This is a genomic window from Pedococcus sp. P2_D9 (genome assembly GCF_056404275.1).
In genome coordinates, this window is record NZ_JBFUEI010000002.1 from 112,803 (window position 1) to 168,648 (window position 55,846).

Below are 55,846 nucleotides of genomic sequence, written 5' to 3' on the forward strand. Positions count from 1 at the left end.
GCGAGCATGGTGAAGACCTCGTCGAGGCTCAGCGGCACCGGCTGGTGGGCGTTGCCGACGAAGCCGGTGACGCCGGGCGTGTGGCGCACGGCGCCCCACGACTCGTCGGTGAGGTCCATGCGGACGAGCACGTATCCGGGCATCCGGACGCGGCGCACGAGCTTCTTCTGGCCGTTCTTGATCTCGGTGACCTCTTCCATGGGCACCTCGGCCTCGAAGATGAAGTCCTCCATGTTGAGGGAGGTCGTGCGGTTCTCGAGGTTGGCCTTCACGCGGTTCTCGTAGCCGGCGTAGGAGTGCACGACGTACCAGTCGCCGAACTTGGCGGCGAGAGCGTCCTTGAACTCCTGCACGGGGTCGGCCGGCGGGGCGTCGAGGTCCTCGGTCAGGGCGTCGGAGTCGTCAGCCGAGTCGCCCTCGGTGGCGTCGTCGGCGGCTGCGTCGTCGGAGGCTGCGTCGTCGGAGGCTGCGTCTCCGGAGAACGTCAGGCTCGACACCTGCGGCTGGTGGGCCTCGCTGTCGGCGGCGTCGGTCTCGTCGCGCTCGACCTCCAGGTCGGACTGGGGGTCGGCGTCCTCTGCGGCAGCACCGTCAGCCGCGACCTCATCGGTCTCGGGCTCGGCGTTCTCGGTGGTCCACTGGTCGGACACGCTGATGACCTACTTCCTTCTGGTATTCGCCGGGTGACCCCGGGGTGTCTGTGGCAGGACGGCGGTCAGCCGCCGAAGACCCACAGCACGAGCTTGGTGAAGCCGAAGTCCACGGACGCGACCAACGCCATCACGAACGTCACGAACACGATCACGACGATCGTGTAGTTGACCAGTTCGGACCGCGTCGGCCGGACGACCTTGCGGAGCTCGTCGAGGATCTGGCTGACGAAGAGGGACATCGAGCGGAAGAACCGCGAAATCGGGTTGCCGCCCTTGTCACTCTTGCGGCCGGTGCGACCAGAGCCGCGGGTGTCCGCGCTCACGTCCGTCACGATGCCTCTGCTTTCACTCATGTATGCCGTGACCGGGTCCGGTCACAGGTCCTGCTACGCAGGGCAGGAGGGACTCGAACCCCCAACCGCCGGTTTTGGAGACCGGAGCTCTACCAATTGAGCCACTGCCCTACGGAACTCTCCGCGGGGGCGGTGGGTTCCGGGAGGCTGACCTGACCCGTTCGCGGGCATGCCAGAAGCATGGCCAATGTCAACCGAGGAGAAAGCATACGTGAGGCCCGCTGCCGAACGCGAACTCGCCGGTGAGGCCCGCGAGCGCGACTCCTGTCACCCGCCCGCGGCGCGCCGCCGACGCCGTGCCGGCACCTCTAGACCAGGCCCAGCTCCGAGGCTCGCCGCACGACGTCGCGCCGGGTCCCCAGCCCCAGCTTCGTGAGCACGGCGGAGACGTGGTGGTCGGCAGTGCGCGGGGAGATGTACAGCTTGTCCGCGAGCTCGGCGTTCGTGAGCCCCAGCGCCACCAGTCGGGCGACGTCGAGCTGGCGGGAGGTCAGCCCGGACGGGTTGGCGACGGTGGTCGCGCGGCGACGGGCGGGCACCCTGGACAGGCCGCGCTCGCGCAGCACGCCACGGGCCCGGTCGGCGGCTGCCCACGCACCCATCGTCTCGAGGTCGGTGAGGGCACCGACCGCCACCTGCTCGTCGGTCGACCCGATCCGCGCCAGCGCGGACTCGTAGGGCGCTCCCAGGGCCCGCCACTGCTCCGCCGCCTCCTCGTACCTCCCGTCCAGCTCCAACGCACTCGGCTCCGCGACCACGGCTCCGGCCAGTGCGTCGCCGACGGCGTCGGGGTCCAGCCGGTGCAGCCACACGGCGAGGCGCCCGGTGGACCACTGCACCCCGGGCAGCCTGCCCACCTCACGCAGCAGGGCGCCGGCCTCGTGCACCACGGCGTCGGCGTCGACCGGCGCCGGTCCGTGCGTGTCCAGCAGCCAGGCCCGCTCGGCCTCGGCCGCCATGACAGCCAGCAGCGCCAGGGGCTCGTGCATCTGCTCGGCGAGGATGCGCGCCTGCCCCAGGTGGTCCTCGCCCTCCCGCGCGGCCTCGCCGCGACGCAGGGCCACCAGGCCCGCCACCAGGTGCGGCCACAGGCTGGCGATCGGCGCCCCGCCGTCGAGCACAGTCCGCGCGTCCTCGAGGCCGGCCTCCCACCGACCGCGCTCGAACTGCAGTCGCGACCGCACGCCGGTCTGCCACTGCTCGCAGATCGGGATGTCACGGTCGACGGTGAAGGGGATGGACTGCTCCAGCAGCCTCTCGGCGTCGCGGAACCGTCGCTGCTCCACGTCGATGGCGACCAGCTGGGACCACCCGGTCGAGGCCGTCTCGTCGAAGAGCCGCGCGGCCGCGTCATGGACCAGCGTGAGCAGCCGGTCGCGCGCGGCGAGGTCGTCGCCCATCAGGAGGTCGCCGGCGGTGCCGAGGATCTCCGATCGCACCAAGAGCTCGTCGTCCGACCGCTCCTGCGCCAGCGAGCGGGTGACCGCCCTGCCCTCCGCGGTGGCGTCGGCGTCGTTGCGACGGAACGCCAGCAGCATCTCCAGGGACAGCGCTGCCCCGTATGCCGGGGCGTCGCGGTGTCCCAGGGCCAGCTCGACGTGGTGCTCGGCCGCGGACCTCCGGGCCGAGTAGTACTCGATGAGGGCGCGCCTGCTGTGCGCTGCCGCGACTCCGTCGTCGTCGCGGGCCTCCGCCCACAGGCGGGCGGCCTCGGTGATCGAGGAGACGGCTTCGGACAGCCGGCTCACCATGTACTGCTGGAAGCTGAGCCGCTCCAGCAGCGCGGCCCGCTGGGCCTGGTCGCCTCCGGGGGCTGCACGAGCCAGCTCCAGGAACGAGACGGCCTCGCGGTGCGACCCAGCCTGCGCAGCCTCAGCGGCTGCCCGGTCGGCGTAGGCGCGCGTCCGCTCGGAGTCACCTGCCGCATGGGCGTGGTGGGCCAGCACGGCCGCATCGGCGCCCACGGCCTCCAGTGCATCGAGCACCCGCGCGTGCAGCCGGGCGGCCACCCCGGGCGCGATGGAGTCCTCGACGGCCCTGCGTGCCAGCTCGTGGCGGTATCCGACGCCGCGACGTGACCGTTCCAGGAGACCCGTGGCCTCGAGCCTGCGCAGCTGGGGCATGTCGATGGCCAGCCTGGGCAGCACGCGGTCGTCGAGGGAGTCGGGGGCCGTGGCGATCACCTGGAGCACCTCCAGGTCGGCGCCGCCGACCGCGCTCGTGCTGGCGAGCACGGCGTCGCGGACCGACGTGGGCAGCTCCTCCCCCGGGTGCCGGGCGATCTCGGTGACGAAGAAGGGGTTGCCGCCGGTCAGCGCGAGCACCGACGGCGGGTCGATCCCCGTGCCCTCGAGGACTGCGCGGATGGCGCCGATCGACAGACCCTTCAACGTGATGGTGCTGCCGGCGTCGAGCCGGGCGATGTCACCGAGCAGCGGACGGAGGGCATGGTCGGGTCCGACCTCGGCGTCACGGTAGGTGAGGAGGACGACGAGGGGCAGGGTTTCCACGCGTCGGGCCACGAAGCGCAGCACCTCGACCGACGCCTCGTCCACCCACTGGGCGTCCTCGATGACGAGGGTGGTCGGCTCACCCGCCACCGCGCCGAGCAGCCGTTCGGCCAGCGGCACCGGTGATCCCGGGTCCGCCCCCACCTCGACCCCGAGGTCGGCCAGCACGTCACGCAGCGGCCCGAGCGGTCGCGGGGTCTCCAGGGGATCGCAGAGCCCCCGCGCGACCCGGGTTCACCGTTGTCCTGTTGTCGCCACCCTGACGAGGGCGGACTTGCCGGCGCCAGCCTCCCCGGCCACGGCGACCACGCACCCTTGGGTGCGGCTGCGCTCCAGGGCCGCACGCAGATGCTCCAGCTGCGGCTCCCGCTCCACGAGCTCCACCCCGACAGGGTACGAGCCGCCGGTTGCGTCCCGAAAGCCCTCCGAGCCGGCCGGGCGACTCGGGGTGGTGGGCCTGTGGGCGCCGGGAGACGCCGACCGGGGACGGGCGGGCTGGGTGGCCGTTCCGTCCCCGGTGGCGGTGCCGCGACGGTCAGGGCGACCGACGACGGCGAGGTGGGTCACCGGGATTCGGCCCGGCGCCGGCGACGGACGTCGAGGACGATCCGGCGGGCGCTGCGCGGGCCGACCGGCCGCATTGCCCCCCTCCGGCCTCCGTCGGCCACGTCGTTGAGGAAGACATGCATCTGGGCGTCGATCATGCCGTCGCCCCCGCTCGTTCGCGTTCGAGCTCGGCCGCGGTGTGCGACCCGAACTCGGCCACGACCTCGGCGACCACCTCGCACGGAAACCCGCCCCGGCGGGCGTGCTCGCGGATGGTCTCGGCGTCCTCGGCCTCGTGGACGCAGTAGATCTTGTCGCCCGCGACGTAGCTGGTCACCCAGGTGTAGGGCACTCCCAACGACTCCACGGCCGCGTTGGACGTCCGGGAGATCTCGGCGAGCTGCTCGTGCGTGAGCTCACTTGCACCCTGGACCTGGCGCTCGATCAGAAAACGCTTCATTGGACTGTTCCTTCTTCTCGTGAGGTGCAACGGCCTCGTGCCGCCGCCCTCCAAGAGTCCGGTCGGGAGTGCCTCCCGGGCATCGGTACCCACTGCCCATCTGTCCTCCGCTCACCTGCCCACGTTCCCGACCCGCCTGGCGCCCCGACCCCCAGCGCCCCGACCCGGGTGCGGCACCCCGCCGCGCCCGCGGTGACCGGGCTGCGGACGGTGCCTTCGCGGCATACCGGGGCTCTGGGAGCATGGGAGGCGTGACCGAGCAGACCGCCACCGCCACCACCCCCCTCGCCGAGCGTTCACCGCAGGAGCTCGAGGCCTTCGCCGCCGAACAGCAGGAGGCGTATGCCGCGCTGAAGGCGCGCGGCCTGTCACTGGACCTCACGCGTGGCAAGCCCGCCGCGGCCCAGCTCGACCTGGCCGACGACCTGCTCAGCCTGCCCAAGGGCGTCAAGGACGCGAGCGGCGTCGACACCCGCAACTATGGCGGGCTCGAGGGGATCAAGGAGCTGCGCGAGATGTTCGCCGAGCTGCTGTGGGTGGAGCCCGAGCAGGTCGTGGCCGGCGGCAACTCCAGCCTGGTGATGATGCGCGACGTGCTGGTCGACCTGTGGCTGCACGGTGCCGTCGACAGCAAGCGCCCCTGGAGCCAGGAGGAGAAAGTCACCTTCATCTGCCCCGTGCCCGGGTACGACCGCCACTTCACCCTGCTCGAGTGGTTCGGCATCGACATGGTGACCGTGCCCATGCACGAGGACGGGCCCGACGTCGAAGCCGTGGCGACGTTGGCGGCGAGCGACCCGAGCATCAAGGGCATGTGGCTGGTGCCGACCTACGCCAACCCGACCGGGTCGGTCGTCACCCAGGAGATCGCCGCCCGACTGGCCGCGATGGAGACGGCCGCACCCGACTTCAAGATCTTCTGGGACAACGCCTACGCGTTCCACCACCTCACCGAGGACGAGGCCAAGAGCGCCGACATCCTCACCCTGGCTGCCGCCGCCGGACACCCGCACCGGCCGATCATGTTCGCCTCGACCTCCAAGATCACCCTGGCCGGCGCCGGTGTCGCGTTCCTGGCCGGGTCGGTCGAGACCGTGAAGTGGTACACCGGCCACCTGGGCAAGGGCGCGATCGGACCCGACAAGGTCAACCAGCTGCGGCACGCGCAGTTCTTCGGCTCACCGCAGGGCGTCCGCGACCATATGGCCAAACACCGCGAGGTCATCGCCCCGAAGTTCGCCGAGGTCGAGCGGATCCTGACCGAGCGGCTTGGCGGCCTGGGCGTCGCGACCTGGACCAGGCCGACAGGTGGCTACTTCGTCAGCCTCGACGTGCTCGACGGCACCGCCTCCCGAGTGGTGCAGCTGGCCAAGGAGGCCGGGATCGCCCTCACGCCCGCCGGTGCCTCGTTCCCCCACGGGACCGACCCCCGCGACCGCAACATCCGCCTCGCCCCGACCTTTCCCCCGCTGGAGCAGGTCAGCGAAGCCATGGAGGCCGTGGCCACCTGTGTCCTGCTCGCCTCCGTGGAGAAGGTGCGCGGCGAGGGGTGATGGCTGGGCGCCGCCTGTGAATCACGCAAAAGCTCCGGCGGTGCCCGCACGGCATACCTAGAATTGGCGGAACTGGCCGGGCCGACTCCGGCGCCGAGGGGGCGCGCGTGTATCTCAGCGACCGGCCGCGGGACGCGGCCGGCACCGAACGCCCCGCTGCCGCGCCCGAGAGCGGGCTCACGAGCGGGCCCACGAGCCCGTCCACGCGCACGTCCACGACAGGGCGCCGAGTGGGGTCGACCGTCATCCTGCTCGGCTTCGTCAGCCTGCTCACCGACATCTCGTCGGAGTCGCTGTCGGCGGTGCTGCCGCTCTACCTGACCGCCGTCCTCGGCCTCTCGCCACTGGCGTACGGCTTCGTCGACGGGCTCTACCAAGGGGTCAGCGCGCTGGTCCGGATCCTCGGTGGATGGCTGTCGGACCGGGCGGACCGGCCCAAGTGGATCGCCTTCCTGGGCTACGGGCTCTCGGCCGTCACCAAGGCCCTGCTCATCCCGGCGCAGGGGCTGGCCGCCGTCACCGCCGTGATCACGGTGGACCGGCTCGGCAAGGGTCTTCGCACCGCACCGCGAGACGCGATCATCGCCGCGTCGACCCCTGAGCCGTCGTTGGGCCGCGCGTTCGGCGTGCACCGGGCGCTGGACACGACCGGGGCGGCGATCGGACCGCTCATGGCGTTCTCGATCCTCTGGCTCGTGCCCGGCGACTACCGCGCGGTCTTCATCGCCTCGCTGGCCGCGGCGTTGTTCGGGCTGGCGCTCCTGGGCCTGATGGTTCCCGACGTGCGACCCCGACGGGCCGCGCGACGGGCGGCCGCACCGCCCGTCGCACCGTCCTGGCGCAGCCTGGCCGACCCTCGGTTCGGTCGCGTCGTGGCGGCGTCCGCGGTGCTGGGGGTGCTCACGATCAGCGACGGCTTCCTCTACCTCTCGTTGCAGCAGCGGGACGACTTCGCCGGCACGTGGTTCCCCCTCCTGTTCGTGGGCACGAACCTCGCCTACCTGTCGCTGGCCGTTCCCTTCGGCCGCCTGTCCGACCGGCTCGGTCGGGCCAAGGTGCTCGTCGGCGGCCACCTCCTGCTCGTCGGCGCCTACCTGTGCGCAGCCCTGCCGACCGGGGGGCTGGGGCTGACCGTCGCCTGTCTGCTCCTGCTCGGCGGGTTCTACGCGTGCACGGACGGTGTGCTGGCCGCGCTGACCTCCACGCTCGTGCCCGCGCCGATGCGAGCCAGCGGCATCGCGACGGCCCAGACCGTCGTGGCACTGGCCCGGTTCGCGTCCTCCCTGGTCTTCGGTGCCCTCTGGACGGGGCTGGGTCGTTCGACCGCCGTGTATGCCGTGGCGGCAGCCTTGGTCGTGGCGGTGGCCGTCGCGTGGTGGTTGCTCCGCGACGTCGACCGGACCGCGCAGGAGCTGGTGGCGGCATGAGCCTGCGACAGCGCGTCGTCGCCCTGGTCGCCGTCGGTGTGCTCCTGGTCGGCGGGACGACCGCCTACCTCGTGCTGTCGCGGGCCACGCAGCAGGAGGCTGTTCGCAGCGCCACCCCACAGAGCACGGTGTCGTTGGCCCAGGTGGCCAGCAGCCCACGCATCGTGTTCCGCAACACCGCGATCGGGCCGGTCTACGGTCGCGTGGCGATGGTTCCGCTCACCGATCCCTCAGGTCCACGTGCCGTCACGGCGACCTCTTGCGACCGGGTCTTCGTCGCCCGCACCCGCACCCTCTGCCTGGCCTCCGACGCAGGCATCGTCACGACCTACACGGCCAAGACCTTCGTCGACGCCGAGGGGCCGGTGCAGGATCTGCCGCTCACCGGCATACCCAGTCGGGCTCGGTTGTCCGACGACGCGTCGCTGGCCGCGACGACGAGCTTCGTGTCGGGCGACTCCTACGCCTCTGCCAGCTTCTCCACCCGCACGGTCGTCTCCCAGATCGGCACCGACCGCAGCTACGACCTCGAGAACTTCCGGCTGGTCCACCAGGGCAAGGCCATCGCCCCGTCCGACCGCAACTACTGGGGCGTGACGTTCGCGAGCGACGACGACGCCTTCTACGTCACGGTGAAGTTCGGGAAGACGACCTGGCTCGCCTCGGGTCGGCTCTCGACCAGGACCGTCCAGACCCTCCGCTCGGACGCAGAGTGCCCCTCCCTGTCCCCGGACGGGACCAAGGTGGCCTACAAGAAGCTCGGCACCCGCGGTCCCGGTGACTGGCGCCTGGCGGTGATGGACATCGCGACGGGCACGGAGGTCGCGCTGACCGAGCAGCACAGCGTCGACGACCAGGTCGAGTGGCTGGACGACCACCAGATCCTCTACGGGTTGCCGGGTGAGGGCACCCACGCCGCCGAGACCAACGTCTGGGTGGTGCCCGCAGACGGCACCGGGGCGCCGCGGCTGCTGATCGCGAAGGCCTGGTCACCGGCCGTCGTCCGCTGAGGCCCCCACCCACCGCCTTGCGGTGCCGGCCGCGCTGTCGCAGGGTGGGGACATGAGCGATCAGCCGGGAACGGAAAGCTTCGAGGACGACCTGGGCAGTGTCAGCCTGGACGACGGCGTGGACGCCGGCAGCGGTCAGGACCAGCTGCTCGACTCCAGCGAGGGCGACAACGAACCGTCCTCACCGCCCGACCTCCAGCCGCGCGCGACCGAGTGGGGCACGACGGCCTCCGAGCAGGGCCAGGAGGAGACCATCGAGCAGCGCATCCGGCAGGAGGTGCCGGACCCGGACTCCGCCTACGGCGCCCCGGACGACGAGGGCGGCCTCGACGCCGAAGCCCGCGTGGGTGGCGCGGACCCCGACTCCATCGCGGCGGAGGACGACTACCTCGGCGACGACGCCGTGGGGGACGCGAGCGTCGGACAGCTGACCGATCCCGACGAGGGGGACCGTCCGGACGAGGAGAGTGAGCTCGTCGGCGACGAGTCGAGCCCCAGTGGCGATCTGCAGAGCCCGGAAGAGGCAGCCATGCACATCGTGGAGGACTAGCCCTGCCAGACTGCTCCGCATGCGCCCGGTGACCGCCCTCCCGAAGGCGCACCTGCACCTGCACTTCACCGGTTCGATGCGCGTGGAGACGGTGCGCGACCTCGCGCAGAAGCACGCCCTCCACCTGCCCGAAGCCCTGACGACCGGGTACCCGCCGCAGCTGAGCGGACGGGACGAGCGCGGCTGGTTCCGGTTCCAGCGCCTGTACGACGCTGCTCGCGCGTGTGTGCGCGACGAGTCCGACCTGCGCCGGATCGTGCGTGAGGCAGCGCAGGACGATGCTGCCGAGGGCTCGCGCTGGCTCGAGATCCAGGTCGACCCGACGTCGTACGCGCCCTTCGTCGGTGGCATCACCCCAGCCCTCGAGATCGTCCTCGACGAGGCGGCGGCCGCCTCCCGCGAGGAGTCCACTCAGGTGGCGGTCGTGGTGGCAGCGAGTCGGATCCGCCACCCGCTCGACGCCAGGACGCTGGCCCGCCTCGCGGCGCACCACGCCGGCGAGGGGGCGGGCACCGTCGTGGGTTTCGGACTCAGCAACGACGAGCGGCGCGGTCAGACGTCCGACTTCGCGCCGGCCTTCGAGATCGCCCGGCGCGCCGGACTGGCCCTGGTGCCGCACGCAGGGGAGCTCCTCGGCCCGGCGGCGGTCGAGGCGACACTCGAGGCCATCCACCCCGACCGGATCGGCCACGGCGTCCGCAGCGTGGAGGACCCGAGGGTGCTCGACCTCGTCGCGGAGTCCGGGGTCGCCCTGGAGGTCTGCCCGCGCAGCAACATCGCGTTGGGGGTCTACGACAGCCCCGCGCAGGTGCCGCTCCGCATGATCGTGGAGCACGGCATACCAGTGGCGTTGGGCGCCGACGACCCGCTGCTGTTCGACTCCCGACTGGCCGACCAGTACGAGCTGGCGCGCACCGCCCTCGGCTTCACCGATGACGAGCTGGCCGAGCTGGCCCGGGGCTCGGTGACCGCGTCGAGCGCGCCGACGGCGGTGCAGAAGGCGGCGCTGGACGACATCGACGCCTGGCTCGCGGCCCCGACTGCCTGACTGCCTGACTGCCTGACTGCTGTGAGTTTGCAGGATCCGCCGGGTCAGGACGCGGCGGATCCTGCAAACTCGCTACAGCTCGTGGCCCACGAACACCGGCTCGTTGACCAGGGTGACCCCGAACGCGTCGTGGACGCCTTGCTGGAGGTGCCGCGCCAGGGCCGCGACGTCGTATGCCGTGGCCTCACCACGGTTGGTGATGGCCAGGGTGTGCTTGGTCGACAGGGCGGCCCCGCTGCCGGGCAGTGCGAAGCCCTTGCTGAAGCCGGCCTTGTCGATCAGCCAGGCCGCCGAGGTCTTGACCCCGCCGTCCGAGTCCGAGAAGCGAGGGGGCGCCGACGCCTCTGGTCCGAGCCGGGACGCTGCCCGGGTCGCCAGGGCTGCGAACCGCTGGGCCGACAAGACCGGGTTGGTGAAGAAGGACCCGCAGGACCAGGTGTCGTGGTCGTCGGCGTCCAGGACCATGCCCCGCAGCCGCCGCTGCGCCAGGACTGCCTCGCGCGCGTCCGTCAGTGGCACCCGCTCCCCCGGTGACACACCGAGCTGACGGGCCAGGTCGGCATACCCGATCGGCTGGCTGAGCTCGCTGGGGATGAGCTGGAAGAGGACGTCGAGCACCACGTAGCGCGTGGTGGCCTTGAAGGCGGAGTGTCGGTAGGTGAAGGCGCAGTCCGCGGCCGCCAGGGTGCGCACCTGCTGCTGGGCGCGGTCGTAGACCCTGACCGACGCGATGGTCTGGGCGACCTCCTGGCCGTAGGCGCCGACGTTCTGGACCGGGGTGGCGCCGCTCGACCCGGGGATCCCGGACAGCGCCTCCACGCCCGACCAGCCCTCGGCAACGGCTCGCTCGACGAAGTCGTCCCACACCACACCGGCAGCCACGCGCACCATCACCCCGCCGCACAGGTCGGCGGACTCGACGGTGACGCCGTCGGTGGCCAGTCGCACCACGCTGCCGGCGAAGCCGGCGTCGGCGACGACGAGGTTCGAACCGCCGCCGATGACCAGCAGCGGCTCGTCGGCGTCGTCGACCTCGCGGACGGCGTCGACGACGTCGTCGATGGTCTGGGCGGTGACGAGCCGGGCAGCGGGACCGCCGACCCGCATGGTCGTCAGGGACGCCAGGGGGACGTCGTGCTCGTCGTGCATCGAGGGCCGGTCAGTCGAGCTGGACGACGGCGATGCACCGGCCGAGCACCTTGGCGCCCTCGCTCGTCGCGGTGAGCTCGACCGTGGCACGCCGGGTGTCCTCGTCCACTGCTTTGACGACCCCGGTGACCTCGACCTCGCCACCGGCCTGAGGGACGACGACCGGCTTGGTGAAGCGGGTGCCGAACTCGACGACCCGGCCTCCGTCGCCGGCCCACTCCTCGACGACCGAGCCGACGGCCCCCATCGTCCACATGCCGTGGGCGATGACGTCGGGCAGACCGACGGACTTGGCGAAGGCCTCGTCCTGGTGGATGGGGTTCTGGTCGCCGGAGGCGTCGGCGTAGGCCACGAGGGTCTCGCGCGCGACGGTGAGCGTCAGCGGCCCGATGGTGTCGCCGACGGTCGCCTCGGCCAGGGTGCGTGCGCCCACGATCACTCCCCTCCCCGGATGACGATGGTGGACGTGGAGGTGCACAGCGCCTCACCGTCCCGCGTCGCCAGCTCGGTGCGCGTGGTGACCATCGCGTGGCCCCCTGCCTCGCGGACCGAGTCGACCGTCAGGATGCCGAGCACGGAGTCGCCCGCCGTGATGGGTCGGTGGTGGACGAAGCGCTGCTCGCCGTGCACCACCCGGGTGTAGTCGATGCCCGCCTCGGGATCCTGGACGAACACCGCGTCGCACTGCTGCGCGAGGGTGACGGCAAAGGTGGGCGGCGCGATCACGTCGCGGTAGCCGGCGGCCCGGGCTGCCTCGCTCGAGGTGTGCACGGGATCGGTCGAACCCACCGCCGAGGCGAACGCCGCGATGGTCGCCGCGTCCACGGCATACGGGCCACTGGGCGGGTAGCTGCGCCCTGCGAAGTCTGCGTTGACGGCCATGGCGACCACTCTATTCGTGCCCGACGACGACGCGACCAGGCCGCCCACCGGGGACACGACAAAGCCGCCCTGGGACCGAAGTCCGGGGCGGCCGTCGAGGCGCGTCAGGTCAGCGGGTCTCGCGGTGGACCGTGTGCTTGCCGTCGCGGGGGCAGAACTTCTTCATCTCCAGGCGGTCGGGGTTGTTCCGACGGTTCTTCTTGGTGATGTAGTTGCGCTCCTTGCAATCCACGCACGCCAAGGTGATCTTGGGGCGGACATCGGTGCTCTTGCTAGCCACGGGGCAACCTGCTCTCGGAACTGACTGGTGGTCTGTCTTGGTTCAAACAGAATGATGAGGAGCGCACCGATGAAGGCGCGACGACGCATCAGAATACGCGAATCCAGGGGTAATCCTGAAATCGCGGTTGTAGCGGGAGCGGGGCTCGATCCCGCGACCTCACGATTATGAGTCGTGCGCTCTAACCAGCTGAGCTACCCCGCCATGGGGTGTGCGCCTCACGACGCCGTTCCCAGAGCCCCCTGTCGGAATCGAACCGACGACCTTTTCCTTACCATGGAAACGCTCTACCGACTGAGCTAAGGGGGCCTGCCCACCCGGGGCTCGTGAGAGCCGCGCGGAAGTGCGACGGTGAGACTACACGGTCTTGAGCCTCCACCGAAAATCGAGGGTATGCCGCGTGGCCGGCCCCGTGCGACGGCTTTCCCCACACCGGTCCACCGGGGTCTAGCGGAAGGCCTGCTGGCCGGTCATCGCCTGCCCGATGACGAGGGTGTGCATCTCCACGGTGCCCTCGTAGGTGAGGACCGACTCGAGGTTGTTCATGTGCCGGATGATCGGGAACTCGAGGCTGATTCCGTTGGCGCCCAGGATGGTTCGGGAGGTGCGGCAGATGTCGAGGGCTTCCCGGATGTTGTTGAGCTTGCCGAGGCTGACCTGCTCGGGGCGCAGCGTGCCGGCGTCCTTGCGACGCCCCAGGTGCAGGGCGAGCAGCTGGCCCTTGACGAGCTCCAGGGCCATGTCGGCGAGCTTCTGCTGGGTCAGCTGGAAGCCGGCCAGCGGGCGACCGAACTGGTGCCGCTCCATCGAGTAGCGGCGGGCCGTGTCGAGGCTCGACCGAGCGGCGCCGAGGGAGCCCCAGACGATGCCGTAGCGCGCCTCCGACAGGCAGGCCAGTGGCCCCTTGAGGCCGGTCACGTCGGGGAACACCGCGTCGGCGGGTAGCCGGACCCCGTCGAGGACGAGCTCGCTGGTCACCGAGGCGCGCAGCGACAGCTTGTGCTTGATCTCGGGGGCCGAGAACCCGGGGGTGTCGGTGGGCACCACGAAGCCCCGGATGACGCTGTTGCCGTCCCCGGACTCGTCGACCTGGGCCCAGACCACCGCGACGTCGGCGATCGAGCCGTTGGTGATCCACAGCTTCGAGCCGTCGAGCACCCAGTCGTCGCCGTCCCGACGGGCGCGGGTGCGCATCGAGGCGGGGTCGGAGCCGTGGTCGGGCTCGGTCAGGCCGAAGCAGCCGATCGCCTCACCGGCCGCCATCCGTGGCAGCCACTCCTGCTTGTGCTCCTCCGTGCCCCAGCGGTGGATCGCGAACATCGCGAGCGACCCCTGCACCGAGACCAGGCTGCGCACGCCGGAGTCGGTGGCTTCCAGCTCGAGGCAGGCCAGGCCGTAGTCCACAGCGCTCATCCCGGCGCAGCCGTACCCCTCGAGGTGCATGCCGAGCAGCCCGAGCGAGCCGAGCTCTCGGGTCAGTCCGCGGACGTCGTCGATCTCACCGCGTTCGAACCAGTCCGCGACGAACGGCTCGACACGCTTGTCGAGGAAGGCGCGGACGGTGCCGCGGATCGCCTTCTCCTCGTCGGTGAGCAGGTCGTCGATGCCGGCGAGGTCCATCGGGTCGAGCGCAGACGGCGGGGTCATGCGCGCCAGTCTGGCAGGCCGACGGCCCGCGGCCGCCAGCTGCCGCTCAGTGGCGGTCGGGCTCGGCGACTGCCGTCGACCAGGGCTCAGTGGCGGTCGTCGATGAGCTCGGAGATCCGGGCGATCGCGTAGGCGTAGCCGCTGGGGCCGCAGCCGCAGATGACACCGTCGGAGACGGCGGACAGGTAGGAGTGGTGCCGGAACTCCTCCCGCTTGTGCACGTTGCTGAGGTGCACCTCGAAGACGGGGATGCTCACCGCGGCGAGCGCGTCACGCAGGGCGATCGAGGTGTGGGTGTAGGCGCCGGCGTTGATGACGATGCCGACCGCGCTCTTGCGGACCTCGTGGACGGCGTCGATCAGGGCACCCTCGTGGTTGCTCTGCCGGAAGTCCACGTCGAGGCCGGCCAGGCCCGCCGCCTTGCGGCACAGCGCCTCGATCTCGGCCAGGGTGTCGGAGCCGTAGACCTCGGGCTCGCGCTCGCCGAGCAGGTTGAGGTTCGGTCCGTTCAGGACGACGACGGTCTGCTGGCTCATCGTGGGCGCTCCTGTGCGTGCGGTATGCCGTGTGACCGCGGCTCTGCGGGTGCGGCCACCTTGCCATGCGGCCGGTCACTTTCAGGGTAGGGCACCTCAGGTCCGCATGACCGGCTGATCCGGTCATCGTCCGTTTGGCGGGGAGGCGGCCGGACCCCTAACCGCTCATCGCCCGCCAGATCACGATCACGGCCACCACCACGACGACGCCGATGGCTATCTGCTTGCCGTAGGACCTGAGGAGCACCGGCAGGACCGCGCTCCCGAGGTCGAGCGCGTCGTCCGTGCTCGCGGGTGCAGGTTTCGTTCCAATGGGGTGAGATACCTGCGGCTCGGGGGCCATCGGGGCTTCCGGCTCGGGCTCGGGCTCGCCAGAGGGCTCCCCCACGGGCGGGACCTCAGTGGGGTCCCCCACGGGCGGGACCTCGCCGATCTTGCCCTCGATGCAGCCGATGAACTGGCCGAGCAGCTTGTCCGACACGTCCTGCATGACGCCGCGGCCGAACTGCGCGGGCTTGCCGGTCACGGCGAGGTCGGTCTGGACGTCGGCGCGGGTCGACCCGTCCCCGACGTCGGTGAGCTGGATGGTCACGGTGGCACCCGCCGTGCCGTTGCCCCGCTTGTCCTTGCCCTTGGCCTCGATGACCGCCCGGTGGGCGCCGTCGTCACGCTCGACGAAGGCGCCCGTGCCGGAGTAGACCAACGCGATCGGGCCGAGCTTGACCTTCACCGTGCCCGCAAAGCCTTCCTCGGTCACCTCCGTGACCGTGGCGCCGGGGAAGCAGCCGCCGACCAGGGGCAGGTCCATGAAGGTCGCCCAGGTCCGGTCGACCGTGGCAGGCACGGTGAAGGAGTGGCTCAGCTCCACGGGCTCAGCCTCCCGCTGCCGACAGGACGGCCCGTCGGGTGAGCACCGTCGCGAGGTGCTTGCGGTAGTCGCTGTCGCCGTTGAGGTCGGACGGCGGGTTGGTGCCGTCGGCAGCGGCGGCGCACGCGTCCCGAACCGCCTCGTCGGTGGCCGCCTTGCCCACCAACGCCTGCTCCACCGTCGTGGCGCGCAGCGGCGTGGACCCCATGTTGGTCAGTCCGATGCGCGCCTCGGCGATCGTGCCGCCGTCGACGCGCACCGTCGCCGCCACGGCGACGATGGACCACTGGTGCGACACCCGCACGAACTTCTCGTAGCGGTGGCCCCACCCGGTGTGCTTGGGGATCCGGATGGCGGTGAGCAGCTCGCCCTCCCCCACGGCCGTCTCGAACAGGTCCTGGAAGAAGTCGCCGGCGGCCACGGTGCGTTCGCCGCCACTGCCGGCGATGACGAACTCGGTGTCGAGCGCGAGCGCCGGAGCACCCACGTCACCAGCCGGGTCGGCGTGGACGAGCGCTCCGCCGACCGTGCCCCGGTGGCGGATCTGCGGGTCGGCCACCTCGGCGATGGCGTCGGTGAGCAGCCCCGCGTGCTGGCGGACGAGATCGCTCGCCAGCACGTCGGCATACGTGGTCATGGCACCGATGACGAGGTGGTCACCGTCCTCGGTGACCCCCTTGAGCTCCTCGATCCGGCCGAGGTCGATGACCTTCTCCGGGGCGTTGAGGCGCATCCGAAGGATGGGCAGGAGGCTCTGGCCACCGGCCAGCACCTTGGCGTCGTCGCCGGCCTCGGCGAGGGCCGCCAGGGCGTCGGCCACGGACGTGGGTGCCACGTAGTCGAACGATGCGGGGATCACTGGTCTGCTCCGTTCGTCGAGGCACCGGTCGGGCCGGCGTCCTGGTTGGGCGCATCCGCGTCAAAGTGCGGCTGCGCCTGGTCCGTGGTGGCCTCGGACTGGTTGGATCCGGCCGACTGGATGGCCCTCCAAACGCGCTCCGGGGTGCACGGCATCTGGATGTCGCTGATGCCCAACGGTCGCAGCGCATCGACGATGGCATTGACGACTGCGGGTGTGGAGGCGATGCAGCCCGCCTCGCCGACACCCTTGGTGCCGAGCGTGTTCGTCGTCGACGGGGAGGTGGTGTTCTCCGAGACGAAGCTGATCGTGTCGGCGGCCGTCGGGAGGGTGTAGTCGACGAACGACCCCGTGACCAAGGTCCCCTGGTCGTCGAAGACGGCCTCCTCCCACAGCGCTTGCGCGATGCCTTGGAGCACGCCACCGTGCACCTGGCCCTCGACGATGAGCGGGTTGATGATCTGCCCGACGTCGTCGACGCTGACGTACTTGCGCATGGTGACCTGGCCGGTCTCGGTGTCGACCTCCATGGCGCACAGGTGCGTGCCGTGGGGGAACGAGAAGTCGTCGGGGTCGAAGGTGGCGTCGGCGTCGATGCCGGACTCGACACCGGGCGGCAGGTTGTGCGACGTGAACTGGGCGGTCGCCACCTCCGTGATGCCGATGCCGTTGTCCGTGCCGCGGACGGTGAACCGGCCCGAGGAGAACTCCAGGTCGTCGACGCTCGCCTCCAACAGGTGGGCGGCGACGACCTTGGCCTTCTCGACGACCTTGTCGGCGGCACGCACGACCGCCTCGCCGCCCACGACGAGCGACCGCGAGCCGTAGGTGTCGAGCCCACGGGGTGAAATCTGGGTGTCGCCGTGCAGCACCTCGATGTCCTCGAAGGGCACCCCGAGGCGATCCGCCGCGATCTGGCTCCACGCCGTCTCGTGGCCCTGGCCGTGGGGTGAGGTGCCGGTGATGACCTCGACCTTGCCGGTCGCCAGCATCCGGATCGAGGCGTGCTCCCACCCGCCGGCGCCGTAGTTGAGGGCGCCGAGGATCCGTGAGGGTGCGAGGCCGCACATCTCGGTGAAGGTGGAGACGCCGATCCCGAGCTGGACCGGGTCCTTGCGCTCCCGGCGTTCGCGCTGCTCACGCCGCAGCCCTTCGTAGTCGAAGAGCTCGACGGCGCGGGCCGTCGCTGCCTCGTAGTTGCCCGAGTCGTACGTCATGCCCGCCACCGAGGTGAACGGGAACTCGTCGCTCTTGATCCAGTTCTGCTCGCGGATCTGCAGGGGGTCGACCCCCACCTCCGCCGCCAGGTCGTCCATCAGCCGTTCGATGGCGTAGGTGGCCTCGGGACGGCCGGCGCCGCGGTAGGCGTCCACCCAGGTGGTGTTGGTGAGCACCGTCTGCACCGTGAACCGGTAGGCACGGAACTTGTAGATGGCGTTGTACATCCACGCGCCGAGCACGGGGACACCGCCTCCGACCAGACCGACGTACGCGCCGAGGTTGGCGATGAGGTCGACCTTCAGGGCCGTGACCGTGCCGTCCTTGGTCGCCGCGAGGGTGAGCGTCTGGTACTGGTCGCGGCCGTGGTGGCCGGAGACGAGCGACTCCGACCGGGTCTCGGTGTACTTGACGGGCTTGCCGACGTGGCGGGCGGCGGCCAGCGTCGCGAACTCCTCGGCCGTCGTCTGCAGCTTGCCGCCGAACCCGCCGCCGACGTCGGGTGCGATGACCCTCACCTTCGACTCCGGTATGCCGGTCGTGGCAGCGATGAGGAACCGCAGGATGTGCGGGACCTGGGTCGAGGTCCACACCGTGATCTGTTCACCCGTGGGGTCGACCACGGTCGACCGGGGCTCCATGAAGGCCGGGATCAGTCGTTGCTGGCGGATCTCCCGCTCGATGACGATGCCGTCGGCGCGAGCCTTGGCGATCTCGTCGTCGACGGAGGTGCCACTGCCCTGGTCGGCGGAGTCGAGCCGCCACAGTGCCGACTTGTTGGTGCCGAGGTCCGGGTGGGCGAGCACCGCGTCCTCGACCGCCTCCTTGGCGTCGAGTACCGCTGGGAGCTCGTCGTAGTCAACGTCCACGAGCTCCGCGGCGTCGCGGGCCTGGGCCGCGGTGCGTGCCACGACGACGGCCACGATCTCGCCGGCGCAGGCGACGTGGTCGACCACGATCGGCAGGTGGGCGGGCGCCTTCTGGTCGGTGGTGATGGGCCACGCGTTGGCCACGGCGCCCTGACCGTCCTTGACGTCCGCTCCGGTGACGACCGCCATCACCCCGGGAGCCTTGCGGGCCGCTGCCGTGTCGATGCCCCTGATCATGGCGTGGGCGTGGGGGCTGCGGACCATGGCGGCGTGGAGCATGCCCGGCAGGACGATGTTGTCGGTCCAGCGGGTGCGACCGGTGATGAGGCGCTGGTCCTCCTTGCGCAGGCGCCGGCTGCCGATCTCGGCGGCCGGACGCGTCTCGACGGCGGTCATGCCTGGCCTCCGTCCGGGCCCGAGCCCCCAGCGGCGGAGGCCCCCGCGGCCTGCTGCACCGCCTTGACGATGTTGACGTAGCCCGTGCAGCGGCACAGGTTGCCCTCGAGCCCGACCCGGATCTCCTGCTCGGTGGCGTTCGGGTTCTCGTTGAGCACGTCGATGGCCTGCATGATCATCCCGGGGGTGCAGTAGCCGCACTGCAGCGCGTGGCACTGGTGGAACGCCTCCTGCATCGGGTGCAGCTCGCCGTTCGTGGAAAGCCCCTCGATGGTGGTCACGTCGTGGCCGTCGGCCTGGACCGCGAGCACGTTGCACGACTTCACGCTGCGCCCGTCGAGGTGCACGGTGCAGGCCCCGCAGTTGCTGGTGTCGCACCCGACCACCGTGCCGGTCTTGCCCAGCTGTTCCCTCAGGTAGTGGACGAGGAGCGTCCGCGGCTCCACCTCGTCCGAGTAGTCGACTCCGTCGACCGTGACGCTGATGCGGGTCATTCGCTCACCTCTCTGTGACGAAACACCTCTGACGGAACACCTGTGACAAACGCTGGGCGCGGCCGCCGCCGCACTTCGGATACTTGTCGTCAGGACAAGTGCTGGCAACGGTCAATCCGGGTGGTTTCCGGTGACCTCCTCCATTCCGGTGGATGCCCCCACCAACCCCGTCGCATGGTGGTGGATCGGCCCCTCGCGGTGGCCCAGCCGATCTCCTCGGCCTCCCCACTGGAGCGCGATGATCTCCGCCGCGATGCTCACGGCCGTCTCCTCGGGAGTGCGCGCCCCGAGGTCGAGACCGACCGGGCTCGAGAGCCTGGCCAGCTCGTCCTCCGTGAGGCCGGCCTCCCGCAGCCGTCCCATCCGGTCGTCGTGGGTGCGGCGCGATCCCATCGCCCCGACGTAGCCCACCTCGGGCAGGCGCAGGGCGAGCTCGAGGACCGGCACGTCGAACTTCGGGTCGTGGGTCAGCACGCAGATCACCGTGCGGGCGTCGATCCGGCCGGCGTCCCGCTCCGCCGCGAGGTAGCGGTGCGGCCAGTCCACGACGACCTCGTCGGCGGACGGGAACCGCGACGCCGTGGCGAAGACCGGTCGGGCGTCACAGACCGTGACCTGGTAGCCGAGGAAGTGGCCCTGGTGCGCCACCGCCGCGGCGAAGTCGATGGCTCCGAAGACCAGCATCCGGGGCCTGGGTGCGAAGGAGGAGACGAAGACCCGCATGCCCTCGCCGCGGCGCTCCCCGTCCGGGCCGTAGGTGAGGGTCTCGGTGCGACCGGAGGCCAGCAAGCCGCGCGCGTCGTCGGTGACCGCGTCGTCGGCTCGCGACGACCCCAGCGTCCCCGTGTCCCCGGCGGCGCCGTTGACTCCCGCGGGTCCAGGGGGATCGGACTCCGGACGGACGACCAGCCGGCGCCCGAGCCACGCCGGGTCGGGGTGCTGGATGACCGTCGCCACGGCGACGGGGCGACCCGCCTCGATGTCCCCGGCCACCGCTCCCAGCTCGGGGAAGGTCTCGCGGCTCACCTGCTCGACGAAGACGTCGAGGATCCCTCCACAGGTCAGCCCCACGGCATACGCGTCGTCGTCACTGACGCCGTAGCGCTGCAGGACCGGCACGCCGTCGGCGACCACACCCTCGGCGAGCTCGTAGACAGCGCCCTCGACGCACCCGCCGCTGACCGACCCGACGGCCTCGCCCCCGGGGCCCACGAGCATGGCGGCTCCCGCCGGGCGGGGCGCCGAGCGCCACGTGGCGACCACGGTGCCCACACCGACCGTGGCACCGGCCCGCCACCAGCGGAGCAGCTCGGGGAGCACCTCACGCACGCGCAACCACCTCCACGAGCTCCTCGAACGTCGCCATCGAGTGACCTGCCACGAAGTCGTCGACGTGCGGGAGCGCAGCGACGATGCCCTGCTGGACGGGCTCGTAGCCCGGCTTGCCGCGATGCGGGTTGACCCACACGACCCGGTGGGCCAGCGCACTCAGCCGGCGCATCTGCTCGCCGAGCGCCGCGGGCTCGTCGCGTTCCCAGCCGTCGCTGAAGAGCACGACCACCGCGCCCCGGGCCATCCCTCGTCGCCCCCACCTGTCGAGGAAGGCTCCGATCCCCTCGGCCAGCCTGGTGCCGCCCGACCAGTCGGGGACGCAGGCACCGCAGGCGACGATCGCCCGCTCTGGGTCGCGCTGTCGGAGCGGGCGCGTGACGTGCGTCAGCCGCGTGCCGAGGGTGAACACCTCGACCGGCAGACCGCTGGCGGCGTAGGTGTGTGCCAGCCGCAGCAGGGCGTCGGCGTAGGCGCTCATCGAACCGGACACATCCACGAGCAGGACCACCCGGCGAGGGCGGGCTCCCTTGTGCCGCCACGCGATCGGGCCCGGCTCCCCCATCCGTCTCAGCTGTTCCCTCAGCGTCCGGCGGGCATCGACGCCGCCCCTCCGCGACGGGGTGTGCCGGTGGGCCGGACGGCGCGGCGCGCGTGGCCGCAGGGCCGCGAACATGGCCGCGAGCCGCGCGCGGTCGGCGTTGCTGAGGGAGGCCACGTCGCGGTGGCGGAGCACCTCCAGGGCGCTGGCCGACGCGCGCACGAGGTCCTGTGGCGACTCCGGGTCCTCACCCTGCCCCTGCCCCGCGTCGAGGGGGGCGTGGGCGACGGTGTGGGACGTGTCGCGCCGCGCGCGCCGCGTGGCACGCTCGAGGCCGAACCACGCGGCATACACCTGGTCGTAGCGCTCGAGGTCGGCCGGTGAGGCACACAGGGTGGCGCGCCCGGCCCAGTAGGCGCCGGACTCGTCGTCCATCCCGACGGCCGCCACCGCGTCGAGGTAGGTGCGCTCGCGGTCGGCCGTGACGTTGACGCCCGCGGCCCTCACCGCCCGGGCGAAGCCCAGGAGGATCTCGTCCGCGGCGTGAGCGGGTGCGGCAGGCGACGGGGCAGCCATCGGCGGGACCGGCGTCGGCGAGGCCGTCATCGGGCCAGGATCCGGTCGAGCGCCGCGCGGACCTTCTCGGCGTCCTCGCGGTACTTCACGGCGACGCCAAGGCTCGCCGACGCGGTGTCGAAATCGAGGTCGGACGCACCCAGCTCCTGCAGCGCGCGAGCCCAGTCGAGGGTCTCCGCGACGCCGGGAGGCTTGATCAGGTCTTGCTCATCGCGCAACCGGTGGACAGTCGAAACCACTTGCGCGGCAAGGGATTGTGAGACTTCCGGAGCGCGCGTCCTCACGATCTCCAGTTCGCGCTCGAGGCTGGGGTGGTCGATCCAGTGGTAGAGGCACCGACGCTTGAGCGCATCGTGGAGCTCGCGGGTGCGGTTGGAGGTGAGGACCACGATCGGCGGCGTCGCGGCCGTCACGGTCCCCAGCTCGGGGATGGTCACCTGCCACGTCGAGAGCACCTCGAGCAGGAACGCCTCGAACTCGTCATCGGCCCGGTCGATCTCGTCCACGAGCAGGACGACCGGCGACTCGCGCAGGGCACGCAGCACCGGCCGGGCGAGGAGGAACCGCTGGTCGAACAGCTGCGCCTCGACCTCGGCCAGGTCCTGCCCACCCGCCGCCACGGCCTCGACGGCTCGCAGGTGCAGGATCTGGCGGGGGAAGTCCCAGTCATAGAGCGCCTGGGTCGCGTCGATGCCCTCGTAGCACTGCAGCCGGATCAGCGGCAGGTCGAGCGCTGCCGCGATGCCCTCCGCGAGCGCGGTCTTGCCGGTGCCGGGCTCGCCCTCGAGCAGCAGCGGGCGCTGGAGTCGCAGCGCGAGCCAGGCAACCGTGGCGAGGGCGTCGTCGGCGAGGTATCCCGTGTCGGCAAGCCCCTGCGTCAGCTCCCCCGCGGACTCAAAGGCCTCGCGTGGCTCCATGTCCACAGCATCACCCATGCTGGCGACTAATTGAAGGGGCAACCCCGGTCACAGGTCGTCAGGGGTGTCGACGTCGTGCCCCGACGCGAGGTGACCGACCTCGACGACCGCGTGGGGGTGGGTGGCGAGGTAGTCACGGGCGCCGTGGTCGCCCGTGGCGGTGTCGGCGATCGCGGTCCAGTGGTCGCGCCCGATCACCACCGGGTGCCCGGGCACTCCTCGGTATGCCGCGCGCGCCAGGGCGCTCGGCGCGTCACCTGCGGCGGTGAGCACCGTCGCGACGACGTCGGCGCCCACGTCGGGGAGGTCGACGAGCAGGACGCAGGCCACCTCGGCGTCCGTGGAGTGGAGGGCGTCGATGCCGCGGCGCAGCGAGGCACTCTGGCCCTGTGCCCAGTCGGCGGCCTCGACGACCAGGTCCGCTCCCGCCGCGGTCGCCAGTGCTTCCGCGCGCTCGCCCTCCGCGCCCACCACGACGACGACCGGCGCGCAGCCTCCGTCGCGCAGCACCCGAACGCCCCGCTCGACGAACGTGCCACCGGTGGGGTCCCCGAGCACCGCCTTGGGGGTGCCCATGCGGCGGCCTCCCCCGGCAGCGAGGAGCAGCCCTGCGGGTTTCACCCGGCCAGACTGCCACGGGACCGCACCGGAGCGCCGGAGGGCGCGGGCGCACGTCAGACGGGGGGCTCGGCCTGGCGTACGTCCTCGACGTAGCGGTGACCGACGGAGAGTCGCTCCGCGACGGTCTCGACCCAGCGTGGCGGCTGCTCCCCGATCCCCCTCGCGGCGAGACCGGCGGTCAGGTCGGCCTGCACGTCGAGCGGGTCGCGGCCCTCCGCACCAGGGGCGAGTGCGTCGATCACCTCCTGGATCACCGACTGCACGACCCGGTGGCGGTCGACGTCACCCTCGTCCATCGACGCGAGGTCACGGTTCTGCTCACTCATCGTTCCTCCTGCGGTTAGAGGGGTGTTCACCCGTCTCGTACCCACAGCCGGGTCGCGGCATGCGTCAGGCCGGTCAGCTGCTGCGCGCCAGCCCTGCCTCGATCGCGGCGATGATGCGGGGCCGCAGCTCGTGCGGGTCGATGACGGCATCGACCGATCCCACGCTGACGGCGCGGTGGATGCTGTGCACGCCGTCGAACTCCGAGGCGACCTCGCCGAGCTTCTCGCTGCGCACCGCGGTGCGCAGCTCGGCGAGCTCGGTGGACAGTCGGGCGCGCTCGGCGCCCCATGCCTCGCCGAGCCGTGCCTCGAGGTCCTTGACCCGCGGGTCCGCTGCGGTGCGGGCGTCGACGTCGCGGGAGAAGACGACGGCTGCTGCGGGCGCGCCGCCGATGACCGACGCGAACGACCCTTCGACGGCCAGGACGGTCATGTTCGGGTTGAGCGCCTTGGAGAACACGACGAACGCCCCACCGTGGTAGCGGCTCACGACGCAGAACACGATCGGACCCTCGAAGTTGACGATGGCCCGGCCGATCTCCGCGCCGTACTCGAGCTGCAGGCTGCGCATCGACTCGGGCGACCCGTCGAAGCCGGACAGGTTGGCGAGCACGACGACGGGACGGTTGCCGCTCGCGGCGTTGATCGCCCGCGCGGTCTTCTTGGACGAGCGCGGGAAGAGGGTGCCCGCGGTGTAGGTGTCGGGTCCGTCGGTGGGCGGGAAGCCCCGTCGCGCAACGGTTTTGGACTCGATGCCGATGAGGCAGACGGGGATCCCGCCAAGGTGGGCGTCCTGCACGACCGAGGTCTCTGCGTCGGCCATGCCGGCCCAGCGCTCGAGCGTCGCGTGGTCCTGGTCGGCCACCGCCGCCATCAGGATGCGGATGTCGAAGGCCTTCTTGCGGTCCGGGTTCGTGGCCGCCGAGAAGATGTCGCCCACCGTCGTGAAGCCGGAGTCCGGCATGACGTGCGGGTATGCCGTGACGTCCCGGGCGACGTCGTCGCTGGACTTCGCGCGACGTGGCCCGGCCTCACCCGGGTGCACGTAGGTGTGGTCGTAGTGGGCCATCAGGACGCCGTAGGCGCCGGCGAGGTCGCGCGCCCAGTACTGCGCCTGGCCGTTCGGCCCCATGACCCGGTCGTAGCCGCCGATGCCGAAGTTGTCCTCGGCCGACACCCCGCCGGAGAAGTCGAGCGACTGCTTGCCGGTCAGCACCATGGCGCTGTCCGGGGTCATCACGAGGATGCCCTTGGTGTGCATGAGCATCGTCGCCTCGGCGTTCCAGTAGGGCTGGGCGCCGACGTTGATCCCGGCGACGACGATGTTGATCTCGCCACCGTCCTGGGTGAACTCGATGATCCGCTTGAGGGCCTTGGCGACCCAGTCCATGTTCTCCGTGCCGGAGTCCATCGAGATCCTGGCGCCGGCGGACAGGGCGAACCACTCGACCGGCACCTCCATCCGCTCGGCCAGGTCGAGGGCCGCGATGACACGCGCGCACTCGGCCTCGGAGACTGCACCGAGGGCCTTGAGCGGGTCGCCGCAGAGCAGCACCCGGGTCATTCCCTCGGGATAGCGCTCGGTGGGCGTGGTGATGACACCCGCGATGATGCCCGCCTTGTTGAGGCCGTAGGGCCGGTCGACGGGGACGAGCACTCCGGCGTCGTCCAGGTCGTACTCGGTGGCGGTCCCACCGGGTCCGGCGATCATGGCCTGCAGCTCGTAGGGGTAGACGACCCCACGACGACGGGCACGCACGACCTTCTGCGCGTAGTCGTCCAGCGGCTTGAGGCGGGTGGTCGGCGGCTCCTCGACGGAGGTCACGACGCCCGACCCGGGCTGGTAGTGGAACCGTGCCGCGAGAGGCGCGCTGGCACCGTCGGGCGTCGCGATCCGGCCCTGGACCAGGACCTCCTCGATGCCTGCACCGGCGGTCAACGGGGCGATCCGGGCCTGGAGGGCGGTCAGCTGGTTGAGGTCCGCCTCGATGGGTGGCCAGATGTGGACCCACACGTGGTTCATGTCGAGCCGGGCACCGGCCGCTCCACGAGCCGACCGCGCCCGGCGGATGGCCTCGAGGCAGTTGGCGATGGCGCGCTCGGCGTGGGGCAGGGCCGTCACCCGGCCCTGCTCGTCGCGGACGACGACGAGCTGACGGACCTGTGCCAGCGCGACGAGGCGCTGGTCGGCCTCGTTGCCCGGGGCGGTGCACAGGTAGAGCAGGACGTCCTCGGGGGCTTCGAGACGGGTCACGTCGAAGTCGCGAAGCCGCCAGAGGTTGAGGCGCCGCCCGACCATGGGGTGCACCCCGCGCACGAGCCGGTCCTCGACCATGGCGCCCTCGCCGTCGGGACGGAAGGTGAAGTACGCCACCGGTCGTCCGGCACCGGGGCAGACGGCGACGGCCACGCGGCGCACCCGCTGCGCGAACGGCATACCGGCGAGGAAGTCACCCAGGCGGTCGGAGGCGTCCTCGGGCGACTCCGGCTCGTCGGGCCACGACAGGTAGAGGTCGACCACGCCGTCGGAGCCCGCGGCGCTCTCGTCGAGCTGGGCCGACACGGCCTCGGCGAGCTCGCCGTCAGCCGTGAGCTCGTCGACCCGGCCGACACTGGTGACCAGGTGCGTGGGCCGACCGTCGAGCGTGTAGTCGGCGATCGCGAAAGGCCTTGTGCCAACTGAGATCTCGCGCAGAGCGGTCAGGTCGTGGTCGCGGTAGTGACGCTTGATGAGGACGGCCAGCATCGGCTCGCGCCGAGGCACGCCCCGGTCCAGCCGCTCCGCGAGGAACTGCACGATCTGCTCGGGGATGGCGGCGAGGGCGTCGATCCGACGGGCGCGCTCCTCGCTCTCGGGCATTGCCTCCAGGGCGGTCAGCTCGTCGCTGACGCCACCGAGGATGCTGGCCCGGTCGGCGTCGACCAGGGGCTGGTCGAACCAGCGGAACCGCACGCTGCGGGCGAGGTCGCCAACGACCGGGAAGCGCAGCTGGGTCGCGACGACGAGCCGGTCGAGGACCTCTCGGGCGGCACTGTCGAGAGGGGCTTCGGGACAGGGCTCGACCATCCAGCGCTGCAGCAGTGACGTCGCGAGCGCGACATCAGGGGCTGACCGCTGCTGCGAGAGGAAGACCCGGAAGACCGCCTGCTCCAGCTCGGCGGTGCGGTCCAGGCTGTCGATGCCGTAGTGCCGCACGACGTTCGACAGCTTGGCGCGGAACTGCTCGGGCAGCGCCCCGCGATCGGGGTCGAGGCTCTGGAGGTAGGTGTGGAAGTGCTCGCGGGGGCTGTGCACCCGGTTCTCGACATGGGTCTCCTCGCCGGCCGGCCGGTTGCGGCTCAGCTCGGCGAAGTCGGCGAACACCTCGAGCACGGCGACCTCGGCACAGACCTGCGAAACACCCTGCGCAGTCAGCTCGTCGCGGGCGGCGAGGTAGGTCGCCAGGGTGCTGCCCTCGTCGCGCTGGTCGAGGTCGTAACCGAGGAGCATCGCGGCCAGGGCGGACCGGGCGTGATCCGCGGAGGCGGCAGCACCGTCGCCCGTGGTGGAGTCTTCGGGCAGGTCGAGGTCCACGGCCTCGTCGGCGTCGCCGGCCTCGGCCGCCTCGTCAGCGTCACCCACCGGTTCCAGCCGGACCAGGGGCGTGCCGGTCTCGACCTGGCTGCCCGCCGACACCAGGAGCTCCTTGACCCGGCCGGCGAACGGCGCGGGCAGGACGGTCTCCATCTTCATCGACTCGAGCACGAGCACCGGCGCGCCTGCCGCGACCTCGGCGCCGACGGCGACAGGGGTGGCGACGACGAGCGCCGGAGCCGGCGAGCGCAGCACGCCGCCCTCGTCCCGGCTGACGCGGTGCGTGACCCCGTCGACCTCCACGAGCTGGACCGGGCCATGGGTGGCGGTGATGAGTCGATGCGTGCGCCCGGAGATCGTGAGGCGGCTGGTGTACTCGTCGAGACGGTCGAGGTCGGCATCGACGGTCTGCTCGACGGCGCCGGCGGCGAGGGCCACACGGAACTTGTGCGGCCCGATCCGCCACACCGTGACCTTGTAGGCCGTGCCGCGCAGCTTGAGGTCGATGGCCCGTCCGGTGCGGTGCTGCACCTGGGGCCGCCCACCCCGGGAGGTCTCGAGCAGGCGGGTGCGCTCGACCTCCTCCTCGTCCTCGTAGCCCTCGATACCCGCGGCGACGAGGGCCACGCCCGAGTGGCGGTGCGAGACCAGCCGGCCCTCGGCCCGGACCCGGTCGATCCATCCCGTGTCGGCGCTGCCGTCGATGATCTCCGGCTGGTCGAGCAGGTCGAGGATGAAGCTCTTGTTGGTCGAACCCCCCTCGATGACGACAGTGGTCTCGCCCATGGCGCGACGCAACCGGGCCAACGCCTCGTCACGGTCACGCCCGACCGCGATGATCTTGGCGATCATCGAGTCGAAGTCGGCGGGGATCGAGTCCCCTTCTCCCACACCGGTGTCCACCCGGATGCCGGGGCCGCTGGGGAGCTGCAGCAGGGCGATCCGACCCGGCGACGGGGCGAAGTCACGGTCGGGGTCCTCGGCGTTGAGGCGCGCCTCCACGGCGTGGCCCTCTTCGCGCGGGCGCTCACCCTCGAGCCGGCCGCCGGCGGCCACGTGGATCTGGAGCTTGACCAGGTCGGTGTCGGTGGTGACCTCGGTGATCGGGTGCTCGACCTGGAGGCGGGTGTTGACCTCGAGGAAGGCAAAGAACTTGTCGCCCGGGTGGTAGAGGAACTCGACCGTGCCGGCCCCGGCATACCCCACTGCGACGGCGAGGCGCTCGGCACTGGCCTTCACCTCTGCCACCTGCTCGGGGGCGAGGACGGGCGACGCGGACTCCTCGATGACCTTCTGGTTGCGTCGCTGCACAGAGCAGTCGCGGACGCCGATGGCCCAGGCGGTGCCCTGCCCGTCGGCGATGACCTGCACCTCGACGTGGCGGGCGCCGGTCACCAGCCGTTCGAGGAACACGACGCCGGAGCCGAACGCGCGCTGGGCCTCGTCGCGCGTGCGCTCGTAGGCGTCGGTGAGGTCGGCGTCGGAGGCGACCATTCGGATGCCCCGTCCGCCACCGCCGGCGGTCGCCTTGAGCATGAGGGGGTAGCCGATCCGGGCGGCCGCCGCCTTCGCGTCCTCCAGGGTGTCGACGCCGCCGCCGCTCCACGGGGCCACCGGGACGCCGACCTCCTCGGCGATGATCTTGGAGCCGATCTTGTCCCCGAGCTTGCGCATCGCCTCGGGACTCGGGCCGATGAAGGTGACGCCGATCCCGGCGCAGACCTCGGCGAAGTTCGGGTCCTCGGCGACGAAGCCCCAGCCGACCCAGGCGGCATCCGCTCGGGTCTCGGCCAGCGCCTTCTCGAGGACGGCGTAGTCGAGGTAGGGGCGGTTGGCTGCCGGTCCGAGGTTGTAGGCGTGGTCGGCCTCGCGGACGAACATGGCCCGCTTCTCGCCCTCGGTGTGCAGGGCGATGGTCTCGATGCGGTGCCCGTCAGCCCCCGCCTGCGCGTTGAGGTCGCGCACCGCGTGGATGAGCCGCATGGCGGCCTCGCCGCGGTTGACGATGGCGATGCGCGAGAACATCGGGTGGGCCTCCCAGCGACGACGGACTGCGGAACGGTGCCGAGCCTGCCACCGATCACGGGTGACGCGCGAGTAATGCGATGCGTCGGCACGCGGCATACCGTGGTTGCCACCTGCTTGCTTGCCAACACCCGACGGCACCTGAGACACTATTACAGACCGTTCGGTCAGTTATTGGCCCCACCGCGGAGGGTTGCATGACGGACACCACCACTGCCCCGGCCACGCCGGGTGGCGAGGCCGACCTCCTGGCCGGGTTCGAGGCGACGATCAGCCACAACGACCGCATCGAACCCCGCGACTGGATGCCCGAGGGATACCGCAAGACGCTCATCCGCCAGGTCGCCCAGCACGCGCACTCCGAGATCATCGGCATGCAGCCGGAGGGCAACTGGATCGGCCGCGCGCCCTCGCTGCGCCGCAAGGCGATCCTGCTCGCCAAGGTCCAGGACGAGGCCGGCCACGGGCTCTACCTCTACTCGGCTTGCGAGACGCTCGGCGTCAGCCGCGGCCAGCTCACCGAGATGCTCATCGAGGGCCGCCAGAAGTACTCCTCGATCTTCAACTACCCGACCCTGTCCTACGCCGACGTCGGCACCATCGGGTGGCTCGTCGACGGCGCCGCGATCTGCAACCAGGTGCCGCTGTGCCGGACGTCGTTCGGGCCCTACGGCCGCGCGATGATCCGCATCTGCAAGGAGGAGTCCTTCCACCAGCGGCAGGGCTTCGAGCTGCTCATGACGATGATGCGCGGCACCGACGAACAACGCGCGATGGTGCAGGAGTCGGTCAACCGGTTCTGGTGGCCGGCGCTGATGATGTTCGGCCCGCCCGACGACGAGTCCCCCAACTCGGCCCAGTCGATGGCGTGGGGCATCAAGCGGAACACCAACGACGACCTGCGCCAGCGGTTCGTCGACATGTCCGTGCCGCAGGCGAAGGTGCTCGGCGTGACCTTCCCCGACCCCGAGCTGCGCTGGAACGAAGGGCGCCAGGCCCACGACTTCGGCCAGCCGGACTGGGACGAGTTCATGCAGGTCGTCAAGGGCAACGGCCCGTGCAACACCCAGCGCATCGCCCACCGACGGGCCGCGCACGAGGACGGCGCCTGGGTCCGCGAGGCAGCGACCGCGTATGCCGCTCAGCAGCTTTCCGAGGAAGGCACGGCATGAGCGACGCACTGTCCCCCGACGAGCGGGTGCGCGCCGAGTGGCCGCTGTACGAGGTCTTCGTCCGCGGGAAGCGCGGGCTGAACCACGTCCACGTGGGGTCGCTGCACGCGGCCGACGACCAGATGGCGCTGCGGCACGCCCGCGACGTCTACACCCGTCGCAACGAGGGTGTGAGCATCTGGGTCGTGAAGTCGCAGGACATCGCCGCCTCGAGCCCGGACGAGAAGGACCCGATGTTCGCTCCGAGCGGCGACAAGGTCTACCGGCACCCGACGTTCTACGAGATCCCCGACAACGTCCCCCACATGTGAGCTGCTGACCCATGCCTGACCACAACGTGTCGCCCGAGAGCGCGCTGCCCGACGGGCTCGACGCCCTCCAGTCGGTGGCCGACGACGTCGTCCACCAGCCGTCCCACCCGGCGCCCGACCCCAACGACGCTCACGGGTCGGTCTACGACGGTCTCCTCGGGGGCGACCCGTCGCACTGGGCGTTCGGCACCGACTTCGAGGACCCGCTCGCCGGGGTCGACACGACGATGCCCGACGGCGTGGAGGCCGCGGACCTCGGTGCCTACTGCGTGATGCTCGCCGACGATGCGCTGATCGCCTCGCAGCGGCTCTCCGAGTGGTGCAGCCGCGCGCCCGACCTCGAGGACGACATCGCGCTGTCCAACATCGCGCTCGACCTGCTCGGCCAGGCCCGGCTGCTCCTCGCCCGCGCGGCCGCGGCCGACCCCTCGCTCGTGCCCACGCTGCCCGACGGGTCGCCTGTCCCGCCCGAGGACGCCTTGGCCTTCTTCCGCGACGCGGGGCAGTTCCGCAACGTGCGCCTCGTCGAGCTCGACAACGGCGACTTCGCCGTGACGATCGTCAAGCTGCTGCTGCACTCCAGCGCGCGCATCGCGATCTTCGAGCAGCTCGTCGACAGCCGCGACCACGTGCTTGCAGCGGTCGCGGCCAAGGGCGTCAAGGAGCTGACCTACCACCGCGACTACGCCGGGCGCTGGTTCCTCACGCTGGCGCGTGGCACGCAGGAGTCCCGGCGGCGGCTCGAGGACGCCCTCGACGCGGTGTGGCCGCTGCACGCAGAGCTGTTCCGGACGCACGACGTCGAGGCGCGGGTTGCGGCCGCCGGCGTCGGCGTCGACCCGGCGACGGTCGCCGACGACGTGGCCGTCGTCCTCGCGCAGGTGTTCGCCCTCAGCGGCATCGAGCAGCCGACCAGGGCGCCGCTCGCAGCGGTCCAGGGCCGACAGGGGCGCGACGGCATGCACACCGAGGCCCTGAGCCGGATCGTCGGCGAGATGCAGGTCGTCGCCCGAGCCCACCCGATGGGTCAGTGGTGACCATGACATCGACCACCCAGACCTCTCGGCGGTTCGACCTGGACGCGCCCGGCGATCTAGGCGCGTCTGCATCGAACCGGGAGCTGCGGAAGCGCGCGCACGCCGTGGCCCGCACCGTGACCGACCCCGAGATGCCGATGCTGACCCTCGATGACCTCGGGGTACTGCGCTCCGTCGAGGTGTCGGACACCGGAGCCGTGACGGTGGCGATCACGCCGACCTACACCGGGTGCCCCGCGATGGCCACCATGCGTGACGACCTCGTCCGCGTGCTCCGTGAGTCCGGCTTTGCGGACGTGACGATCCGGGTGTCCCTCTCCCCCGCCTGGTCGAGCGACTGGATCACCGATCGTGGCCGGCAGGCGCTCGTCGACCACGGCCTGTCAGCCCCCGGCCCCGTGCCGGCCCGCTCTGGACCGATCGCCTTGTCCCTCAAGCCGATCCGACGCGCGCTCCACTGCCCCCAGTGCGGATCCGGCGCCGTCGAGCTGACCTCCGAGTTCGGGCCGACGGCCTGCAAGGCGCTGTACCGGTGCTCGACCTGCCTCGAGCCGTTCGAGCACGTGAAGGAGATCTGAGTGACCGCCGCCACCGGCTCGTTGCTGCTCCCGAAGACCAAGCGCACCGCGCCCACCTTCCACACCCTGACCGTCCACTCCGTCGAGCAGCTGACTGACGATGCCGTGGCGGTGAGCTTCGACGTCCCGGCCGAGCTTGCCGCGGCATACGACTTCGTCGCGGGGCAGTCGCTGACGCTGCGGCGCACCATCGACGGGCAGGAGCACCGCCGCACCTACTCGATCTGCGCCGCCGTCGGCGAGCGCCCGCGCATCGGCGTGCGCGAGATCCCCGACGGGCTTTTCTCGCGCTGGCTGGTCCGCGAGGTGCGGCCAGGGACCGAGATCGAGGTGCAGACACCGTCGGGGAGCTTCCGGGCCGACCCTGCCACCGGCGGACGTCACCTGTGCATCGCTGCCGGTTCGGGCATCACGCCGATGCTGTCGATCGCCAGCACCATGCTGAGCAACCCGGCGGCCGAGGTCACCCTGATCTACGGCAACCGCACCACCGGCTCGGTGATGTTCGCCGAGGAGCTCGCCGACCTCAAGAACCGTTACGGCGCAAGGCTTCAGCTCATCCACGTGCTCTCCCGCGAACCCCGCGACGTCGAGCTGTTCTCCGGCCGCATCGACGCCGACCGGCTGCGCAGGCTGCTCGCCGTGCTGGTGCCGGTGGACGACATCGACGACGTGTGGCTCTGCGGGCCGTTCGCCATGATCGGTGCCGCCCGCGAGGTGCTCGCCGAGGTCGGCGTCGCCGAGGACCGCGTGCACTTCGAGCTCTTCTACGTCGACGAGCCCCCACCGGAGCTCCACCGTGCCGACGCCGTCGTCGAGGGAGAGACCAGCGACGTCACCGTCGTGCTCGACGGGCTCAGCTCGACCACGCCCATGCCACGGAGCCAGTCGATCCTCGACGCCGCCCAGGCCTCCCGCACCGACCTGCCATTCGCCTGCAAGGGCGGCGTCTGCGGCACCTGTCGGGCCCTGGTCCGCGAGGGCGACGTCGACATGCGGCGCAACTACGCCCTGGAGAAGGCAGAGGTCGCCGAGGGCTTCGTCCTCACGTGCCAGTCCTACCCTGTCAGCGACACCGTGACCGTCGACTTCGACGCCTGACCGTCCCCCAGAACCAAGGAGCAGAGCGTGACCGAAGCCTTCATCGTGGACGGCGTGCGCACCCCCATCGGCCGGTATGCCGGTGGGCTGGCTTCCGTGCGCGCCGACGACCTCGCGGCCCTCGTGGTCCGCGAAGCCGTCACGCGCGCCGGTGTCGACCCGGAGCTCATCGACGAGGTGGTGTTCGGCGCGGCCAACCAAGCCGGTGAGGACAACCGCAACGTCGCACGGATGGCGGTCCTGCTCGCGGGGCTCCCCCAGTCGGTGCCGGGCTTCACCGTCAACCGGCTCTGCGCCTCGGGCCTGACCGCCATCGCCACTGCGCGCCAGATGATCGCCGCGGGCGACGCCGACCTCGTCGTGGCCGGCGGCGTCGAGTCGATGACCCGGGCACCCTGGGTCACCGAGAAGCCCACGAAGGCGTTCGCCCGACCCGGCGCGACCTTCGACACCTCGATCGGGTGGCGCTTCACCAACCCGCGGTTCGACGCCGACACGACGTTGACCATGCCGCAGACCGCCGAACGCGTTGCGCAGCAGTGGAACCTGACGCGTGAGGAGCTCGACGCCTTTGCCCTTCGGTCGCACGAGCGTGCGCTCGACGCGATCAAGAACGGCCGCTTCGAGGCCGAGACCGTCGCCGTGCCACTGCGTGACGGCGAGTTCACGACCGACGAGGGACCTCGGGCCGACACGAGCCTCGAGCGCCTCGCCGCCCTGCGCCCCTTGCACGGTCCCCACGGGCTGGTGACGGCCGGAAACTCCAGTGGCCTCAACGACGGTGCAGCCGCGGTGGTGGTGGCGAGCGAGCGGTTCATCGCCGAGCACGGCCTCACCCCGCGAGCGCGGATCGTCGCTGCCGCGAGCGCCGGAGTGGCTCCCGAGATCATGGGCATCGGCCCCGTCCCCGCGACGCGCAAGGCCCTGAACCGCGCTGGCTGGACCGTCGAGGACCTCGAGGCCGTCGAGCTCAACGAGGCCTTCGCCTCCCAGTCCCTCGCCTGCATCCGCGACCTCGGGCTGCACGAGGACCTGGTCAACGCCGACGGCGGCGCGATCGCCCTCGGCCACCCGCTCGGCTGCTCCGGCACCCGCATCGTCGTCACCCTGCTGGGCAGACTCGAGCGGGCGAACGCCCGGCGAGGCCTGGCCACCATGTGCGTCGGCGTCGGCCAGGGCAGCGCCCTGCTCCTCGAGCGCCCATGACGAGCCACGAAGGCTCGCTGCCGACGCGTGTCGGCGTCTACGGCGGCGGCCGCATGGGCGCCGGGATCGCGCACACCTTCCTCGCGGCGGGCTGCACGGTCGTGGTCGTCGAGAGCGACGAGCCGACGGCCCAGGCCGCGCGGGAGCGGGTCGTCACCAGTCTGGGCAAGGCCGCCGAACGTGGCCTGCTCGCTGACGTCGACGCAGCCGCGGCGCGCCTCACCGCCACCAGCGACACCGCTCACCTCGGCGACGTCGAGCTGGTCGTCGAGGCCGTCCCGGAGGACGCCGCCCTCAAGCTGGCCGTCTTCCAGCGGGTCGAGCGGGTCGCACCCGAAGCGGTCCTGGCCACCAACACGAGCTCGCTGTCGATCGACACCATCGCCTCGGGGCTGCGGGCGCCCGAGCGGTTCATCGGCCTGCACTTCTTCAACCCCGTCCCCGCCAGCGACCTGGTCGAGGTCGTGGTCGGCGAGCACACGGCATACGCCCTCGTGGAGCAGGCTCGCGGTTGGGTGGCGGCGCTGGGCAAGACGGCGATCACGGTCAAGGACTCACCGGGCTTCGCGAGCAGTCGCCTCGGGGTGGCCATCGCGCTCGAGGCGATGCGGATGGTGCAGGAGGGCGTGGCGTCCGCCGAGGACATCGACACCGCGATGACGCTGGGTTACCGGCACCCCGTCGGACCGCTCAGGACCACCGACATCGTCGGCCTCGACGTCCGGCTGGCCATCGCCGAACACCTGGCGCGCGAGCTCGGGCCCCGGTTCGAACCTCCTCAGCTCCTGCGCGACAAGGTGGCGGCGGGCGAGCTGGGTCGCAAGAGCGGGCGCGGCTTCTACGACTGGTGAGGCGGCCTGATCGCCAAGCCGTCGAAGGCGATGGTCGTGATCGCCTCGGACAGCTGCGCCCCATCGACCCCGCCACCAGCGCGGTGCCACTCGACCAGCGAGTTCACCATGCCGAAGAGCAGCCGGCTGACCAGCGCCGGAGCCACGTCGGTGCGCAGCGAACCCTCGTCGATGGCTTCCTTGACCAGCGCGGCAAGGCGCGCGTCGATCTCACGGCGGCGGCCGAGCGCGGCAAGCTCCACCTCGCTGTTGCCGCGCACGCGCAGCAGGAGCGTGACGGCCGGCTGGTGCTCGACCAGCACCTCGACGCTCTTGTGCACCGCCTGACGCAGCCGTTCGTATGCCGTGCGGCCGGCAGCGTCGCTGCTCGCCTCCTCGATGACCTGGGTGAGCCCGTCCAGGGCCTCGTCGAGGGCGAGGGACAGCAGGTGGGTCTTGCTCGGGACGTGGTGGTAGATGGCGGACTTGGTGAAGCCGAGCTCGCGGGCGAGGTCACCCATGCTGGTGCCGTCGTAGCCCTGCTCGTTGAAGAGCTCGATCGCGCGGCGCAGCACCGTCTCCTGGTCGTAGCCCGGACGACCCCGGCGGGGGGTCACCGGCGCGGTGTCGCTCACGCTGGTCAGACTCTCACAGGGTCGCCGCTCAGCCGACCACCTTGTCGAGGAACGCGTTGCCGAACTTGCCCTCGGGGTCGGCGCCGGCCCGCAGCTGCCGGAAGTCATCCCAGCGCGGGTAGAGCGCAGCAAGGTCGTCGGCGGTCGCCACGAAGCACTTGCCCCAGTGCGGCCGAGCACCCAACGGCAGCAGGGCGGCCTCGATGGCCGGCAGCACGGCATACACCCCTGCTTCGTCGAGCTGCCAGGTGAAGTGGAACCCCACCGTAGGCCGCCCGTAGGAGCTGCTGAGCCACAGGTCGTCCGCGGCAACGGTGCGGATCTCGACGCTCTGCAGGACCGGGGCGAGCAGTGGCTGGAGTCGCCGCAGGGCTGCCAGGGTGTCCAACGCCGCGGACCGGTCGACGAGGTACTCGCTCTGCAGCTCCTCACCCCGGCTGGGGGTGAACTCGCGGCGGAAGTGTGGCAGGCGGTCGAGCCACGCGCCGGCCACGCCGCTCTGGTCGGTGACGGAGTCGGTCGGGGCGCCGTCGAGCATGTGCAGCGGCTCCGTGGCCCGCGGCGACCCCAACAGGTCGTCGCGGGCCTGGGCCGACCGGCTCTTGCACCAGACCTGGAGGACACCGCGATCATCCAGTCGGGTGAACAGGCTGACACTGTCGGCGGCGCTCGTGATTGCGTCGAGCTCGGATTCGACCACGTGCCAAGGCATCTCGGTGTAGACGTCCTGGCGCATCGAGTAGCTGGGTTCGACGTCGAGCGTCAGCCGGGTGACGATGCCCAGGGCGCCGAGGGCCACGACACTGCCCTCGAAGCCGGCGTCGCCGCGCGCGACCGTCCGCAGCTCGCCGTCGGGACCTACCAGCTCGACGGCCGCCACCGCGGCGGCCAGAGAGCTGAGCTCGTCGCCAGAGCCGTGGGTGTCCGTCGCGACGGCCCCCGCGACGCTGATGTGCGGCAACGACGCGAGGTTGCCCAGCGCCCAGCCGCGCGCCTCGATGGCAGCGGCCACGGTGCCGTAGTCCTGGGCCGCGCAGACGGTGGCGGTGCCGGCTGCCTCGTCGACCTCCAGCACCTGCGGCAGCTGCGAGAGCTCCACGAGGATGCCGTCGGTGTCGGTCAGCCCGGTGAACGAGTGCCGGGACCCCAGGGCCCGGATCCGCGCAGCCCCGGCCACCAGGTCCTGGAGCTCCGCGACACTGGTTGGTCGCGCTACCCGCTGCGCCCCGTAGGTGATGTTGCCCGCCCAGTTCCGCTCGACCATGGCACCAGTCTGGCGCGGCGGGGCCGTTCGCATCCCGGCGGGCCACCGGCGGAACCATGGACCAGACTCAGGGCATGTCGGTCTTCTCAGCCTCCAAGCGGTCCACTGCCGTCGTACCCCATCCCCGGGACGCCGTGTGGGCCGTCCTGACCGATGCGAAGCTGGTGGCGAAGCTGACGCCGATGGTCCGCTCGATCGAGGACCACGGCGAGACCTGGCTGTGGAAGCTCGCTCCCATCGAGGTCCTCGGCAAGAGCGTCGGGCTCTCCTTCACCGAGCGCATGGAGTTCACGCCCGAGGAGCGCATCAGCTACACCCATGCGCCCAAGGGCGACGAGCGCGCCGGCGTCAAGGGTGTCTACGTCCTGGCCGACAGCGGCGAGGGCACCCGGCTGTCCATCGAGCTCGGCGTCGACGTCGACCTGCCCTTCCCGAGGCTGGCCAAGCCGGCCGTCCAGGCCTCGATGCAGGCAGTGATCGCGGCGATGGGCGTCGGGTTCGCGCACAACCTCGAGCGACAGCTCAGGCTGCGCCGCTCCTGAGTCAGCCGGCCACCGAGCCGACCCAGGTCGCGTCCGACGTCAGCGGTCCGATGACGTCACGCTGCCGGTCTGGCACTGCCGCGTCGGGCACGGCGAGGGCGCGGTCGAGGGCGTCGGCCACAGGGGTGAGCGAGTGCCCCCTGGGCATCAGCTGCACCACGAAGTCCTGCCGTCCGCAGACCATGTCGTGGCGCAGGCTCTCGACGAGCGACTGCACGGTCGAAGCCGGGGCCCGGGTCAGGATCGGGGCGAGCCTGGACACCAGGCCGGTCGGCAGCCCGGGCACGCTCACCTGGACCCGCCGCAGACCGGCGCGGTCGGCGTAGAGCCGCAGCAACGCGGCATACGCCATCCGCTCCCCGCTGCCGAGGTCGAAGGCCCGGCTGCGCGGCGGGGCGGAGAGCGCGCCGACCAGGGCGATGAGGACATCGGTGACCGCCACGGGTTCGACCTGGCTGTCCATCCATCTCGGCAGCACCTGGACAGGCAGGCGCTCGCTCATCTGGCGCATGATCTCGAACGACGTGGAACCGCTGCCGACGATCATCGCCGCACGGAGCGCCAGGGTCGGCACCCCCGAGTCGGTGAGCACCTGCTCGACCTCGAGCCGGGACCTCAGGTGTGGCGACAGCTCGCGGTCCGGCACGTCCGGGACCAGTCCCCCGAGGTAGACGATGCGCTCCAGGTCCGCGCGGACGGCGGCGTGCGCCGCGTTGTAGGCGCCCTCGCGGTCACTGGTGGCGAAGTCGTCACCGCCGAGCCCGTGGACGAGGTAGTAGAGCGCCTGGGCACCTTTGCACGCCGCCCGCACGGAGGGCCGGTCGAGGACGTCCACCTCGACGACGTCGACCTCGTCCGACCACCAGAAGCGACCCGCCGACGAGGCATCAGTGAAGGTCGCCGTGACCGCGTGGCCCTGCGCGAGGAGCGCCGGCACCAGCCGACTGCCGACATAACCGCCCGCGCCGATGACCACGACTCGCACCAGCGACCCCCGGTTTCGGAACGGCTAAGGACGGCTAACGACGGCTCTGACTGGGCCGCCGACGGCGTCCCACGGTGGTTCGACGGGCGCGCTAGACGATGACGCTCATCAGCATGACCAGGGCGAAGCCTACGACGGAGATCACGGTCTCCATCACCGACCACGACTTGATGGTCTCTCCGACGGTCAGGCCGAAGTACTCCTTGACCAGCCAGAAGCCTGCGTCGTTGACGTGGCTGAAGAAGAGGGAGCCGCAGCCGATCGCCAGGACGAGCAGCGCGAGGTGGTTCGCGCTCAGGCTCGCGCCCAGCGGTCCGACGATGCCCGCCGCGGTGATGGTGGCGACCGTCGCGGAGCCGGTGCCCAGCCTGATGAGGACGGCGACCAGCCAGCCGAGCAGGAGGACCGAGATGTTGACGCCTTCTGCCCAGTTCTTGATGACGTCGCCGACGCCGGCGTCCACGAGGGTCTGCTTGAAGCCACCGCCGGCGGCCACGATGAGGATGATCCCGGCGATGCCGGGCAGGCTCGCACCGAAGGAGTCGCTGACCTGGGACCGGTTCATGCCGGTGGCCAGGCCGAGGGCGAAGTAGCAGAAGATCACGGCGATGAGCAGGGCGACGACTGGGGTGCCCAGGAAGTCGGTCACCTTCCGGAAGCCGGACTCCTCGTCGGTGACCACGAGCTTGGCGATCGCGTCGATGAGCATCAGCAGGACGGGCAGGGTGATGGCGATCAGGGCCGAGGAGAACGGCACCTGACGGCGCCCCGGCTGCATGGCCTGCGTCGACTGCGTCCCACCGGTTCGGTCGCCCCGGTCGTCGACCCGCACGCCCACGCGCTCGTCGGTACGGTCGCCGGCACGCTCGTCGTGCACCTCGGCCGCTCGCTCGAGTGGCGTCCCGGCGCCTCCGCCCGGTGCTCCCGCGCCGGCATACGCAAGATCGGTGGCGTGCTTGGGCACCCAGTTGTGCACGAAGCGCGCCAGCACCGGCCCGGCGACCACGACGGTGGGGATCGCGATGATGATGCCGAACAGCAGCGTCAGGCTCAGGTCGGCCTTGAGGAGTCCGATCGCCGTCAGTGGCCCCGGGTGCGGCGGCACGAGCCCGTGCAGCACGGACAGGCCGGCCAGCGCCGGAATGCCCACGTGCATGAGCGACAGGCCGGTGCGTCGGGCGACCATGACCACCACCGGGACCAGGAGGACGACGCCGACCTCGAAGAACAGCGGCAGGCCGAGGATGGCCGCGATGGCGGCCATCATCCACGGCAGCCCGTTGCGTCCGACCCGGGCGATCATGGTGGTGACGATCTTGCTCGCGCCCCCGGAGTCCTCGAGCATCTTGCCGATCATCGCGCCCAGCGCGATGAGCACGCCGACGGAGCCCGTGGTGTTGCCGAAGCCCTTGATGAAGCTGGCGACGATGTCGGCCGGGGGCATGGTGGCGATGGCGCCGAGCACCGCCGACCCGAGCATCAGCGAGAGGAACGGGTGGAGCTTTGCCACGGTGATGAGGAGCACCACCGCCAGGATGCCCACGACGCACGCGACGACGAGCACGCCGTCACCGGCATACGGCTCGTCGGCCGCCGCGAGGGAGATGGTTCCGGACAGGGCATGCTGCAAGGACGCGGTCATTGGTGTTCCTTCCTGAGGCCCAGGGCAGACAGCGCGCGGTCCAGGACCACGGCAGCCGTCCCCTCATTGGTGATGGCGACCCCGGGCTCGTCGGGCTGCAACGGCTCGAGCGTGGCAAGCTGGCTGGGCAGCAGCGAGGCGGGCATGTAGTGGCCCGGGCGGTGTTCCATCCGGTCCCGGATGACATCGGTGTGCGCCGTGACATGGAGGAACCGCACATGCGGCCGGTCCTTGCACAGCACGTCGCGGTAGGCGCGTCTCAGCGCCGAGCAGGTGATGACCGCGGACTCCCCGGCCTGTTCCTTGGAGCTGATCCAGGCCCCGATCGCTTCGAGCCACGGCCAGCGGTCCTCGTCGGTCAGCGGGTCCCCGGCCCTCATCTTGGCGACGTTGGCGTCCGAGTGGAAGGCATCTCCCTCAGCGAACTCCCACCCGGTGACGGTCGAAATCCCTTTCGCCACAGTCGACTTGCCCGAACCCGACACGCCCATGACCACCACGTGGTCGGGTGTCGTCGCTCCGGTCGGCGCAGGATCGCCCATGCCGCGACTGTAGCCCTGAGGATGGCGGCGGGCATCCGCAAGCGCCCGTCCGGCTCAGGGCAAGGCCGTGGACGTCCTCAGGAACGCTCGGGTCCGACTGCGGATGGTTGCACGCGGTCGGGCTCGTGGGTGGCGGCCCAGGACGCGAGGAGCTTGAGGGCGTCGGACGTGGGCGTTCCCTCGGCGGCCGTGTAGATGTTGAGCTGCAGGCCCGGCTCGGAGGGGAGCTCCATCGCCTCGAAGTCGAGGTCCAGCTGGCCGACGACCGGGTGACGGAGCCTCTTGCGGCCGCTGCGGTGGTAGCGCACGTCCTGGGATGCCCAGCGTTGGCGGAACAGCTCGCTGCGGGTGGAGAGCTCGCCGACCAGCTCGATGAGCGCCTTGTCGTGGGGGTTGCGGCCCGCCTCGAGCCGGAGCATGGCCGCCGCGTCGCGGGCGATCTGGTCGTAGTCGACGAACAGCTCACGCGCTTCTTCGGGGTGCAGGTAGACGAACCGCGTCGTGTTGGCCGGGCGGCGGGGATCGGCCAGGACCGGGGCGTAGAGCGCTCGCGCGAGGTCGTTCATCGCGAGGATGTCGTGCCGGCCGTTGCGAACCCAGGCCGGCGCGTCGGTGACGGCGTCCAGCACCTGCTGGACCGCGGGTCGCACCGTGGGCGTGGCGCTCCTGCGGCGGCGGGCCGACCCGGCACCGGACTCCCGGGCGAGCGAGTAGAGGTGGTCGCGCTCGGCCTCCTCGAGGTGAAGGGCGTTGGCCAACGCGTCGAGGACGCTCTCGGACGCGCCACCGAGGCTGCCACGCTCCATCCGAACGTAGTAGTCGACCGAGACCCCGGCGAGCATGGCGACCTCTTCGCGGCGCAGCCCCTTCACACGGCGGTTGCCCCCGTAGGCAGGCAGGCCAGCCTCCTCGGGGGTGATCCGAGCCCGGCGCGAGCGCAGGAACTCCCGGATCTCGTTGCGCAGGTCCATTGATGCCATGGCTCCACGGTAGGTGCGTTCCCGCACCGGTGGGAGGCACTGCCGGTACCCGGAACGAGCGGGACTCCCGCATCCCGCCGGAGTCGCGTGCACTGGTGGACATGAGAGCAACGCACATCTTCGGCGCGGGCGACATCCGCGTCATCGACGCCCCCGACCCGACGATCCAACAGCCCACTGACGCGCTGGTGCGAGTGACCCGCGCCTGCGTCTGCGGCAGCGACCTGCACCCCTACCACTCGCTGGCCCCCACGACCCGGGGAGCGTCCATCGGGCACGAGTTCGTCGGCGTGGTCGAGGAGACCGGGACCGACGTCGCCACCGTCCGTCCCGGCGACTTCGTGATCGCTCCCTTCGCGGTCTCGTGCGGCGTCTGCGAGTTCTGCCGCGCCGGCCTGCAGACCTCTTGCGTCAACGGGGGGTTCTGGAACGACGCCCGGCTCGGGACAGCCGGCGGCCAGGCGGAGGCGGTCAGGGTACCCCTCGCCGACGGAACGCTCGTCGCCGTCCCTGACATGACGCCCGAGACCGGCGAAGCGATGCTCGCGTCCCTGCTCACCCTCTCCGACGTGTACGGTACCGGCTGGCACGCCGCCGTCCGGGGCGGCGTGACCCCGGGCAGCACCGTCACCGTGATCGGGGACGGCGCGGTCGGCCTCCTCGCGGTCCTGTCCGCCAAGCAGCTGGGTGCGGATCGAGTCGTCCTGATGGGACGGCACCAGCAGCGGACCGACCTCGGCGGCGAGTTCGGCGCCACCGACGTGGTCGCCGCCCGCGGTGCCGAAGGGATCGCGGAGGTCCGTGACCTCACCGACGGCGGCAGCCCGATCGTGCTCGAGGCCGTGGGGCACCTGCCCGCCTACGAGCAGGCGCTCGGGATCGTGCGGCCGGGTGGGGTGATCAGCCGGGTCGGCGTGCCGCAGTACGAAGAGGCACCGGTCGGCTTCGGCACCCTCTTCGGCCCCAACGTCACCCTCACCGGCGGCCCGGCCCCGGTGAGGGCGTACATCGAGCACCTCCTGCCTGCCGTCCTCGACGGCAGCGTGCAGCCCGGCCGCGTCTTCGACCGCACGGTCGCGCTCGACGACACGCCCGCGGCATACCAGGCGATGGATGCCCGGCAGGCGCTCAAGGTGATGGTGCGGCCATGAGGCGTGCGCCGCGCACACCCACGGACGTCCGGCGCGGGCCCATCCTGGCGATCATCCTGATCAGCTACTTCATGATCCTGCTCGACAACTCGGTCGTGTTCACCGGACTGCCGAGCATCCGGGCCGACCTCGATCTGTCGGCCACGGAGCTGTCGTGGGTCCAGGACGCGTACACGTTGGTGTTCGGTGGTCTGCTCCTCCTCGGCGCCCGAGCGGGAGACATCCTGGGCCGACGGCGGCTGTTCGTCTCGGGGCTGGTTGTCTTCGGTGTCGCGTCCGCGCTGATCGGCCTCGCGCCGACGGGGTGGTGGATCGTCTCCGCGCGTGCCCTGCAGGGCATCGGCGCCGCAATCGTCGCGCCGACCTCCCTGGCCCTGGTCACCGCCTACTTCGACGGCGAGGCCCGCGCCAAGGCGGTGGCCTGGTATGCCGCGACGGCGGGCATCGGGGCGAGCCTCGGCCTGTTGGTGGGGGGTGCGCTGACAGACCTCGTCTCGTGGCGGGCGGCGTTCCTCGTCAACGTCCCCATCGCGGTCGCCATGGTCATCGGCGCCCGCGCTGTGCTCGTCGAGACGCCACGTCGGCCGGGACGTTTCGACGTCACCGGCGCAGTCTGCGCGACGCTTGGTGTGGGTGCGCTGGTGTTCGGGACGATCGAGTCCGCCGACTCCGGTTGGGGGTCCCCTCGGGTCCTCGTGGCGTTCGCCGTGGCCGTCGTCCTTCTGGTGGCGTTGGTGGTCAACGAGCGACGGGTGCCGCACCCGATCCTGGCCCTGCGGCTGTTCGCCAGCCGCGAGCGCAGCGGGGCGTATGCCGCGCGGATGCTGTATCTGGGCGCCATGATCGGCTTCTTCTACTTCACCACCCAGCTGATGCAGGACGGGTTCGGTTTCACCCCGCTGCAGGCGGGCCTCGGCTTCCTCCCGATGACGGTGGTCAACTTCGCCGTCGCACTGGCCATCCCTCGGCTCAGCCGGGTCGCGCCCACCTCCGTCCTGCTCGCCGCCGGCACGGCGACGACACTCGTCGGGATGGCCTGGCTGAGTCACGCCGGGTCCGTGGGCCACTACCTCGTGACCGTAGCGGCCCCCATGGTCCTCATCGGGGTGGGCCAGGGACTGGCTTTCGCGCCCCTCACCAGCTCGGGGATCGCAGGCGTCGACACCGCGGACGCGGGTGCGGCCTCCGGGGTCGTCAACACGGCGCACCAGCTCGGGATGGCGCTCGGCCTGGGCGTGCTCGTCACCGTCTCGGCCCACGCGGGGAACCACCGTGGGGGTCCCGCCGCCGTGGCGGACCGGGTTGGTCTCGCCCTGACGGGCAGCACTTTCCTTATGGCCGCTGCCCTGCTGGTGATCCTGGCTCTGGTCATACCGGCACAGCGCCAGGCAGCCAACCTGGCGAGGCGACGTTCCAGGGAGGCACTGCCGGTACCCGTCTCGACAGGGACTCCCGGGACGCCCGCAACCTGCTTAGCGTGGAAGGCATGACGACTCCCACGGTCACCCTCCACAACGGCCTCGCGATGCCCGTCCTCGGCTTTGGTGTCTTCCAGACCCCGCCCGACGAGACCCTGTCCGCCGTCAGTGCTGCCCTCGACACGGGCTACCGCCACATCGACACCGCCGCCGCCTACGGCAACGAGCGCGAAGTCGGTGAGGCGATCCGCCGCTCCCACGTGCCCCGCGACGAGCTCTTCGTCGAGACCAAGGTGTGGATCAGCGACTACGGCTACGACGCCACCCTGCACGCGTTCGACAAGAGTGCCGGCAAGCTCGGCCTCGAACAGCTCGACCTGTTCATCCTCCACCAGGCCCTGCCGGGCGAGTTCGACCTCACGATCGAGGCGTACCGGGCGCTGGAGACGCTCCTCGCGGACGGCTCGGTCCGTGCGATCGGCGTCAGCAACTTCATGCCCGACCACCTCGAACGGCTCCTCCAGGAGACCACCGTGGTGCCCGCCGTCAACCAGGTCGAGGTCCACCCCTACTTCCGCCAGCCGGACGTCCTCGCCGCCAACTCGGCGCACGGCATCCTGTCGCAGGCCTGGTCGCCCATCGGCGGCATCACGTTCTACCGCGACGGCTCACACGGCTCCACGTTGCAGGACCGCACCATCGCCTCGATCGCCGAGGCACACGACAAGTCCCCGGCCCAGGTGATGCTGCGCTGGCACCTGCAGGAGGGACGGCAGGCGATCCCCAAGTCCGTGACGCCCTCGCGCATCGCGGAGAACTTCGACATCTTCGACTTCGAGCTCACGGTTGACGAGCTCGCCGCGATCGACGGGCTCGACACCGGAGTCCGCGGCGGCCCCGAGCCCGAGGCCATCACCCGCGAGACCTTCGGCCGCGCCATCCCCGAGGCCTGACAGGAGCCACCATGCAGATCGACCCCCGGACACCCACGACCAAGAACCCGCCCGAGCAGTTCACCGGCGACGTGTGGCTCGACCCCATCGCCCACCCGCGCGAGGACGGACAGTCGATGTTCGTCGCCAAGGTCCGCTTCGCCCCGGGCGCCCGCACCGCCTGGCACTCACACGCCCGAGGCCAGACCCTTCACGTCACCCAGGGCATCGCGTGGGTCCAGTCCCGCGGCAGCGACAAGGTCGAGGCCCATGCCGGGCAGACGCTCTACTGCCCCTCGGGCCAGGAACACTGGCACGGCGCCGCACCCGACTCCTTCATGGAACACCTCGCCATGCTCGACCAGGCCGACGACCCTGCCACCAGCACGACCTGGCTCGAGCACGTCAGCGACGAGGAGTACCTCGCCTGACCGGCGAGGTACTCCTCGAAACCTGGCTACCCGGTCACCCGGCCAGCGCGCTACCCGGTCGAGGGTTGGGCGCTCTGCGCGGCTCCACGCTCCGCGATGCCGGTGTGCGAGCGACTGGCGTTGCGGAAGCCGGCGCCCTCCTCCCCCTCGGAAACCGGAGTCGAGGGACCGGTGCCCCCGGTGGGGCCGCTCGGACCGTCGCCTCCTCGACCACGTTGCACACCCCTGAGGATCATCCCGATGAAGCTCGGCTTGCCCTGGCTCTTGGAGTACACGTCGAACGCCACGGCGCCGAGGAGTACGAGGCCCTTGATGATCTGGACGAAGTTGCTGTCCACGCTCATGTTGGCCAGGCCCAGGTTGAGCACGCCCATGACGAGGCCGCCGATCATCGACCCCGTCACTGTGCCGACGCCGCCGGCCACCGCCGCGCCGCCGACGAAGACGGCCGCGATCGCGTCGAGCTCGAAGTTGACGCCGTCCTTGGGGTTCGCGGCGTTGAGGTATGCCGTGAACACCATGCCCGCGACCGCGGCCAGGAAGCCCATGTTGACCATGACGAACAGGTCGATGCGTCGCGTGTCCACGCCGGAGAGGCGAGCCGCGTTGGAGTTGCCACCGACCGCGTAGATGTGACGACCGAGAACGGTGCGCTGGGTGATGAACGTGTAGAGGACGACGAGGCCACCGAGGATCAGGCCGACGACCGGCACTCCCTTGTAGGACGCCAGCAGGAGGCCGAAGCCGAGCAGCAGCCCGCAGATGACGACGAGCTTGATCACGCTCAGGGTCAACCGGGGCACGTCCATGCCGTAGCGGCGAAGGTCGGACCGCCGCCGCAGCTCGAGGTAGACGATCACGGCGACGGCCAGCAGCGTCAGGACGAGCGTGGGGTTGTGGTAGCCGGTCACCGGCCCCACCTCGGGCAGGTAGCCGTTGGCGATCTTCTGGAAGCTCTCCGGCACCGGGATGGACTCGGCGTTGAGGATCATCAGGTCCAGGCCGCGGAAGAGCAACATGCCGGCCAGGGTCACGATGAAGGCGGGGATGCCCACGTAGGCGACCCAGAAGCCCTGCCAGATCCCGACCAGGATGCCCAGCGCCAGTCCGAGGAGGATGGCGGCCGGCCAGGGCAGGTCGAGCTTGGCCATCGACAGAGCCACGGTGGCACCGACGAAGGCGCTCACCGAGCCGACCGACAGGTCGATGTGGCCGGCGATGATCACCATGACCATGCCGATGGCGAGGATGAGGATGTAGCCGTTCTGCACCAGTAGCGACGTGACGTTGCGAGGCTGGAGGAACAGGCCGTCGGTGAGCACCTGGAACATGAGCACCAGCAGCAGCAGCGCGATCATCATCCCGTACTGGCGGATGTTGCCGCTGAGGGCCTTGCGCATCTCGCTCACCAGTGACTGGGTGGGCGGCGGCGCGGGGGCCGTGGGCGCGGGGGCGATGTCGGTCGCCATGTCAGTCTGCCTTTCGCTGGGTCATGTAACGCATGAGGATTTCCTGGTCTGCTTGGGCGCGGGGGACGTCGGCCGTGATGACACCGGCGCTGAGCGTGTAGATGCGGTCGCACAGCCCGAGCAGCTCGGGCAGCTCGGAGGAGATCACGAGCACGCCGCGTCCGCTGTCGGCGAGGCGGTTGATGATCTCGTAGATCTCGTACTTGGCGCCGACGTCGATGCCCCGGGTGGGCTCGTCGAGGATGAGCACGTCCGGCTCGGTGAACATCCACTTGCCGAGGACGACCTTCTGCTGGTTGCCGCCGGAGAGCTTGGCGACGCCCTCCTCGATGCTCGGGGTCTTGATGTTCATGCTCTTGCGGTAGCGCTCTGCGGCGAGGACCTCCTCGCGCTCGTCGACGACGCCACGCCGCCGGATCTTCCGGAGCCCGGCAGCCGTGATGGACACCTTGATCGTGTCCAGCAGGTTCAGGCCCAGGCTCTTGCGGTCCTCGGTGACGTAGGCCAGCCCGGCGTCGATCGCCTTCTGGACGGTGTTCGCCTTGAGCGACCGGCCGTCCTTGACCAGCTGGCCGCCGACCTTGTGGCCGTAGGACTCACCGAAGACGCTGCGGGCCAGCTCGGTGCGACCTGCGCCCATCAGACCCGCGAGGCCGACGATCTCGCCCCGGCGGATGCTGAGGTTGGCGTTCTTGACGACGAGCCGGGAGGCGTCATGGGGGTGGCCGACGGTCCAGTCCCGGATCTCCAGGAGCACCTCACCGATTGTCGGCTCGTGCGGGGGGAACCGGCGGTCCAGGTCGCGGCCGACCATGCCGCGGATGATCCGGTCCTCGTTCACCTCACCCTTGGTGATGTCCAGCGTCTCGATGGTGCGGCCGTCCCGGATGATCGTGATCGAGTCGGACACCTCCTCGATCTCGCCCAGCTTGTGGCTGATCATGATCGAGGTGATGCCCTTGGCCTTGAGGCCCAGGAGGAGGTCCAGGAGGTGTCGGCTGTCGGTGTCGTTGAGGGCGGCCGTCGGCTCGTCGAGGATCAGCAGCTTGACGTCCTTGGCCAGCGCCTTGGCGATCTCGACGAGCTGCTGCTTGCCGATGCCGATGTTCTTGACCTGGCTGTTCGGGTCCTCGTCCAGGCCCACCCGGGCGAGCAGGTCGAGGGCACGCTGTCGCGCGACCGGCCAGTTGATGACGCCTGCCTTGCCCTGCTCGTTGCCGAGGAAGAGGTTCTCCACGATCGACAGCTCCGGGATGAGCGCGAGCTCCTGGTGGATGATGACGATGCCCGCGGACTCGCTGTCGCGAATCCCCTTGAACTGCATCTCGCTGCCCTCGAAGACGATGTCGCCGAGGTAGGTGCCGTGCGGGTAGACACCGGAGAGGACCTTCATGAGGGTCGACTTCCCGGCACCGTTCTCACCACAGATGCTGTGGATCTCGCCGCGCTGCACCGACAGGTTCACGTCCGAGAGCGCCTTGACGCCCGGGAACTCCTTGGTGATGTCGCGCATCGTGAGGATCGGGGTGGACATCCGCTCAGCCTCCGTGGGTCTTCTGGGTCCCGTTGGGTTTCGGGTCTTCGTGAGGTTCGTGCAGGGTGCAGGGCAACTGCCCCTGTGTGGTGTCCGTGGCGGCGGACGGTGATCCGTCCGCCGCCACGGAGCTGGTGGGGCGACTAGGAGAAGTCGGCCTCGGTGTAGTACTTCGCCTTGAGCAGGATGTCCTTGACGTTGGACTTGTCGGCGGCGACCGGCTCGAGGAGCTGGGTCGGGACCTTCTTGACGCCGTTGTCGTAGGACTCCGTGTCGTTGACCGTCACGGTCTTCTTGCCGGCGATCTCGGTGATCATCGTGACGGTGGCCTGGGCCAGGTCACGCGTGTTCTTGAAGACCGTCGAGTACTGCTCGTCGGCGAGGATCGACTTGACCGACTCGAGCTCGGCGTCCTGGCCGGTGACGACCGGCAGCTTCTTGCCACCGGTGCCGTAACCGCTGCCCTTGAGCGCGGCGAGGATGCCACGGGACAGACCGTCGTAGGGCGACAGCACGCCGTTGACGTCAGCCTTGGAGTACGACTTCGTCAGCACGTTCTCCATGCGCTTCTTCGCCACCGCCGCGTCCCACCGCAGGGTCGCCACGGTCTTGAAGTTGGTCTCACCGGACGCGATCTTGATGTCGCCGGCGTCGATCTTCGGCTGCAGGACCTCCATGGCCCCGTTGAAGAAGAACGTGGCGTTGTTGTCGTCCGGGGACCCGGCGAAGAGCTCGACGTTCCACGGCTTGGGAGCGCCGCTGGCCGCGAGGCCGGCGAGCAGGGACTCGGCCTGCAGCTTGCCCACCTTCAGGTTGTCGAAGGTCGTGTAGTAGTCGACGGCGTCGGTGTCACGAAGCAGGCGGTCGTAGGCGATCACGGGGATGCCCGCGTCCTTGGCCTCCTTGAGGGCACCCTTCAGGGCAGTGCCGTCGATGGAGGCGATCACCAGGACCTGGTTCTGCTTGGTCACCATGTCGTTGACCTGGGTGACCTGGGTCGGGATGTCGTCGTTGGCGTACTGGAGGTTCACCTTGTAGCCGGCGGCCTCGAGCTGCTGCTTGATGTAGTCACCGTCCTTGATCCACCGCTCGGACGTCTTGGTCGGCATGGCCACCCCGATGGTGCCCTTGACGTTGGCAGCGCCGCTGCTGCCGGACGAGGCGTTGTCCGTCTGGCGACCGCAGGCGCTCAGGCCGACTGCGAGGAGGCCGACGGCAGCTGCCGCGATGATTCTGCGCACTGTGTGCTCCATTCCATGGATGTCAACCTGCGAAGGTGCCGGCTGAGGTACTGACGGGTGTTCGGGTATTCAGTTGTGCGCCAACGGCGCGGCGCCTCACAGGCCTTGGGCCAGCCGGTGGTAAGCGGTGTTCCACCGCAGCTCGCGAACGAAGCCGCGGGTGGTCGTGTGGGCGTCGATGAGGGCCAGCTCGAGGCCCGTCATCTCGGCGAAGTCGTGCAGGTGCTCGGCCGTCAGGGCGGTTGACAGCACCGTGTGGTGCGGACCCCCAGCGACCAGCCAGGACTCGGTGGATGTGCGCAGGTCAGGACGCGGGCTCCAGACCGCTCGCGCGACCGGGAGGTTGGGAAGCTCGGCCATCGGTGGCACGACGTCGATCTCGTTGGCAGTCAGCCGGAACCGGTCGCCCAGGTCGGAGATGCCGACCACGATGCCTTCCCCTGCAGCGGCGGTGAACACCAGCCGCACCGGGTCCTCGCGACCTCCGATGCCGAGCGGGTGGATCTCGAGGCTCGGCCGTTCGGCCGCGATCGAGGGACAGACCTCGAGCATGTGCGCGCCGAGGATCAGCTCGCGGCCCGGCTCAAGGTGGTACGTGTAGTCCTCCATGAACGAGGTGCCGCCGGGCAGTCCCCGCGCCATCACCTTGAGGGTGCGGAGCATGACCGCGGTCTTCCAGTCCCCCTCGCCACCGAAGCCGTAGCCGTCGGCCATGAGGCGCTGAACCGCCAGCCCGGGCAGCTGGCGCAGCCCGCCGAGGTCCTCGAAGTTGGTGGTGAAGGCGCCGTAGCCGCCCTCCTCCAGGAACGTCCTCAGCCCTAGCTCGATCCGTGCTCCGTAGCGCAGGGACTCGTGACGCCCGCCGTCCGAGCGCAGGTCCGCTGCCACGGCATACAGGTCCTCGTACTCCTTCACGAGCGTGTCGATGTCGGCGTCGGCCACCTGGTCCACGACGGCCACCAGGTCGTTGACGCCGTAGGTGTTGACCGAGACGCCGAGGCGCAGCTCGGCCTCGACCTTGTCGCCGTCCGTGACGGCGACGTCGCGCATGTTGTCGCCGAAGCGCACGACCCGGAGCGTGCGCAGGGAGGCCCGGGCGACCGCGGCACGGGCCCACGTCGCGATGCGTTCGACGGTGGTGGGATCGCTGACGTGTCCGGTCACCGTCTTGCGCGTGACCCCGACCCTGGTCTGGATGTAACCGAACTCCCGGTCGCCGTGGGCGGCCTGGTTGAGGTTCATGAAGTCCATGTCGATCGTGGCCCACGGTAGGTCCCGCCCCGCTTGCGTGTGCAGGTGCAGCAGCGGTTTCGCAAGGGCATCGAGCCCGGAGATCCACATCTTCGCCGGGGAGAAGGTGTGCATCCACGCGATGACTCCCACCACGTCGTCGTCACCGTTGGCATCGAGCATCACGCGGCGGATGGACGCGGCATCGGTCAGGATCGGCTTGGCCACGACCTCGGCGGTGAGGGTCCCCGCGGACTGGAGGGCATCGGAGATCACCGCGGACTGTGCGGCGACCTGGCGCAAGACGTCCTCGCCATAGAGGCCCTGGCTGCCCGTGAGGAACCAGATCTTCGGCTGAGTGGTCATGAGGCGGGAGTTCCCTTCTGCCCGTATACGTTCTGGTAGCGGTCGTAGAGCCGGTCGATGTCTGCCTGGTCCAGCCGCCAGGGGTTCCCGAGCTGGCTGGCGACGTGCACGGTGCGGGCGACGTCCTCGAGCATCACGGCCGTCTTGACGGCCGCGCGGGCGTCGGGCCCCACGGTGAAGGGGCCGTGCCCGCCCATGAGGACCGCCTTGGACCTGCTGCTCGCCAAGGTCTGGACCAGGCCCCGGCCGATCGAGTCGTCCCCGATCAGGGCGAACGGGCCCACGGGGATGTCCCCGCCGAACTCGTCGGCGATCATCGTGAGCACGCAGGGGATCGACTCGCGCCGGGCGCACCAGGCCGTGGCGTAGGTGGAGTGCGTGTGCACGACTCCTCCGACCTCGGGGAGGTGGGCGTAGACGTAGGCGTGCGCGGCCGTGTCGGACGACGGAGCGTGCGACCCCTCGACCAGTCGACCCTCGAAGTCGGTCACGACCATCGCGTCAGCGCTCAGCTGGTCGTAGGCGACCCCGGACGGCTTGATGACGAGGAGCTCCTCGCCCGGCACCCGCGCGGAGACGTTGCCCGCGGTCCAGGCGACGAGGGCGTTGCGCGTGAGCTCGCTGTGCAGGTCGGCGACGGAGGCGCGCAGCTGGTCCACGGCTTCGCGGACTGCCGGGAGGGCGAGGGCGTTCATGCCAGGGCCTTGCGGCGGATCGCCTTGAGCCGGCGCATGACGTCGTTGCCGCCCCGTCCGAAGTGGTCGTGGAGCGCGACGTACTCGGCATACAGCTCGTCGTAGGCGGCCACGTTCTCCGGGACCGGGACGAAGGCAGCGACCGTGCGGCCGCCCATCGCCTGCGCGGCCTTGCGGATGTCGGGGTAGGCCCCCGCCGCCACGGCCGCGTGGATGGCCGAGCCGAGCGCCGGGCCCTGCTCCGACCGGACCGCGGACAGGGGGAGGTTGAGGACGTCCGCATAGATCTGCATCAGCAGCGGGTTGCGCAGCAGGCCACCCGCGACGACGAACTCCGTGACCGGCACGCCGGACCCCTCGAAGGCCTCGACGATGACCCGGGCGCCGAACGCGGTGGACTCGAGCAGTGCGCGGTAGGTGTCCTCAGGCGTGGTCGCGAGGGTCTGTCCGACGACGAGACCGGACAGCTCGTGGTCCACCAGGGTCGACCGGTTGCCGCTGTGCCAGTCGAGCGCGACCAGGCCGTGCCCACCGATCGGCTGGGCCTCTGCCAGCGCGGTGAGGTGCTCGTGAACGGAGACCCCTGCCCGGGCGGCCGCCTCGTGGTACGCCGGCGGAACGCACGAGCTCACGAACCAGCCGAAGATGTCACCCACTCCCGACTGACCGGCTTCGTACCCCCAGAGCCCCGGGATGATGCCCCCGTCGACGACACCGCACATCCCGGGGACGTCGCGCAGGACGGTGCTGCTGAGAACGTGGCAGGTCGACGTGCCCATGATCGCGACGAGCTGGCCCGGCTCGACCGCCTGCGCAGCGGGTGCCGAGACGTGCGCGTCGACGTTGCCGACCGCCACCACGATGCCCTCCGGCAGCCCGGTCCAGGCAGCCGCCTGCGCCGTCAGCCGCCCGGCAGGGTCACCCAGCTGTCCGATGCGGTGGGCGAGCTTGTCGTCGACGAAGCCGGCGAAGCCCGGGTTCAGAGCGGCGAGGAAGTCGCGGCTCGGGTACTCCCCGTCCTGGTAGATCCCCTTGTATCCGGCCGTGCAGGCGTTGCGCACGTACTCGCCGCACAGCTGCCACACGATCCAGTCCGCAAGCTCCACGAAGTGGGCCATGGCGGCATACACCTCGGGGGCCTCCTCGAGGATCTGCAGGCCCTTGGCGAACTCCCACTCCGAGGAGATGAGGCCGCCGTAGCGACCCAGCCACGGCTCGGCGCGCTCGGCGGCGAGGGCGTTGATGCGATCGGCCTGTCCCTGGGCCGCGTGGTGGCGCCACAGCTTGACGTAGGCGTGGGGCGAGGAGGCGAAGCCGGCGGTCTCGCTCAGCGGGGTGCCGTCCGCGAGCGTGGGCACCATCGTGCACGCCGTGAAGTCGGTCCCGATGCCGACGACCCGTTCGGGGGCGATCCCCGCGGCGCGGACAGCTTCGGGAACCGCGGTGCGCAGCACGTGGACGTAGTCCGTCGGGACCTGGAGCGCCCACTCAGGAGGGAGCCGCTCGCCCGTCCCCGGGAGTGCCTCGTCGATGACAGCGTGCGGGTAGACCGACACCGCGCTGCCCAGCTCGGCCCCGTCGCTGACGCGTACCACCACCGCACGGCCGGACAGGGTCCCGAAGTCGACGCCGACGACGTAGCTGTCGTCGCTGTCCTCGTTCGTCATCGAACGCTCCTCGTGCTGTTGGTTCGCCAGTGAGCCAGTGCGCCCGCCACAGGTTCGTGTTAGCGCTAACAGCAAATGTTAGCGCTAACACTTTGCTTGTCAAGACCTCGCGCCAAGAAACCTCCGACCGTGCTCGACTCAGCCGGGAGGACGGCCGGTCGAGGCACGCACCACGAGCTTGGGCGGCACGGTGACGGTGCCCTCCTCCAGCTCGCCACGGATCGCCGAGGTGAGCAGGCCCATGGCCCCGCGACCCAGGGCCACGAAGTTCTGCCGGACCGTCGTGAGCGGCGGCGTGAAGTACTCGGACTCCGGAAGGTCGTCGAAACCGACGATGCTGACGTCGCCGGGCACCGTGCGACCGGCCTCGGCCAGGGCGCGCAGCACGCCGATGGACATCTGGTCGTTGGCGACGAAGATGCCCGTCACCTCCGACTGCGCGGCCAGCTGACGCCCGAGGCGGTAACCACTCGAGGCGGTCCAGTCCCCCACCAGGGGTTCGGGGGTCGCCAGCCCGGCCTCCTCCAGCGCGCCGCGCCAGCCGAGCGTGCGGGCTTCGGCCTGGTACCAGTCCGCCGGACCACTGAGGTGGGCGATGTGGCGGTGCCCGAGGTCGATCAGGTGCTGGGTGGCCAACCGTGCCCCGGCCTCGTGGTCCACCCCAACCGACAGGCGCGCGCGCACGGGGTTCGCGTCCAGGACCACGACGGGAACCGGCAGCCGCGACCGGACACCCAGGTCGAGGCCGGTGTCGACAGGAGCGATCAGCACGATGGCCTCGACCGACTCGCCGACCAGGTGGTCGAGGGCATCCTGGGTTGCCTGCTGGGTCACCTCGGGCAGGGAGGCGAGCACCATGCCGTAGCCCTCGGCGCGAGCCGCCAGCTCCAGGCCCACCACGGTGCTGGACGGGCCGAAGAAGCCAAGCCCCGCCACGACGACCCCGACCACACCGCTCTTCTGGGTGGCGAGCGCCTTGGCCGCGCTGTTGCCGCGGTATCCGAGCTCGGCGACCGCCTCGAGCACCCGGGCGCGGGTGGCCGGCGCCACGCGCGCGGACCCGTTCACGACCCGTGAGACCGTCTGGTGCGACACCCCGGCAACGCGCGCGACGTCCTCCAGACGAGGGGCCGTCCGAGGTGCCGAGCTCATGAGGACGCTCCCTCGACAGGGTCGGCCAGCACCATGACGGAGGCAGGCGACGGGTTCACGCCTCGGATTGTGCCACCCGCCCTGTGGGCGACCGCGCCCCAGGCCGCACCAGCCGGTCCCGGACGTTTGAAAGGCGCTCGGTCCGGGCAGTATCTTGGCGGCACGGGACGAAGGAGGTACCCATGATCATCCTCGGCCTCATCCTGGTCGTCATCGGCTACTTGGCCGATATCCCCGTCCTCATCACCATCGGCGTCATCCTGGCGGTCATCGGGCTGGTGCTCCTGCTGCTCGGCTCGACCGGCCGCGCCATCGGCGGCCGCCGACACTGGTACTGACCGCCGTCGCGGCACACGCCACCTCGAGTTCGGCCATCGCCGGCGCCATTCTCCAACCGGGTGAACCCGGGCGCCGGTTGAGGGTGTACTTGTCCGTCGACTGGGTAAGCAGCAGGGGCACGCTCATCGCAAGCCGCCTCGACGGATGGAGTTTTCATGCCCGGTGTCATCACGCTCATC

The 55,846-nt window shown here is 70.7% G+C and carries 54 protein-coding genes and 3 tRNA genes (2 of these 57 only partly in view); 19 read left to right on the top strand and 38 right to left on the bottom strand.

What is annotated here, in order from left to right:
• The 7 genes from nusG to AC1DXJ_RS03340 form a co-directional block, all read right to left on the bottom strand.
• Positions 1-650, bottom strand: the 5' portion of a protein-coding gene (gene nusG / locus AC1DXJ_RS03310) for a transcription termination/antitermination protein NusG (RefSeq protein ID WP_477613543.1). Its footprint begins 247 nt before the window's first position; 650 of the gene's 897 nt are visible here — the first part of the coding sequence; its start codon is at positions 648-650; the stop codon falls past the left edge of the window.
• A 65-nt stretch (positions 651-715) separates the two neighbouring features.
• Positions 716-985: a preprotein translocase subunit SecE gene (gene secE, locus AC1DXJ_RS03315; RefSeq protein ID WP_477613544.1), complete on the bottom strand. Its 270-nt coding sequence runs from the start codon at positions 983-985 to the stop codon at positions 716-718.
• 59 nt (positions 986-1,044) lie between these two features.
• Positions 1,045-1,117 (bottom strand) — tRNA-Trp (locus AC1DXJ_RS03320).
• A gap of 197 nt (positions 1,118-1,314) precedes the next feature.
• A complete protein-coding gene (locus AC1DXJ_RS03325; protein WP_477636316.1) occupies positions 1,315-3,684 on the bottom strand; it encodes a LuxR C-terminal-related transcriptional regulator in 2,370 nt (789 codons plus the stop codon).
• Between the two features lie 66 nt (positions 3,685-3,750).
• Positions 3,751-3,900 carry an ATP-binding protein gene (locus tag AC1DXJ_RS03330; protein ID WP_477636317.1) on the bottom strand — a complete coding sequence of 50 codons (150 nt, stop codon included), beginning with the start codon at positions 3,898-3,900 and terminating at the stop codon, positions 3,751-3,753.
• 179 nt (positions 3,901-4,079) lie between these two features.
• The gene (locus tag AC1DXJ_RS03335; RefSeq protein ID WP_477636318.1) at positions 4,080-4,220 is read right to left on the bottom strand and encodes a hypothetical protein; all 141 of its coding nucleotides are present in this window, start codon (positions 4,218-4,220) and stop codon (positions 4,080-4,082) included.
• On the bottom strand, positions 4,217-4,522 hold the full coding sequence (locus AC1DXJ_RS03340; RefSeq protein WP_477613546.1) for a DUF4242 domain-containing protein: 306 nt from the start codon (positions 4,520-4,522) through the stop codon (positions 4,217-4,219). Before AC1DXJ_RS03340 ends, AC1DXJ_RS03335 begins: the two co-directional genes overlap by 4 nt.
• A gap of 251 nt (positions 4,523-4,773) precedes the next feature.
• On the opposite strand from AC1DXJ_RS03340, the gene AC1DXJ_RS03345 reads away from it, so the two are divergent.
• From AC1DXJ_RS03345 to AC1DXJ_RS03365, 5 genes are all read left to right on the top strand, one after another.
• On the top strand, positions 4,774-6,075 hold the full coding sequence (locus AC1DXJ_RS03345) for an aspartate aminotransferase type Ic (RefSeq protein ID WP_477613547.1): 1,302 nt from the start codon (positions 4,774-4,776) through the stop codon (positions 6,073-6,075).
• 107 nt (positions 6,076-6,182) lie between these two features.
• Complete coding sequence (locus AC1DXJ_RS03350) at positions 6,183-7,502, top strand: MFS transporter (RefSeq protein WP_477613548.1); 1,320 nt, start codon at positions 6,183-6,185, stop codon at positions 7,500-7,502.
• Positions 7,499-8,512: a TolB family protein gene (locus tag AC1DXJ_RS03355; protein ID WP_477613549.1), complete on the top strand. Its 1,014-nt coding sequence runs from the start codon at positions 7,499-7,501 to the stop codon at positions 8,510-8,512. The genes AC1DXJ_RS03350 and AC1DXJ_RS03355 overlap by 4 nt, the downstream gene beginning before the upstream one ends.
• Positions 8,513-8,564: 52 nt before the next feature.
• A complete protein-coding gene (locus tag AC1DXJ_RS03360; protein WP_477613550.1) occupies positions 8,565-9,062 on the top strand; it encodes a DUF5709 domain-containing protein in 498 nt (165 codons plus the stop codon).
• Between the two features lie 19 nt (positions 9,063-9,081).
• Complete coding sequence (locus tag AC1DXJ_RS03365; RefSeq protein WP_477613551.1) at positions 9,082-10,110, top strand: adenosine deaminase; 1,029 nt, start codon at positions 9,082-9,084, stop codon at positions 10,108-10,110.
• A gap of 72 nt (positions 10,111-10,182) precedes the next feature.
• Here AC1DXJ_RS03365 and AC1DXJ_RS03370 read toward each other — a convergent pair whose 3' ends face one another.
• The 18 genes from AC1DXJ_RS03370 to AC1DXJ_RS03455 all read right to left on the bottom strand — a co-directional run bounded on the left by AC1DXJ_RS03370 (position 10,183) and on the right by AC1DXJ_RS03455 (position 29,217).
• Positions 10,183-11,259, bottom strand: coding sequence for a UDP-N-acetylmuramate dehydrogenase (locus tag AC1DXJ_RS03370; RefSeq protein ID WP_477613552.1), 1,077 nt, complete (start codon positions 11,257-11,259; stop codon positions 10,183-10,185).
• 10 nt (positions 11,260-11,269) lie between these two features.
• Positions 11,270-11,692, bottom strand: a complete 423-nt coding sequence (locus tag AC1DXJ_RS03375) for a MaoC family dehydratase (protein WP_477613553.1) — start codon at positions 11,690-11,692, stop codon at positions 11,270-11,272.
• 2 nt (positions 11,693-11,694) lie between these two features.
• The gene (locus AC1DXJ_RS03380; RefSeq protein WP_477613554.1) at positions 11,695-12,141 is read right to left on the bottom strand and encodes an FAS1-like dehydratase domain-containing protein; all 447 of its coding nucleotides are present in this window, start codon (positions 12,139-12,141) and stop codon (positions 11,695-11,697) included.
• Between the two features lie 109 nt (positions 12,142-12,250).
• A complete protein-coding gene (rpmG, locus tag AC1DXJ_RS03385) occupies positions 12,251-12,421 on the bottom strand; it encodes a 50S ribosomal protein L33 (protein ID WP_270887403.1) in 171 nt (56 codons plus the stop codon).
• A 130-nt stretch (positions 12,422-12,551) separates the two neighbouring features.
• Positions 12,552-12,625 (bottom strand) — tRNA-Met (locus tag AC1DXJ_RS03390).
• 32 nt (positions 12,626-12,657) lie between these two features.
• Positions 12,658-12,730: transfer RNA gene (locus tag AC1DXJ_RS03395), tRNA-Thr, on the bottom strand.
• 138 nt (positions 12,731-12,868) lie between these two features.
• The gene (locus AC1DXJ_RS03400; protein WP_477613555.1) at positions 12,869-14,068 is read right to left on the bottom strand and encodes an acyl-CoA dehydrogenase family protein; all 1,200 of its coding nucleotides are present in this window, start codon (positions 14,066-14,068) and stop codon (positions 12,869-12,871) included.
• 86 nt (positions 14,069-14,154) lie between these two features.
• A complete protein-coding gene (gene aroQ, locus AC1DXJ_RS03405; protein WP_477613556.1) occupies positions 14,155-14,604 on the bottom strand; it encodes a type II 3-dehydroquinate dehydratase in 450 nt (149 codons plus the stop codon).
• A 157-nt stretch (positions 14,605-14,761) separates the two neighbouring features.
• On the bottom strand, positions 14,762-15,472 hold the full coding sequence (locus tag AC1DXJ_RS03410; protein WP_477613557.1) for an SRPBCC family protein: 711 nt from the start codon (positions 15,470-15,472) through the stop codon (positions 14,762-14,764).
• Between the two features lie 4 nt (positions 15,473-15,476).
• Positions 15,477-16,331 (bottom strand): FAD binding domain-containing protein, encoded by an 855-nt coding sequence (locus tag AC1DXJ_RS03415; RefSeq protein WP_477613558.1) that lies wholly within the window; start codon positions 16,329-16,331, stop codon positions 15,477-15,479.
• Positions 16,328-18,814 (bottom strand): xanthine dehydrogenase family protein molybdopterin-binding subunit, encoded by a 2,487-nt coding sequence (locus AC1DXJ_RS03420; RefSeq protein ID WP_477613559.1) that lies wholly within the window; start codon positions 18,812-18,814, stop codon positions 16,328-16,330. The genes AC1DXJ_RS03415 and AC1DXJ_RS03420 overlap by 4 nt, the downstream gene beginning before the upstream one ends.
• Entirely contained in the window at positions 18,811-19,308 is a 498-nt protein-coding gene (locus AC1DXJ_RS03425; RefSeq protein WP_477613560.1) for a (2Fe-2S)-binding protein, read from the bottom strand. The genes AC1DXJ_RS03420 and AC1DXJ_RS03425 overlap by 4 nt, the downstream gene beginning before the upstream one ends.
• Positions 19,309-19,419: 111 nt before the next feature.
• Positions 19,420-20,637, bottom strand: coding sequence for an XdhC family protein (locus AC1DXJ_RS03430; protein ID WP_477636319.1), 1,218 nt, complete (start codon positions 20,635-20,637; stop codon positions 19,420-19,422).
• Positions 20,630-21,784 (bottom strand): vWA domain-containing protein, encoded by a 1,155-nt coding sequence (locus AC1DXJ_RS03435; protein WP_477613562.1) that lies wholly within the window; start codon positions 21,782-21,784, stop codon positions 20,630-20,632. Before AC1DXJ_RS03435 ends, AC1DXJ_RS03430 begins: the two co-directional genes overlap by 8 nt.
• Positions 21,781-22,671, bottom strand: a complete 891-nt coding sequence (locus tag AC1DXJ_RS03440) for an AAA family ATPase (protein ID WP_477613563.1) — start codon at positions 22,669-22,671, stop codon at positions 21,781-21,783. The genes AC1DXJ_RS03435 and AC1DXJ_RS03440 overlap by 4 nt, the downstream gene beginning before the upstream one ends.
• 48 nt (positions 22,672-22,719) lie before the next feature.
• Complete coding sequence (locus AC1DXJ_RS03445) at positions 22,720-23,292, bottom strand: nucleotidyltransferase family protein (protein ID WP_477613564.1); 573 nt, start codon at positions 23,290-23,292, stop codon at positions 22,720-22,722.
• A 53-nt stretch (positions 23,293-23,345) separates the two neighbouring features.
• Positions 23,346-23,618: a hypothetical protein gene (locus AC1DXJ_RS03450; protein ID WP_477613565.1), complete on the bottom strand. Its 273-nt coding sequence runs from the start codon at positions 23,616-23,618 to the stop codon at positions 23,346-23,348.
• A 73-nt stretch (positions 23,619-23,691) separates the two neighbouring features.
• Positions 23,692-29,217, bottom strand: a complete 5,526-nt coding sequence (locus AC1DXJ_RS03455; RefSeq protein ID WP_477613566.1) for an ATP-binding protein — start codon at positions 29,215-29,217, stop codon at positions 23,692-23,694.
• A gap of 197 nt (positions 29,218-29,414) precedes the next feature.
• Here AC1DXJ_RS03455 and paaA point away from each other — a divergent pair, with 197 nt between their 5' ends.
• The 7 genes from paaA to AC1DXJ_RS03490 are packed head-to-tail and all read left to right on the top strand — an operon-like array spanning position 29,415 to position 35,473.
• Complete coding sequence (gene paaA / locus AC1DXJ_RS03460) at positions 29,415-30,389, top strand: 1,2-phenylacetyl-CoA epoxidase subunit PaaA (RefSeq protein WP_477613567.1); 975 nt, start codon at positions 29,415-29,417, stop codon at positions 30,387-30,389.
• A complete protein-coding gene (paaB, locus tag AC1DXJ_RS03465) occupies positions 30,386-30,700 on the top strand; it encodes a 1,2-phenylacetyl-CoA epoxidase subunit PaaB (protein WP_477613568.1) in 315 nt (104 codons plus the stop codon). Before paaA ends, paaB begins: the two co-directional genes overlap by 4 nt.
• Before the next feature lie 11 nt (positions 30,701-30,711).
• Positions 30,712-31,737, top strand: coding sequence for a 1,2-phenylacetyl-CoA epoxidase subunit PaaC (gene paaC / locus AC1DXJ_RS03470; protein WP_477613569.1), 1,026 nt, complete (start codon positions 30,712-30,714; stop codon positions 31,735-31,737).
• 2 nt (positions 31,738-31,739) lie between these two features.
• Positions 31,740-32,315 carry a 1,2-phenylacetyl-CoA epoxidase subunit PaaD gene (gene paaD / locus AC1DXJ_RS03475; protein ID WP_477613570.1) on the top strand — a complete coding sequence of 192 codons (576 nt, stop codon included), beginning with the start codon at positions 31,740-31,742 and terminating at the stop codon, positions 32,313-32,315.
• Positions 32,316-33,416, top strand: a complete 1,101-nt coding sequence (gene paaE, locus AC1DXJ_RS03480) for a 1,2-phenylacetyl-CoA epoxidase subunit PaaE (RefSeq protein WP_477613571.1) — start codon at positions 32,316-32,318, stop codon at positions 33,414-33,416. It begins immediately after the preceding gene.
• 27 nt (positions 33,417-33,443) lie between these two features.
• Positions 33,444-34,622 carry a thiolase family protein gene (locus AC1DXJ_RS03485; RefSeq protein WP_477613572.1) on the top strand — a complete coding sequence of 393 codons (1,179 nt, stop codon included), beginning with the start codon at positions 33,444-33,446 and terminating at the stop codon, positions 34,620-34,622.
• Positions 34,619-35,473: a 3-hydroxyacyl-CoA dehydrogenase family protein gene (locus AC1DXJ_RS03490; RefSeq protein ID WP_477613573.1), complete on the top strand. Its 855-nt coding sequence runs from the start codon at positions 34,619-34,621 to the stop codon at positions 35,471-35,473. Before AC1DXJ_RS03485 ends, AC1DXJ_RS03490 begins: the two co-directional genes overlap by 4 nt.
• On the opposite strand, the gene AC1DXJ_RS03495 is transcribed toward AC1DXJ_RS03490, so the two are convergent.
• The gene (locus tag AC1DXJ_RS03495; protein WP_477613574.1) at positions 35,461-36,087 is read right to left on the bottom strand and encodes a TetR/AcrR family transcriptional regulator; all 627 of its coding nucleotides are present in this window, start codon (positions 36,085-36,087) and stop codon (positions 35,461-35,463) included. The two genes, AC1DXJ_RS03490 and AC1DXJ_RS03495, sit on opposite strands and share 13 nt — an antisense overlap.
• Positions 36,088-36,115: 28 nt before the next feature.
• Positions 36,116-37,351 carry a D-arabinono-1,4-lactone oxidase gene (locus AC1DXJ_RS03500; protein WP_477613575.1) on the bottom strand — a complete coding sequence of 412 codons (1,236 nt, stop codon included), beginning with the start codon at positions 37,349-37,351 and terminating at the stop codon, positions 36,116-36,118.
• A gap of 74 nt (positions 37,352-37,425) precedes the next feature.
• Between AC1DXJ_RS03500 and AC1DXJ_RS03505 the strand changes: the two genes are divergently transcribed.
• Positions 37,426-37,893 carry an SRPBCC family protein gene (locus AC1DXJ_RS03505; protein ID WP_477613576.1) on the top strand — a complete coding sequence of 156 codons (468 nt, stop codon included), beginning with the start codon at positions 37,426-37,428 and terminating at the stop codon, positions 37,891-37,893.
• Between the two features lies 1 nt (position 37,894).
• On the opposite strand, the gene AC1DXJ_RS03510 is transcribed toward AC1DXJ_RS03505, so the two are convergent.
• The 4 genes from AC1DXJ_RS03510 to AC1DXJ_RS03525 form a co-directional block, all read right to left on the bottom strand.
• Positions 37,895-38,878, bottom strand: a complete 984-nt coding sequence (locus AC1DXJ_RS03510; RefSeq protein ID WP_477613577.1) for an NAD(P)H-binding protein — start codon at positions 38,876-38,878, stop codon at positions 37,895-37,897.
• 91 nt (positions 38,879-38,969) lie between these two features.
• Positions 38,970-40,520: a GntP family permease gene (locus AC1DXJ_RS03515; protein ID WP_477613578.1), complete on the bottom strand. Its 1,551-nt coding sequence runs from the start codon at positions 40,518-40,520 to the stop codon at positions 38,970-38,972.
• The gene (locus AC1DXJ_RS03520; RefSeq protein ID WP_477613579.1) at positions 40,517-41,062 is read right to left on the bottom strand and encodes a gluconokinase; all 546 of its coding nucleotides are present in this window, start codon (positions 41,060-41,062) and stop codon (positions 40,517-40,519) included. The genes AC1DXJ_RS03515 and AC1DXJ_RS03520 overlap by 4 nt, the downstream gene beginning before the upstream one ends.
• Positions 41,063-41,139: 77 nt before the next feature.
• Positions 41,140-42,033, bottom strand: a complete 894-nt coding sequence (locus AC1DXJ_RS03525; RefSeq protein ID WP_477613902.1) for a helix-turn-helix transcriptional regulator — start codon at positions 42,031-42,033, stop codon at positions 41,140-41,142.
• Positions 42,034-42,143: 110 nt separating this feature from the next.
• Here AC1DXJ_RS03525 and AC1DXJ_RS03530 point away from each other — a divergent pair, with 110 nt between their 5' ends.
• Genes AC1DXJ_RS03530 through AC1DXJ_RS03545 form a run of 4 tightly spaced genes read left to right on the top strand, consistent with a single transcriptional unit; the run spans position 42,144 to position 45,974 of the window.
• The gene (locus tag AC1DXJ_RS03530) at positions 42,144-43,193 is read left to right on the top strand and encodes an alcohol dehydrogenase catalytic domain-containing protein (RefSeq protein ID WP_477613580.1); all 1,050 of its coding nucleotides are present in this window, start codon (positions 42,144-42,146) and stop codon (positions 43,191-43,193) included.
• Positions 43,190-44,683 carry an MFS transporter gene (locus AC1DXJ_RS03535; protein ID WP_477613581.1) on the top strand — a complete coding sequence of 498 codons (1,494 nt, stop codon included), beginning with the start codon at positions 43,190-43,192 and terminating at the stop codon, positions 44,681-44,683. The genes AC1DXJ_RS03530 and AC1DXJ_RS03535 overlap by 4 nt, the downstream gene beginning before the upstream one ends.
• On the top strand, positions 44,680-45,564 hold the full coding sequence (locus AC1DXJ_RS03540; protein WP_477613582.1) for an aldo/keto reductase: 885 nt from the start codon (positions 44,680-44,682) through the stop codon (positions 45,562-45,564). Before AC1DXJ_RS03535 ends, AC1DXJ_RS03540 begins: the two co-directional genes overlap by 4 nt.
• A gap of 11 nt (positions 45,565-45,575) precedes the next feature.
• Complete coding sequence (locus tag AC1DXJ_RS03545) at positions 45,576-45,974, top strand: (R)-mandelonitrile lyase (protein ID WP_477613583.1); 399 nt, start codon at positions 45,576-45,578, stop codon at positions 45,972-45,974.
• 50 nt (positions 45,975-46,024) lie between these two features.
• Here the strand turns inward: AC1DXJ_RS03545 and mmsB are convergent, their stop codons facing one another.
• The 7 genes from mmsB to AC1DXJ_RS03580 form a co-directional block, all read right to left on the bottom strand.
• Entirely contained in the window at positions 46,025-47,443 is a 1,419-nt protein-coding gene (gene mmsB / locus AC1DXJ_RS03550; protein ID WP_477613584.1) for a multiple monosaccharide ABC transporter permease, read from the bottom strand.
• A 1-nt stretch (position 47,444) separates the two neighbouring features.
• On the bottom strand, positions 47,445-48,977 hold the full coding sequence (gene mmsA, locus AC1DXJ_RS03555) for a multiple monosaccharide ABC transporter ATP-binding protein (RefSeq protein ID WP_477613585.1): 1,533 nt from the start codon (positions 48,975-48,977) through the stop codon (positions 47,445-47,447).
• Between the two features lie 143 nt (positions 48,978-49,120).
• A complete protein-coding gene (gene chvE / locus AC1DXJ_RS03560) occupies positions 49,121-50,218 on the bottom strand; it encodes a multiple monosaccharide ABC transporter substrate-binding protein (protein WP_477613586.1) in 1,098 nt (365 codons plus the stop codon).
• A gap of 96 nt (positions 50,219-50,314) precedes the next feature.
• Entirely contained in the window at positions 50,315-51,814 is a 1,500-nt protein-coding gene (gene araA, locus AC1DXJ_RS03565; protein WP_477613587.1) for an L-arabinose isomerase, read from the bottom strand.
• Positions 51,811-52,509: an L-ribulose-5-phosphate 4-epimerase gene (locus AC1DXJ_RS03570; RefSeq protein ID WP_477613588.1), complete on the bottom strand. Its 699-nt coding sequence runs from the start codon at positions 52,507-52,509 to the stop codon at positions 51,811-51,813. Before AC1DXJ_RS03570 ends, araA begins: the two co-directional genes overlap by 4 nt.
• Positions 52,506-54,176: a ribulokinase gene (gene araB / locus AC1DXJ_RS03575; RefSeq protein WP_477613589.1), complete on the bottom strand. Its 1,671-nt coding sequence runs from the start codon at positions 54,174-54,176 to the stop codon at positions 52,506-52,508. Before araB ends, AC1DXJ_RS03570 begins: the two co-directional genes overlap by 4 nt.
• 138 nt (positions 54,177-54,314) lie before the next feature.
• Positions 54,315-55,328, bottom strand: coding sequence for a LacI family DNA-binding transcriptional regulator (locus AC1DXJ_RS03580; RefSeq protein WP_477613590.1), 1,014 nt, complete (start codon positions 55,326-55,328; stop codon positions 54,315-54,317).
• A gap of 182 nt (positions 55,329-55,510) precedes the next feature.
• Here AC1DXJ_RS03580 and AC1DXJ_RS03585 point away from each other — a divergent pair, with 182 nt between their 5' ends.
• Both AC1DXJ_RS03585 and AC1DXJ_RS03590 read left to right on the top strand, forming a co-directional pair.
• Complete coding sequence (locus AC1DXJ_RS03585) at positions 55,511-55,666, top strand: DUF6131 family protein (protein WP_477613591.1); 156 nt, start codon at positions 55,511-55,513, stop codon at positions 55,664-55,666.
• A 156-nt stretch (positions 55,667-55,822) separates the two neighbouring features.
• Positions 55,823-55,846: the 5' end (the start) of a hemerythrin domain-containing protein gene (locus AC1DXJ_RS03590; RefSeq protein WP_477613592.1), read on the top strand. 426 nt of this gene lie beyond the right edge of the window; only the first 24 of its 450 coding nucleotides appear in the window; its start codon is at positions 55,823-55,825; the stop codon falls past the right edge of the window.

Bases quoted from the DNA above. Each gene is read 5' to 3' on its own strand.
- AC1DXJ_RS03335 (WP_477636318.1), bottom strand. From the start codon at position 4,220: ATGATCGACGCCCAGATGCATGTCTTCCTCAACGACGTGGCCGACGGA.
- AC1DXJ_RS03340 (WP_477613546.1), bottom strand. From the start codon at position 4,522: ATGAAGCGTTTTCTGATCGAGCGCCAGGTCCAGGGTGCAAGTGAGCTC.
- AC1DXJ_RS03355 (WP_477613549.1), top strand. From the start codon at position 7,499: ATGAGCCTGCGACAGCGCGTCGTCGCCCTGGTCGCCGTCGGTGTGCTC.
- AC1DXJ_RS03360 (WP_477613550.1), top strand. From the start codon at position 8,565: ATGAGCGATCAGCCGGGAACGGAAAGCTTCGAGGACGACCTGGGCAGT.
- AC1DXJ_RS03365 (WP_477613551.1), top strand. From the start codon at position 9,082: ATGCGCCCGGTGACCGCCCTCCCGAAGGCGCACCTGCACCTGCACTTC.
- AC1DXJ_RS03370 (WP_477613552.1), bottom strand. From the start codon at position 11,259: ATGCACGACGAGCACGACGTCCCCCTGGCGTCCCTGACGACCATGCGG.
- AC1DXJ_RS03380 (WP_477613554.1), bottom strand. From the start codon at position 12,141: ATGGCCGTCAACGCAGACTTCGCAGGGCGCAGCTACCCGCCCAGTGGC.
- AC1DXJ_RS03400 (WP_477613555.1), bottom strand. From the start codon at position 14,068: ATGACCCCGCCGTCTGCGCTCGACCCGATGGACCTCGCCGGCATCGAC.
- aroQ (WP_477613556.1), bottom strand. From the start codon at position 14,604: ATGAGCCAGCAGACCGTCGTCGTCCTGAACGGACCGAACCTCAACCTG.
- AC1DXJ_RS03420 (WP_477613559.1), bottom strand. From the start codon at position 18,814: ATGACCGCCGTCGAGACGCGTCCGGCCGCCGAGATCGGCAGCCGGCGC.
- AC1DXJ_RS03425 (WP_477613560.1), bottom strand. From the start codon at position 19,308: ATGACCCGCATCAGCGTCACGGTCGACGGAGTCGACTACTCGGACGAG.
- AC1DXJ_RS03435 (WP_477613562.1), bottom strand. From the start codon at position 21,784: ATGACGGCCTCGCCGACGCCGGTCCCGCCGATGGCTGCCCCGTCGCCT.
- AC1DXJ_RS03440 (WP_477613563.1), bottom strand. From the start codon at position 22,671: ATGGAGCCACGCGAGGCCTTTGAGTCCGCGGGGGAGCTGACGCAGGGG.
- AC1DXJ_RS03450 (WP_477613565.1), bottom strand. From the start codon at position 23,618: ATGAGTGAGCAGAACCGTGACCTCGCGTCGATGGACGAGGGTGACGTC.
- AC1DXJ_RS03455 (WP_477613566.1), bottom strand. From the start codon at position 29,217: ATGTTCTCGCGCATCGCCATCGTCAACCGCGGCGAGGCCGCCATGCGG.
- paaA (WP_477613567.1), top strand. From the start codon at position 29,415: ATGACGGACACCACCACTGCCCCGGCCACGCCGGGTGGCGAGGCCGAC.
- paaB (WP_477613568.1), top strand. From the start codon at position 30,386: ATGAGCGACGCACTGTCCCCCGACGAGCGGGTGCGCGCCGAGTGGCCG.
- paaC (WP_477613569.1), top strand. From the start codon at position 30,712: ATGCCTGACCACAACGTGTCGCCCGAGAGCGCGCTGCCCGACGGGCTC.
- paaD (WP_477613570.1), top strand. From the start codon at position 31,740: ATGACATCGACCACCCAGACCTCTCGGCGGTTCGACCTGGACGCGCCC.
- AC1DXJ_RS03490 (WP_477613573.1), top strand. From the start codon at position 34,619: ATGACGAGCCACGAAGGCTCGCTGCCGACGCGTGTCGGCGTCTACGGC.
- AC1DXJ_RS03500 (WP_477613575.1), bottom strand. From the start codon at position 37,351: ATGGTCGAGCGGAACTGGGCGGGCAACATCACCTACGGGGCGCAGCGG.
- AC1DXJ_RS03505 (WP_477613576.1), top strand. From the start codon at position 37,426: ATGTCGGTCTTCTCAGCCTCCAAGCGGTCCACTGCCGTCGTACCCCAT.
- AC1DXJ_RS03515 (WP_477613578.1), bottom strand. From the start codon at position 40,520: ATGACCGCGTCCTTGCAGCATGCCCTGTCCGGAACCATCTCCCTCGCG.
- AC1DXJ_RS03520 (WP_477613579.1), bottom strand. From the start codon at position 41,062: ATGGGCGATCCTGCGCCGACCGGAGCGACGACACCCGACCACGTGGTG.
- AC1DXJ_RS03525 (WP_477613902.1), bottom strand. From the start codon at position 42,033: ATGGACCTGCGCAACGAGATCCGGGAGTTCCTGCGCTCGCGCCGGGCT.
- AC1DXJ_RS03530 (WP_477613580.1), top strand. From the start codon at position 42,144: ATGAGAGCAACGCACATCTTCGGCGCGGGCGACATCCGCGTCATCGAC.
- AC1DXJ_RS03535 (WP_477613581.1), top strand. From the start codon at position 43,190: ATGAGGCGTGCGCCGCGCACACCCACGGACGTCCGGCGCGGGCCCATC.
- AC1DXJ_RS03540 (WP_477613582.1), top strand. From the start codon at position 44,680: ATGACGACTCCCACGGTCACCCTCCACAACGGCCTCGCGATGCCCGTC.
- AC1DXJ_RS03545 (WP_477613583.1), top strand. From the start codon at position 45,576: ATGCAGATCGACCCCCGGACACCCACGACCAAGAACCCGCCCGAGCAG.
- mmsB (WP_477613584.1), bottom strand. From the start codon at position 47,443: ATGGCGACCGACATCGCCCCCGCGCCCACGGCCCCCGCGCCGCCGCCC.
- mmsA (WP_477613585.1), bottom strand. From the start codon at position 48,977: ATGTCCACCCCGATCCTCACGATGCGCGACATCACCAAGGAGTTCCCG.
- araA (WP_477613587.1), bottom strand. From the start codon at position 51,814: ATGACCACTCAGCCGAAGATCTGGTTCCTCACGGGCAGCCAGGGCCTC.
- AC1DXJ_RS03570 (WP_477613588.1), bottom strand. From the start codon at position 52,509: ATGAACGCCCTCGCCCTCCCGGCAGTCCGCGAAGCCGTGGACCAGCTG.
- araB (WP_477613589.1), bottom strand. From the start codon at position 54,176: ATGACGAACGAGGACAGCGACGACAGCTACGTCGTCGGCGTCGACTTC.
- AC1DXJ_RS03580 (WP_477613590.1), bottom strand. From the start codon at position 55,328: ATGAGCTCGGCACCTCGGACGGCCCCTCGTCTGGAGGACGTCGCGCGC.
- AC1DXJ_RS03585 (WP_477613591.1), top strand. From the start codon at position 55,511: ATGATCATCCTCGGCCTCATCCTGGTCGTCATCGGCTACTTGGCCGAT.